General features: G+C 61.6%; 51 protein-coding genes (1 of these 51 cut by a window edge). 38 read left to right on the top strand and 13 right to left on the bottom strand.

The genetic code is table 11. From position 1 onward, the window contains the following. A protein-coding gene (locus PQQ96_RS21585) for an MFS transporter (RefSeq protein ID WP_408296265.1) crosses the window boundary here: on the top strand, positions 1-727 show its 3' portion. 566 nt of this gene lie to the left of the window's left edge; only the last 727 of its 1,293 coding nucleotides appear in the window; its start codon lies beyond the left edge, outside the window; it ends in the stop codon at positions 725-727. 108 nt (positions 728-835) lie between these two features. On the opposite strand, the gene PQQ96_RS21580 is transcribed toward PQQ96_RS21585, so the two are convergent. Beyond that, positions 836-1,837 carry an AraC family transcriptional regulator gene (locus PQQ96_RS21580; RefSeq protein ID WP_408296263.1) on the bottom strand — a complete coding sequence of 334 codons (1,002 nt, stop codon included), beginning with the start codon at positions 1,835-1,837 and terminating at the stop codon, positions 836-838. 207 nt (positions 1,838-2,044) lie between these two features. On the opposite strand from PQQ96_RS21580, the gene PQQ96_RS21575 reads away from it, so the two are divergent. The 12 genes from PQQ96_RS21575 to PQQ96_RS21520 all read left to right on the top strand — a co-directional run bounded on the left by PQQ96_RS21575 (position 2,045) and on the right by PQQ96_RS21520 (position 14,906). Further along, on the top strand, positions 2,045-3,100 hold the full coding sequence (locus PQQ96_RS21575; RefSeq protein WP_408296260.1) for a beta-keto acid cleavage family enzyme: 1,056 nt from the start codon (positions 2,045-2,047) through the stop codon (positions 3,098-3,100). A 154-nt stretch (positions 3,101-3,254) separates the two neighbouring features. Next, positions 3,255-4,574 (top strand): MFS transporter, encoded by a 1,320-nt coding sequence (locus PQQ96_RS21570; protein WP_408296258.1) that lies wholly within the window; start codon positions 3,255-3,257, stop codon positions 4,572-4,574. 179 nt (positions 4,575-4,753) lie between these two features. Next, positions 4,754-5,734 (top strand): quinone oxidoreductase family protein, encoded by a 981-nt coding sequence (locus tag PQQ96_RS21565; protein ID WP_408296255.1) that lies wholly within the window; start codon positions 4,754-4,756, stop codon positions 5,732-5,734. A gap of 10 nt (positions 5,735-5,744) precedes the next feature. Then, positions 5,745-6,593: a TauD/TfdA dioxygenase family protein gene (locus PQQ96_RS21560; protein ID WP_408296252.1), complete on the top strand. Its 849-nt coding sequence runs from the start codon at positions 5,745-5,747 to the stop codon at positions 6,591-6,593. Between the two features lie 18 nt (positions 6,594-6,611). Next, complete coding sequence (locus tag PQQ96_RS21555) at positions 6,612-7,172, top strand: RBBP9/YdeN family alpha/beta hydrolase (protein ID WP_408296249.1); 561 nt, start codon at positions 6,612-6,614, stop codon at positions 7,170-7,172. Between the two features lies 1 nt (position 7,173). Continuing rightward, the gene (locus PQQ96_RS21550) at positions 7,174-7,890 is read left to right on the top strand and encodes a DsbA family oxidoreductase (protein WP_408296246.1); all 717 of its coding nucleotides are present in this window, start codon (positions 7,174-7,176) and stop codon (positions 7,888-7,890) included. Then, a complete protein-coding gene (locus tag PQQ96_RS21545) occupies positions 7,890-8,234 on the top strand; it encodes a Rieske (2Fe-2S) protein (RefSeq protein WP_408296243.1) in 345 nt (114 codons plus the stop codon). Before PQQ96_RS21550 ends, PQQ96_RS21545 begins: the two co-directional genes overlap by 1 nt. Before the next feature lie 25 nt (positions 8,235-8,259). Beyond that, complete coding sequence (locus PQQ96_RS21540; protein WP_408296240.1) at positions 8,260-9,888, top strand: 3-(methylthio)propionyl-CoA ligase; 1,629 nt, start codon at positions 8,260-8,262, stop codon at positions 9,886-9,888. A gap of 488 nt (positions 9,889-10,376) precedes the next feature. Continuing rightward, positions 10,377-12,074 carry a methyl-accepting chemotaxis protein gene (locus PQQ96_RS21535; RefSeq protein WP_408296237.1) on the top strand — a complete coding sequence of 566 codons (1,698 nt, stop codon included), beginning with the start codon at positions 10,377-10,379 and terminating at the stop codon, positions 12,072-12,074. Between the two features lie 13 nt (positions 12,075-12,087). Beyond that, a complete protein-coding gene (locus PQQ96_RS21530) occupies positions 12,088-12,918 on the top strand; it encodes a CheR family methyltransferase (protein WP_408296234.1) in 831 nt (276 codons plus the stop codon). Next, positions 12,915-13,391 carry a chemotaxis protein CheD gene (locus PQQ96_RS21525; RefSeq protein WP_408296231.1) on the top strand — a complete coding sequence of 159 codons (477 nt, stop codon included), beginning with the start codon at positions 12,915-12,917 and terminating at the stop codon, positions 13,389-13,391. Before PQQ96_RS21530 ends, PQQ96_RS21525 begins: the two co-directional genes overlap by 4 nt. Positions 13,392-13,406: 15 nt before the next feature. Further along, positions 13,407-14,906: a chemotaxis protein CheW gene (locus tag PQQ96_RS21520; protein ID WP_408296228.1), complete on the top strand. Its 1,500-nt coding sequence runs from the start codon at positions 13,407-13,409 to the stop codon at positions 14,904-14,906. Between the two features lie 45 nt (positions 14,907-14,951). Here the strand turns inward: PQQ96_RS21520 and PQQ96_RS21515 are convergent, their stop codons facing one another. From PQQ96_RS21515 to PQQ96_RS21505, 3 genes are all read right to left on the bottom strand, one after another. Then, a complete protein-coding gene (locus PQQ96_RS21515) occupies positions 14,952-15,512 on the bottom strand; it encodes an RBBP9/YdeN family alpha/beta hydrolase (RefSeq protein WP_408296225.1) in 561 nt (186 codons plus the stop codon). 121 nt (positions 15,513-15,633) lie between these two features. Next, on the bottom strand, positions 15,634-16,614 hold the full coding sequence (locus PQQ96_RS21510) for a quinone oxidoreductase family protein (protein ID WP_408296222.1): 981 nt from the start codon (positions 16,612-16,614) through the stop codon (positions 15,634-15,636). Positions 16,615-16,865: 251 nt separating this feature from the next. Beyond that, the gene (locus PQQ96_RS21505) at positions 16,866-17,924 is read right to left on the bottom strand and encodes a beta-keto acid cleavage family enzyme (RefSeq protein ID WP_408296219.1); all 1,059 of its coding nucleotides are present in this window, start codon (positions 17,922-17,924) and stop codon (positions 16,866-16,868) included. 803 nt (positions 17,925-18,727) lie between these two features. On the opposite strand from PQQ96_RS21505, the gene PQQ96_RS21500 reads away from it, so the two are divergent. The 8 genes from PQQ96_RS21500 (at position 18,728) to PQQ96_RS21465 (ending at position 25,485) form a co-directional block, all read left to right on the top strand. Continuing rightward, positions 18,728-19,849: a porin gene (locus PQQ96_RS21500; RefSeq protein ID WP_408296216.1), complete on the top strand. Its 1,122-nt coding sequence runs from the start codon at positions 18,728-18,730 to the stop codon at positions 19,847-19,849. Positions 19,850-19,877: 28 nt separating this feature from the next. After that, positions 19,878-20,252, top strand: a complete 375-nt coding sequence (locus PQQ96_RS21495; RefSeq protein ID WP_408296213.1) for a BON domain-containing protein — start codon at positions 19,878-19,880, stop codon at positions 20,250-20,252. 28 nt (positions 20,253-20,280) lie between these two features. Further along, positions 20,281-20,430 (top strand): hypothetical protein, encoded by a 150-nt coding sequence (locus PQQ96_RS21490; RefSeq protein ID WP_408296211.1) that lies wholly within the window; start codon positions 20,281-20,283, stop codon positions 20,428-20,430. Positions 20,431-20,555: 125 nt separating this feature from the next. Then, positions 20,556-21,059 carry a hypothetical protein gene (locus PQQ96_RS21485; RefSeq protein ID WP_408296208.1) on the top strand — a complete coding sequence of 168 codons (504 nt, stop codon included), beginning with the start codon at positions 20,556-20,558 and terminating at the stop codon, positions 21,057-21,059. After that, positions 21,049-21,336 carry a hypothetical protein gene (locus PQQ96_RS21480; RefSeq protein ID WP_408296205.1) on the top strand — a complete coding sequence of 96 codons (288 nt, stop codon included), beginning with the start codon at positions 21,049-21,051 and terminating at the stop codon, positions 21,334-21,336. Before PQQ96_RS21485 ends, PQQ96_RS21480 begins: the two co-directional genes overlap by 11 nt. A 196-nt stretch (positions 21,337-21,532) precedes the next feature. Further along, entirely contained in the window at positions 21,533-22,378 is an 846-nt protein-coding gene (locus tag PQQ96_RS21475; RefSeq protein ID WP_408296202.1) for a TauD/TfdA dioxygenase family protein, read from the top strand. Between the two features lie 129 nt (positions 22,379-22,507). Then, on the top strand, positions 22,508-23,365 hold the full coding sequence (locus PQQ96_RS21470; RefSeq protein ID WP_408296199.1) for a GntR family transcriptional regulator: 858 nt from the start codon (positions 22,508-22,510) through the stop codon (positions 23,363-23,365). Between the two features lie 824 nt (positions 23,366-24,189). Next, a complete protein-coding gene (locus tag PQQ96_RS21465; RefSeq protein WP_408296197.1) occupies positions 24,190-25,485 on the top strand; it encodes an MFS transporter in 1,296 nt (431 codons plus the stop codon). 24 nt (positions 25,486-25,509) lie between these two features. Here PQQ96_RS21465 and PQQ96_RS21460 read toward each other — a convergent pair whose 3' ends face one another. The 3 genes from PQQ96_RS21460 to glaH all read right to left on the bottom strand — a co-directional run bounded on the left by PQQ96_RS21460 (position 25,510) and on the right by glaH (position 29,694). Then, on the bottom strand, positions 25,510-27,237 hold the full coding sequence (locus tag PQQ96_RS21460; protein WP_408296194.1) for a PHA/PHB synthase family protein: 1,728 nt from the start codon (positions 27,235-27,237) through the stop codon (positions 25,510-25,512). A gap of 244 nt (positions 27,238-27,481) precedes the next feature. Then, a complete protein-coding gene (gene lhgD, locus PQQ96_RS21455; RefSeq protein WP_408296191.1) occupies positions 27,482-28,762 on the bottom strand; it encodes an L-2-hydroxyglutarate dehydrogenase in 1,281 nt (426 codons plus the stop codon). Further along, a complete protein-coding gene (glaH, locus tag PQQ96_RS21450) occupies positions 28,759-29,694 on the bottom strand; it encodes a glutarate dioxygenase GlaH (RefSeq protein ID WP_408296188.1) in 936 nt (311 codons plus the stop codon). The genes lhgD and glaH overlap by 4 nt, the downstream gene beginning before the upstream one ends. Positions 29,695-29,793: 99 nt before the next feature. On the opposite strand from glaH, the gene PQQ96_RS21445 reads away from it, so the two are divergent. Further along, on the top strand, positions 29,794-30,723 hold the full coding sequence (locus PQQ96_RS21445; RefSeq protein WP_408296186.1) for a LysR substrate-binding domain-containing protein: 930 nt from the start codon (positions 29,794-29,796) through the stop codon (positions 30,721-30,723). 116 nt (positions 30,724-30,839) lie between these two features. Here PQQ96_RS21445 and PQQ96_RS21440 read toward each other — a convergent pair whose 3' ends face one another. Beyond that, complete coding sequence (locus tag PQQ96_RS21440) at positions 30,840-31,850, bottom strand: AraC family transcriptional regulator (RefSeq protein ID WP_408296182.1); 1,011 nt, start codon at positions 31,848-31,850, stop codon at positions 30,840-30,842. A 231-nt stretch (positions 31,851-32,081) separates the two neighbouring features. Between PQQ96_RS21440 and PQQ96_RS21435 the strand changes: the two genes are divergently transcribed. The 3 genes from PQQ96_RS21435 to PQQ96_RS21425 all read left to right on the top strand — a co-directional run bounded on the left by PQQ96_RS21435 (position 32,082) and on the right by PQQ96_RS21425 (position 36,141). Next, positions 32,082-33,428, top strand: coding sequence for an MFS transporter (locus PQQ96_RS21435; RefSeq protein WP_408296179.1), 1,347 nt, complete (start codon positions 32,082-32,084; stop codon positions 33,426-33,428). Positions 33,429-33,576: 148 nt separating this feature from the next. Beyond that, the gene (locus PQQ96_RS21430) at positions 33,577-34,635 is read left to right on the top strand and encodes a beta-keto acid cleavage family enzyme (RefSeq protein WP_408296177.1); all 1,059 of its coding nucleotides are present in this window, start codon (positions 33,577-33,579) and stop codon (positions 34,633-34,635) included. 279 nt (positions 34,636-34,914) lie between these two features. After that, positions 34,915-36,141, top strand: coding sequence for a M24 family metallopeptidase (locus PQQ96_RS21425; protein WP_408296175.1), 1,227 nt, complete (start codon positions 34,915-34,917; stop codon positions 36,139-36,141). Between the two features lie 129 nt (positions 36,142-36,270). On the opposite strand, the gene PQQ96_RS21420 is transcribed toward PQQ96_RS21425, so the two are convergent. Beyond that, positions 36,271-36,531, bottom strand: a complete 261-nt coding sequence (locus PQQ96_RS21420; protein ID WP_408296173.1) for a DUF4148 domain-containing protein — start codon at positions 36,529-36,531, stop codon at positions 36,271-36,273. Between the two features lie 364 nt (positions 36,532-36,895). Here PQQ96_RS21420 and PQQ96_RS21415 point away from each other — a divergent pair, with 364 nt between their 5' ends. The 3 genes from PQQ96_RS21415 to PQQ96_RS21405 are packed head-to-tail and all read left to right on the top strand — an operon-like array spanning position 36,896 to position 38,924. Next, positions 36,896-37,618, top strand: a complete 723-nt coding sequence (locus PQQ96_RS21415) for a helix-turn-helix transcriptional regulator (protein ID WP_408296170.1) — start codon at positions 36,896-36,898, stop codon at positions 37,616-37,618. A gap of 32 nt (positions 37,619-37,650) precedes the next feature. After that, on the top strand, positions 37,651-38,025 hold the full coding sequence (locus PQQ96_RS21410) for a VOC family protein (protein ID WP_408296168.1): 375 nt from the start codon (positions 37,651-37,653) through the stop codon (positions 38,023-38,025). A 23-nt stretch (positions 38,026-38,048) separates the two neighbouring features. Then, positions 38,049-38,924, top strand: a complete 876-nt coding sequence (locus PQQ96_RS21405) for a class I SAM-dependent methyltransferase (RefSeq protein ID WP_408296166.1) — start codon at positions 38,049-38,051, stop codon at positions 38,922-38,924. Positions 38,925-38,988: 64 nt separating this feature from the next. On the opposite strand, the gene PQQ96_RS21400 is transcribed toward PQQ96_RS21405, so the two are convergent. Together PQQ96_RS21400 and PQQ96_RS21395 are read right to left on the bottom strand one after the other, a co-directional pair. Beyond that, positions 38,989-39,864 carry a response regulator transcription factor gene (locus PQQ96_RS21400; protein ID WP_408296164.1) on the bottom strand — a complete coding sequence of 292 codons (876 nt, stop codon included), beginning with the start codon at positions 39,862-39,864 and terminating at the stop codon, positions 38,989-38,991. 109 nt (positions 39,865-39,973) lie between these two features. After that, positions 39,974-41,479 carry an aldehyde dehydrogenase family protein gene (locus PQQ96_RS21395; RefSeq protein ID WP_408296308.1) on the bottom strand — a complete coding sequence of 502 codons (1,506 nt, stop codon included), beginning with the start codon at positions 41,477-41,479 and terminating at the stop codon, positions 39,974-39,976. Positions 41,480-41,791: 312 nt separating this feature from the next. Here PQQ96_RS21395 and PQQ96_RS21390 point away from each other — a divergent pair, with 312 nt between their 5' ends. The 9 genes from PQQ96_RS21390 to PQQ96_RS21350 all read left to right on the top strand — a co-directional run bounded on the left by PQQ96_RS21390 (position 41,792) and on the right by PQQ96_RS21350 (position 52,529). Then, positions 41,792-42,136 carry a cupin domain-containing protein gene (locus PQQ96_RS21390; protein ID WP_408296162.1) on the top strand — a complete coding sequence of 115 codons (345 nt, stop codon included), beginning with the start codon at positions 41,792-41,794 and terminating at the stop codon, positions 42,134-42,136. Between the two features lie 76 nt (positions 42,137-42,212). Further along, the gene (locus PQQ96_RS21385; RefSeq protein ID WP_408296159.1) at positions 42,213-43,928 is read left to right on the top strand and encodes an amidohydrolase; all 1,716 of its coding nucleotides are present in this window, start codon (positions 42,213-42,215) and stop codon (positions 43,926-43,928) included. Then, entirely contained in the window at positions 43,921-45,366 is a 1,446-nt protein-coding gene (locus tag PQQ96_RS21380; protein ID WP_408296156.1) for an NAD(P)/FAD-dependent oxidoreductase, read from the top strand. The genes PQQ96_RS21385 and PQQ96_RS21380 overlap by 8 nt, the downstream gene beginning before the upstream one ends. 77 nt (positions 45,367-45,443) lie before the next feature. Beyond that, entirely contained in the window at positions 45,444-46,616 is a 1,173-nt protein-coding gene (locus PQQ96_RS21375) for an MFS transporter (RefSeq protein ID WP_408296153.1), read from the top strand. A gap of 106 nt (positions 46,617-46,722) precedes the next feature. Continuing rightward, positions 46,723-47,733 (top strand): LysR family transcriptional regulator, encoded by a 1,011-nt coding sequence (locus PQQ96_RS21370; protein ID WP_408296151.1) that lies wholly within the window; start codon positions 46,723-46,725, stop codon positions 47,731-47,733. A gap of 138 nt (positions 47,734-47,871) precedes the next feature. Continuing rightward, positions 47,872-49,008, top strand: a complete 1,137-nt coding sequence (locus PQQ96_RS21365; RefSeq protein WP_408296148.1) for an ABC transporter ATP-binding protein — start codon at positions 47,872-47,874, stop codon at positions 49,006-49,008. Between the two features lie 13 nt (positions 49,009-49,021). Then, the gene (locus tag PQQ96_RS21360; protein WP_408296145.1) at positions 49,022-49,975 is read left to right on the top strand and encodes an ABC transporter permease subunit; all 954 of its coding nucleotides are present in this window, start codon (positions 49,022-49,024) and stop codon (positions 49,973-49,975) included. Next, positions 49,972-50,880: an ABC transporter permease subunit gene (locus tag PQQ96_RS21355; RefSeq protein ID WP_408296142.1), complete on the top strand. Its 909-nt coding sequence runs from the start codon at positions 49,972-49,974 to the stop codon at positions 50,878-50,880. The genes PQQ96_RS21360 and PQQ96_RS21355 overlap by 4 nt, the downstream gene beginning before the upstream one ends. 68 nt (positions 50,881-50,948) lie before the next feature. Continuing rightward, positions 50,949-52,529, top strand: a complete 1,581-nt coding sequence (locus PQQ96_RS21350; RefSeq protein WP_408296139.1) for a DUF3138 family protein — start codon at positions 50,949-50,951, stop codon at positions 52,527-52,529. A 148-nt stretch (positions 52,530-52,677) separates the two neighbouring features. On the opposite strand, the gene PQQ96_RS21345 is transcribed toward PQQ96_RS21350, so the two are convergent. Next, entirely contained in the window at positions 52,678-53,772 is a 1,095-nt protein-coding gene (locus PQQ96_RS21345) for a polyamine ABC transporter substrate-binding protein (RefSeq protein WP_408296305.1), read from the bottom strand. A gap of 163 nt (positions 53,773-53,935) precedes the next feature. Next, positions 53,936-55,123, bottom strand: coding sequence for a serine hydrolase domain-containing protein (locus tag PQQ96_RS21340; protein WP_408296136.1), 1,188 nt, complete (start codon positions 55,121-55,123; stop codon positions 53,936-53,938). 168 nt (positions 55,124-55,291) lie between these two features. Between PQQ96_RS21340 and PQQ96_RS21335 the strand changes: the two genes are divergently transcribed. Continuing rightward, positions 55,292-56,917 carry an amidohydrolase gene (locus PQQ96_RS21335; protein ID WP_408296133.1) on the top strand — a complete coding sequence of 542 codons (1,626 nt, stop codon included), beginning with the start codon at positions 55,292-55,294 and terminating at the stop codon, positions 56,915-56,917. Positions 56,918-56,959: the final 42 nt, after the last annotated feature.

Below are 56,959 nucleotides of genomic sequence, written 5' to 3'. Positions count from 1 at the left end.
CGGGCTGGTTGTGACCGCTGTATTTAGCCTGACCGTCACGGAGCGCAGGTTGGCACGTCACGTTCACCCGGGTGTTGCCGTGCGCACAGGCGTGGGCCTTTCGGTTTGGGACACGCTTCGCTGTGTTTTCGGCTCGCGTGCCCTGATTTGCGCTTACGTTGGCGGTGGCCTTCAGTCCTTCGCGCTCTATTCCCTGCTGGCCTGGATGCCGAGCTATCTCAACCGTTACTACGGGATGGCGCCGGGCAAGGCGGCTATGTCCGCGGCAGGGATGTTCGTCCTGAGCGGTATCGGAATGACGCTCTGCGGGGGGCTGACTGACTGGATGGGCCGTGGCGCTCCAGCCCGCAAGGTCTCATTTGGCATCGGCTTTTGCCTGTTGTCGTGTGGGGTGCTCTCCGTCGCGTTCCGCCTGCCTGCAGGCCATGCGCAAATCATCCTTATCGCGGTCGGCGCGCTGGTGGCAGCCGGTCCGTGGGGGCCTGCAGGCGCGTCAGTCGCCAACCTCGCGAATCCCGTTGTTCACGCTACTGCTCTCGCAATCCTTGCCTTGGCATACAACCTGATCGGCGCGGCGCCGGGTCCATTCATCACGGGCGTGCTGGCGGACAAGATGGGCTTGCTCGGCGCGCTTCAACTGGCGCAACTGGTGTCCATTCCGGCAGCCATTGCGTTTGCGCTTTGCCGGCGGACCTATCTGCGCGACCTGCCGGATGCCGCGCATTAGGGTGACAGTTCCTGACGCTCGCGGCCCAGGAGGGGCGAACTCTTCGTGGCCAGTCCGGCCCCCGCGACCTTCTATAGTTGCAGACGCCATCACGCCCCCCGTGCATATTCACTTTCGGTGGCGACTGCGCCACTCACGGGGCGTCATACCGAAGCGTTTCTGGAACCAGACGGTAAACGCCCCCTGGTTGGTATAGCCCAACAGGGCGGCGACCCGGCCGATCGGATAGCGTGGATTGAGCAGGTAGCGCACAGCAAGATCACGCCGCACTTCTTCAACGATGCCCGAGAAACTGGAACCGGCCGAATCAAGCTGGCGCTGCAGGGTGCGTACCGTCAGATTCAGTTGATGCCCCACCAGTTCGATTGAAGCCTGACTGAGGGGCAATAGCAGGTAGATCGTCTTGCGCACATCCAGCGCAATTGAATTTGCCGCCGAACTGTTGAGCGGATTGGCGAGATTTTCCGCATACCGGACCAGCACGGGGTCTGCATTCGGATTCGCATAATCGAGGTCCGCCGCCGCACAAACGATACCGTTGAAGTCGCTTTCAAATGTGACCGGACAGCCGAAGAACCGCCGATGAAAGGTGAGATCGGGCGGCGCCGCATGGGTGAAGTGCACGCTGTGCGGTTTCCAGTGGGCACCGAGGAGCGCGCTGGAATGGCGGGACAACACGCCGACGGCCAGTTCAATCGCCTGGACTGTCGGGGTGCCCGGTTCGGCAACAATCTCTTCGCGGATCGTCACCGTGTCGCCGGTCGTTTCGACGTAAACACCCAGCGCTTCGTTGAGCAGATAGCGGTACTGGGCAGCGGCCAGCAACACCTCCCGGAGCGTGCGCTTGTGGGCGAGCAGAACGTTGATGACGCCGCTGCCGAACTGCTGGCGGGTTTGCGCGATCAGCAGCCCGAGTGTCGAACACGAGGCTTTCTCCGCCGTCGCTTCGAGCAACCGACAGGCGCCGTCAGCCGGGATCCGTTCATCGGGATTCGCCAGCGCCACGGCGTCGAGACCGACCTCCTGCACCAGTTCATAGGGGTTGAGACCCAAGCCTCTCGCCACGTCGAAATACCCGTGCAGTGTCGACGACCTCACCATGCTTTGCATCCCGTCTCCTTCCTTTTTCCATGCGCGAAGCCCGTTAGCGAGGGATTAGTGTTAACGCGCAGTGTCGTCAAATCATAAATCATTGTCGCCAAAAACGAAATCCGTATCAGCGGATTGCCGTATCTTCGCCTCACTGATCCATTTCCTGACGCGTCGATGTGCCCCTGACGCGGAAGTAAAAACAGCCAACTATTTCTGGAGGAAACGATGCAATTTCTCGACGACTCGCTGCACCCGGAGAATCAGGACAAGGTAGTCATCACGACGGCTCCGTACGGCCCGGAATGGATGCCTGAGGATTTTCCTGAAGACATTCCGGTGACGATGGACGAGCAGATCCAGAAGGCCGTCGACTGCTACAACGCCGGCGCGACCGTGCTGCACCTCCATGTACGTGAACTGGATGGCAAGGGCTCCAAACGCCTGTCGAAATTCAACGAACTGATCGCAGGCGTGCGTGCAGCCGTACCGGACATGATCATCCAGGTGGGCGGCTCGATCTCGTTTGCACCGGAAGACGACGGCCAGGCTGCGAAGTGGCTGTCCGACGACACGCGTCACATGCTGGCCGATCTCGACCCGAAGCCCGATCAGGTGACGGTCGCGATCAACACCACGCAGATGAACATCATGGAGTTGCTCTATCCGGAGTACCTGGAAGGCACGTCGCTGGCCAATCCCGCGCTCATGTCGGCCTACAGCGAAATGACGGTGCCCGCGGGTCCGGGCTGGGTTGAGGAGCACCTGCGCCGCCTGCAGGCCTCGGGCATCCAGCCGCACTTCCAGCTCACGGGTATCCATGCGCTCGAAACGCTCGATCGCCTGGTGCGCAAGGGCGTCTACAAGGGGCCGCTGAACCTGACGTGGATCGGCATCGGCGGTGGCTTTGACGGTCCGAACCCGCACAACTTCTTCAACTTCGTTCACCGTGCGCCGGATGGCGGCACGGTCACGGCCGAGTCGTTGCTGAAGAACGTCCTGCCGTTCAACATGATGGCGATGGCCATGGGCCTGCACCCGCGCTGCGGCATCGAAGATACGATCATCGACCAGCACGGCAACCGCATGACCTCGGTGCAGCAGATCGAGCAGTGCGTGCGCGTGGCCCGCGAACTGGGCCGCGAGATCGCAAGCGGCAAGGAAGCGCGCGAGATCTACAAGATCGGCGTGCAGTACAAGACGGTCGACGAGACACTCGCGGCCAACGGCATGGCACCGAACCGGAAGGCAGGCGTTAAGAACCTGCCGCTGCGCGCGGCGTAACAAGGCAGTACTCGCCATCGGCATGACATCGCGTGCTGATGGCGGTTGAAGAAGGAGGCCCCCCGGCGACCCTGGGGGTGCGACACAAAAAATCGGCCCCTTTTGTCCGTCACGGAAAAAGGGCGCCGAACGCGCCAGACGCGGAGGAGACGAAATGCTTTTACAGCATGCTGAGCCCACGACGGGCGATGTTTCGGCAACACAATCGGACATACCCGTCTACGCATGGGTGGTCTGCGCGCTCACGATCGGTCTGCTGCTTTCCGACTATATGTCGCGCCAGGTTCTCAACGCGGTCTTTCCGTTTATCAAGTCGGCGTGGAACCTCTCTGACACAAAGCTCGGCTCGCTTAGCAGCGTGGTGGCACTGATGGTTGGCGTGCTGACCTTTCCGCTGTCGGTGCTCGCCGATCGCTGGGGCCGCGTAAAGAGCATCGTACTGATGGCGGCGCTGTGGAGTCTCGCGACGCTCGGTTGTGCGATCTCGACCACGTATGGCGAGATGTTGCTCGCGCGTGCCTGCGTCGGCATTGGCGAGGCGGCCTACGGAAGTGTGGGCATCGCGCTTGTCCTGAGCATTTTTCCGCCGCGTTTGCGCGCTACGCTCACCGCCACTTTCATGGCCGGCGGCGCGTTTGGCTCCGTGATGGGCATGGCGCTGGGCGGCGCCGTCGCGTCCAGCCTTGGATGGCGCTGGTCGTTCGGCGCAATGGCCTGTGTCGGTATCGCGCTCGTTGTGATCTACCGTTGTGTTGTCACGGAGAGAAGGCTGGCTGCACTGCAACCGGAAATCACCGGGCAGAAGAGTCACTTTGGCGTGCGCATGAGTTTTCGCGCGCTGATAAAGGGGCTGTTTTCCACGAAATCCGTCGTTTGCGCCTATGTGGGAAGCGGTATGCATCTGCTCGTTCCGGCGGCCGTATGGTCCTGGATGCCGAGCTTCCTGAATCGCTATTACGGCATGGCGCCGGGTCAGGCGGCGGTACATGCCGCGGTATTCGTGCTCGTGACCGGCCTTGGCATGATCGCGTGCGGCAGCCTCGCCGACCGTCTCAACAGGAAGGGTGTACAAAGAAAGTGGATGACCGCGATTGTGTACTGCCTGTTGTGCTGCGTGCTGCTCGGCATCGCGTTCCATCTGCCGGCCGGCCGGCTGCAGCTCGTCCTGATCGGTTGCGGCATGTTCTTCTGTGCTGGCGCGACGGGGCCTTCGGGTGCGATGGTGGCGAACCTTACCCCGCCGTCGATCCACGCATCAGCATTCGCCACCCTGACACTGGCCAACAACCTGTTGGGGCTGGCGCCCGCGGCTATCCTGACGGGCATCGTCGCGGACCGGATCGGTTTGCTAGGCGCCCTGCAACTGGTCCCGTTTGCATCATTGCTTGCGGCGGTTGCGTTCGCCATCGGCCGTCGCAGCTACAAGCGCGACCTTGACATCGTGAATGCACTGCGGGAGAAGGTTGCGCTCTGAGCGGCTTCCTCGCGAATGCCGCGTCGTCCGCCAGGTGTTGCGGCGGCGCGGTCTGGCCAAATCTGGATATAGCAGTACCTGGACACCATGCGGTAATCGACGCCTGCGCCGGAACGTGATGGTCCTGCAGCAGGCGCATTCCCTTTCTGTAATTCGAGAAACAAACTGGAGAACAAATCATGGCGAAAGCAGTCCGCTTTCATGAAACCGGCGGCCCTGAGGTCCTGCGTTACGAAGACGTTGAAGTCGGTGATCCGGGCCCGGGACAGGTTCGCCTGCGCCATGAGGCAGTGGGCCTGAATTTCGCGGACACCTATTTCCGCTCCGGACTGTATCCGGTTCCACTGCCTGCCGGCATGGGTGTCGAGGCAGCCGGTGTGGTCGAAGCAGTGGGCGAGGGCGTGACGAACGTCGCGGTAGGGGATCGTGTCACGTACACGGGCTTTATCAACACGCTTGGCGCCTACAGCACGGAGCGCCTGTGCCCGGCAGCACCGCTGATCAAGCTGCCCGCAGGCATTACCTGCGAGACGGCAGCAGCCATGACCATGCGCGGCCTGACCTCGTCGTATCTGATGCGGCGCATCTACGACTTTAAACCCGGCAATACGATTCTGCTTCATGCTGCCGCGGGCGGCGTCGGGCTGATCGTCTCGCAGTGGGCCAAACTATTGGGGCTCACGGTAATCGGCACCGTCTCGAGCGAAGCGAAGGCGGAAGTCGCCCGCGCGCACGGCTGCGAACACACCATCAACTACAGCCACGAAGACGTCGCCGCGCGCGTACGTGCGCTGACCGATGGCGTCGGGGTCAATGTGGTGTTCGACAGCGTCGGCAAGGATACCTTTGAAGCGACGCTGAATTCGGTCAAGCGCCGCGGCCTGATTGTTTGCGTCGGCACGGCATCGGGCCCGATTCCGGCATTCAATCCGCAGATCCTGGCGATGAAGGGATCACCGTATCTGACCCGTCCCGCGCTCGCCGACTACATCGCCGACCCTGCTGAAAAAGCGGACCTGGCTGGGGAAATCTTCGGCCACGTTGCGGCTGGCCGCATCAAGATCGAGATCAATCAGCGCTATGCGCTCGAGGATGCCGCACAAGCGCACCGTGATGTCGAATCGCGCAAGACAACCGGCTCATCGGTCTTCGTCATCTAAGGAGGTTTCCATGCGTGTCGAACAACTCACCAACGCCATTGGCGCGGAACTGGTGGACGTCAAGCTCGCCGACGCGATCCACGACGAGGGCCTCTTTGCCGAGATCCGGGCGAACCTGCTCAAACACCGTGTGCTGTTCCTGCGTGATCAGGACATTAGCCGTGCTGAGCATGTTGCTTTCGCGCGCCGCTTTGGCGAGCTGGAAGATCATCCGGTCGCGGGCAGCGATCCTGAGTATCCGGGCCTCGTGCGAATCTACAAGTCGCCGGATCATCCCACCGACCGCTACGAAAATTCATGGCATTCGGACGCCACGTGGCGCGACGCCCCGCCGTTTGGCGCCGTGCTGCGATGCGTGGAATGCCCGCCCATCGGCGGCGATACGATGTGGGCGAACATGGTGCTCGCGTATGAGAACCTGCCCGCGCACGTGAAGGAGCAGATCGCCGACCTGCGCGCACGCCATAGCATCGAGGCGAGCTTCGGTGCGGCGATGCCGATCGAGAAGCGGCATGCTCTGAGAGCCCAGTATCCCGACGCGGAACATCCGGTCGTGCGCACGCACCCCGAGACGGGTGAGAAAGTGCTCTTTGTCAATGCGTTCGCGACGCACTTCTCGAACTACCACACGCCCGGGCGTGTGCGTTTCGGCCAGGACGCCAATCCGGGCGCGTCCGATCTCCTCCGTTATCTCATCAGCCAGGCGTACATCCCGGAGTACCAGGTGCGCTGGCGCTGGAAGCCGAACAGCATGGCGATATGGGACAACCGCTCCACGCAGCATTACGCGGTGATGGATTACGCGCCCTGCCATCGCAAGATGGAGCGCGCGGGAATTATTGGCGACAAGCCGTACTAACCTGAAGGACTCAGCGTCGTGACGCTCAATACCGCCCCTACCGTACTTATCGTGCCCGGCCTGCGTGACCATGTGGCCGAACACTGGCAGACCCTGCTGCAGGCTCGCCTTTCCAAAACGGCTTCGGTGCCGCCGCTCGAGCACGACAAGCTCAGTTGTGCGGCGCGCGTCGCGGCGCTGGATGAGGCCATCGCAAAGATCGATGGCCCGATCGTACTGGTCGCTCACAGCGCCGGTGTCATGATTACCGTGCACTGGGCGCAGCACCACGACCGCCCGATTCAGGGCGCGCTGCTCGCCACGCCGGCGGACCTGGAAAACCCCATGCCCGCGGGTTACCCGACGCTGGACGTGCTCCAGGAACACGGGTGGCTGCCGTTCCCGCGCAAACCGCTGCCATTCCCGAGTATTCTCGGCGCCAGCCGCAACGATCCGCTGGCAGCGTTTGATCGCGCTGCCAGCATGGCAGCGGACTGGGGCAGCCGTCTCGTCGACCTCGGCGAAGTTGGGCACCTGAACCCCGCGGCCGGTTATGGCGAGTGGCCGCAGGCGGACACGCTGATCCGCGAGCTTCTCTGACATGGACCGTGCAATGGAAGCGGTGCAGGGCACAGCAGTGAGCCAGAACGCGTCGGTGACGGTCGATGTTCACTTCGATTTTGTCTGCCCGTGGTGCCTGATTGGCAAGCGCAATCTCGATACGGCCGTCAGCCGCGTCGCAAGCTTGCGTCCGGACGTCAGCGTCAAGGTGCGGTGGCACTCGCATCAGTTACTGCCCGATACGCCTGTCGGCGGGGTCCCTTATCAGGCGTTCTACGTGGCCCGTCTGGGGAGTCCGGGCGCGGTCGCTGCACGGCGCGCACAGGTTCAGGAGGCAGCTCACGCGGCCGGTATCGAGCTGGCGTTCGACAGGATCGAGGTGATGCCCAACACACGGGCAGCGCACAAACTCGTTGCCTGGGCCACCGCCGCAAACACCGGCGCGGCATGTAAGCCCGCGTTGCTGATCGACCGGCTGTTCACCGGCTATTTCATGGACGGCGAAGACATCGGCAACCCGGACGTGCTTGAGCGCATTGGCCTCGCGTGCGGTCTCGACGCCGCTGGCGTCGCCGAACATCTCACGACGTCGCAGCGAGAAGACAACACGGCGTTGCCGCGTTCACCGCAGGCTGATGAAGTCAGGGGCGTGCCGCATTTTGTGGTTAATTCGGCACTGTCGCTGTCTGGTGCGTACTCGGCCGGCGCGATCGTGGATGCCATGTTGCGTTCGATTGGCGATCAGGAGAACAGATAATGTCACGCCAGATACCAGTAGGGTCGGCCGATGAACTCGCACCAGGACAGCGCAAGCTGGTCTTCGTTGACGGCCGCAGCGTCGTGCTCTTTAACATCGACGGTGCGCTCTGCGCCGTCGACAACTCTTGTCCGCACAATGGGGCATCACTTGCGGGCGGCCAGCTCGAAGGGCACCTGCTGCGCTGCCCCGCACACGGCCTTCGTTTTGACGTCGCGACCGGTTGCATGCCGGGAAAAGGCGGTTTGAGCCTTGCGACCTTTCCCATCCGGAGCGTCGCCGGCACGCTCGAACTCACCGTGGACGACGCTCCGGCAGGTCCGTGTCACGCGCAGCTAAGCTGAATCTGGAAAAATCAGGAAGGTACCCATGCTTGGATTGATGATGCAGCAACCGCTGCTGGTTGCGTCGCTCCTTACCCACGCCGAGCGGCATCACGGCGGGCAGGAAATTGTGTCGCGACGCGTCGAAGGTGACATTCACCGATATTGCTATCGCGATCTTGCGCAACGCTCCAGGAGGCTGGCCAATGCTCTCGCCGGCCTCGGGATCGGCCACAGTGAGCGCGTCGGTACGCTGGCATGGAACGGCTACCGTCATATGGAGTTGTACTTTGCGGTGTCGGGTTCCGGTGCCGTACTCCACACGCTGAACCCCCGGCTGCACGTAGATCAGCTCGCCTACATCATCGATCATGCTGACGATCGCATCATCTTCTTCGACTTGACCTTCCTCCCGCTGATCGAGTCTGTCGCATCACGGATCAAGAGCCCGAAGGTATTCGTCGCGATGACCGATCGCGCAAACATGCCGGCGAGGCACGATCTGCCGATCATGCTGTTGTGCTACGAAGACCTGATTGACGGTCACAGTGATGACTTTACGTGGCCGCTTTTTGACGAGAACAACGCGTCGTCGTTGTGCTACACGTCAGGCACCACCGGCAATCCGAAAGGGGTGCTGTACAGCCATCGTTCAACGGTTCTGCACACCTATGCCGCGGCATTGCCCGACTCACTGAACTGCTCGGCACGCGACGTGATTCTCCCGGTCGTCCCCATGTTCCATGTGAACGCGTGGGGTCTGCCCTATATCGCATGCATGGTCGGTGCCAAGCTCGTGTTCCCGGGTCCCGCGCTCGACGGAAAATCGCTCTATGAGTTAATCGAGGCAGAACAGGTCACGCTCTCCGCCGGTGTGCCGACCGTCTGGCAGGGACTGCTTCGACATGCGGCCGAGCGTGGCACGACGTTTACGTCCATGCGCCGCACCATCGTCGGTGGGGCGCCATGCCCCACGGCCATGACGGCAGAATTCCAGGAGCGGTACGACGTCGACGTCCTGCATGCATGGGGGATGACGGAACTGAGCCCGGTAGGCACCGTTTGCAGTTTCAAAGGACACCACCTGTCGTTGCCGACGCAGCAGCGCTACGCCGTCCAGGCAAAGCAGGGCCGCGCCGTGTTCGGCATCGACATGAGAATCGTGGGCCCGGACGGCGATGAGTTGTCATGGGACGGCCAGGTGACCGGCGACTTGCAGGTGCGCGGGCCGTGGGTGACGTCCGGATATTTCGGCGGCGAAGATGCGTCGCCGCTATGCGACGGCTGGTTTCCGACCGGTGACGTGGCGAAGATCGATCCCGACGGCTTCATGCAGATCACCGACCGCAGCAAGGACGTCATCAAGTCCGGCGGCGAATGGATCAGCTCAATCGACATCGAGAACGTGGCGAGCCTGCACCCAGAGGTTGCGAGCGCAGTCTGCATCGCTGCGAGGCATCCGAAATGGGACGAGCGACCGTTACTATTGATTGTGAAGAAACCGGCGAGCGTGCTTGGAAGCGACGAACTGCTCGAGTTCTTTGATGGCCGGGTGGCGAAGTGGTGGAAGCCCGATGCCGTTGTATTTGTAGACTCCGTTCCGCTCGGCGCAACCGGCAAGGTGCTCAAGAACCAGTTGAGGGATCAGTACCGGGACTACTACCTGACAGCCTGACGCGGCCCGCAAGCGTCATGACAGCCTGATTCTGTCAACGAGGTTACCGCCGGGCTCGCACCCGGCACTCCCAGAGAGCCTGATGGCTCACAGCAGCAGAAGACGCCAAGGCAATCAATCAAAGAACTCCGGTATCGCTGTTAAACGATGCCGGACCGTCCAGCTCTGTTTCAGCAAGTGTGTCCGCCATTACGAATTCATTTCGGCAAGTTGCATAACGCCGGTACGCACAATTAGCCAACCTAATATATTCATCTGAAGAATCAGGGTTGGCCCGAAGTAAAGTTCGTATCCACGTTGGCCGATATATGTCCTGCAGTGTCAGTGAAGCGTCAGGGCGGCGACGGTTAGATCGTCCGCAGGGAGGCGCTTTGCTGCCACGGCCTAGTACAAAATAACCTGAGAGAAAGCACGGCCTGAACTTCGCCATCGAGAATGGGGGATCGGTGTGCTTTGACTTTTCGCGTCTGTTCAACGAGGAGAACAAAGTGGAGCATTCAGCGCCCGAGCGGCAACTGGAAATGCACGAACTCAGCGCGGTCAGCACGGCGCTGAACCGCGTTCAAGCGGTCATCGAGTTCGATCTGAACGGCATTGTCCTGCACGCCAACGACAATTTCCTGAATACTCTGGGCTATACACTCGACGAGGTGCGTGGCCAGCACCATCGGATGTTCTGTGACCCCGTCTACGCCGACAGTCCCACCTATCGCCAGTTCTGGGAAAAGCTTCGCCGCGGCGAGTTCGATCAGGGTGAGTATCAGCGCCTCGGTAGTGGAGGCCGCGAGGTATGGATTAACGCATCGTACAACCCGGTGTTTGATGCCGACGGCAAGCCCCATAAGGTCATCAAGTTCGCCACCGACGTCACGGCCGCGCGCCAGCAGAACGCCGAATACGAGGGCAAGGTGCGTGCGGTCGACCGCGCCCAGGCCGTGATCGAGTTCGATCTGTCCGGCAACATTCTGTCTGCGAACCAGAACTTTCTCGACACGCTCGGCTACCGGCTCGAAGAAATCAAGGGCAAGCATCACCGGATGTTCTGCGACGAGGCCTACACGGCCACCGCTGAATATCGCGACTTCTGGGCCAAGCTCAATCGCGGCGACTTCGATGCGGGCCGCTACAAGCGAGTCGCGAAAGGCGGCCGTGCGGTCTGGATTCAAGCCACCTATAACCCCATTTTCGACGGCGGCGGCCGGCTCTATAAAGTCATCAAGTTTGCGACCGACGTGACGGCTCAGGTGGAACTGGAAGATCAGGTTCGCCGCCGCGCCGAAGACGACCAGCGCAAGGTTGCGGCGCTGCTGGAGGTGGTCAACAAGGCCGCCGCAGGTGATCTGACCGGTACGGTCGACGTCGCCGGCAACGAGCCGATCGATCAGCTCGCCAACGGCATCAAGCGGATGATGGACGACCTGCGCGCCGTGATCGGCAAGGTGGTCGATTCGGCAGGGGGCTTCACCGCTTCGTCGCAAGACATCGCCGGGCGTGCCAACAGCGTGGCGAGCGGTGCGCAGTTGCTGGGGGCGACGGTCGAAGAGATGAATGCCTCCATCGAAGAGCTGACGGCCTCGATCAATTCCATCGCGGACAATTCGCGTAGCGCCGACAACCTCGCCAAGGACACCCAGCAGGAAGCTGAGCGCGGTGCGAAGGCAGTGGCGCGTTCGATCGAAGCGATGGACCTGATCAACAAGTCGTCTGAAGACATCAGCGAGATCATCAAGGTGATCGGCGAGATTGCCAGCCAGACCAACCTGCTCGCATTCAATGCGGCCATCGAGGCGGCGCGCGCCGGTGAGCATGGTCTCGGTTTCTCGGTGGTGGCAGACGAAGTGCGCAAGCTGGCCGAGCGCTCGTCGCAGGCGACCAAGGAAATCTCGAAGCTGATCAACGAATCGGTTAAGCGCGTCACCCAGGGCAGCGAAATCTCGAAGCAGGCCGGCGAAGCGTTCGACAAGATTGTCACCGGCGTGAGCCGCACCACCCAGGCGATTTCGGAGATTTCGTGCGGGGCGGATGAGCAGCTCATCGCTGCCCGCGAGGTCAGTGCCGCGATCCAGCAGGTTGCCGAGGAAACCGAAAAGTCCGCCGGCGCCTGTGACACGATTGCGCGTGCCAGCGCCACGCTGATGCAGGGCGCGCAAACGCTCGACGAGACTGTCACGCGCTTTGTCGTTTAAGGCGGGAGGCGCTGTGGATATCGAGCATGAGGTCGATCAGGCGACCCGTCGTGCCTTCTTCGATCAGGTGCGGCGGCACACCGGCATTGCCATGAACGAGCGCAAGTGGACCTTGCTGGAGGGCCGCTTGCGCCGGCGTCTGCGTGAGCTGGCGCTGCCGGACTACCGGGATTATCTGCAGGTGCTGGAGGCGAAGCCCGACGAGGTGCGTGATTTCATCGATCTGGTGACCACCAACGAGACCTCGTTCTTTCGCACGCCGCGCATCTGGGATTACTTCGCCCGGCAATTCCTGCCGCACTGGTTCGACGCGCGTCCCGACATCCCGCTGCGGGTGTGGTCGGCGGCGTCGTCGAGCGGCGAGGAGGCGTATACGGTGGCGATGCTGTGCGAGGAGTTTCGTTTGAAGCATCCCGCCTTCCGTTACCGCATTCTGGCAACCGACATCGCGGACGGCATCCTGCGCAAGGCGGCCGCGGCGCACTATCGGGGACGCAGCATCGAAGGCCTCAGGCAGACGCACCCCGAGCTGCTGGACAAATACTTCAGTGCACAGGATGACGGTTTCTGTGCGGGCCCGGCGTTGCGCGCGAACATCACGTTCCGCAAGCACAATCTTCACGAACGGCCGCGCGACATAGGGCCCATCGACGTGACGTTGTTGCGCAACGTGCTGATCTACTTCGACGCCGACGGTCAGCAGGCTGTGCTCGAGAACGTGCGCCGTGCGATGGCCCCGGGCGGCGTGCTGATTGTCGGCGAATCCGAGTCGCTGAGTCGCTTCGATATGGGTTTCCAATACGAGCAGCCGTTGATCTACAGCGATCCGAGGGGCCGCCCGTGACCGACGGCCGTGAGATTCAGGTGCATATGTGCGCGATCGGCATTGGCACCGGGCAGGACGTGTTGCGCGCCACGCTCGGTTCGTGTGTCGGGATTGGTTTGCTGTGGCGCGAGCGCGCGATCTATGGCCTCGCACATTGTCTGCTGCCCGATGCGCTCAACCGCTCCAATGGCATCGGCGCCAAATACGTAACCCAGGCCATCCCGTCGTTACTCACGCTGATGCAGGTTGAGCGCGCCTCGTATGACGGGCTGGAAGCCGTGCTCGCCGGCGGCGCGAACATGGTGCATTACGAGCGCCGTCCGAATCACGCGCCAATCGGCGAACAGAATGTGCGTACCGCTCAAGAGTTGCTGGAAGCTTTGGGCGTGCGCGTGGTGCATACGGATGTCGGCGGCGAGTGCGGCCGGCAACTGTTTATCGATTGCCAGCAGCATGCGTTTGTTGTGAAAAAGATCGCACGCCCTCTCTGAACGGGAATTCCTGTCATGGAAACCAACACTGGCTCCACCGTCAGTTCCGCAGTCGAACTGTATGGCTCGTTCCATCTCGGCCAGACCGAACTCGCATTGCCGGTAGCGGCCTTGCAGGAGGTCGTCAATTACCCGGCGGCCGTCACGGCGGTGCCGCTCGCGCCGAGCCACCTGCTTGGCCTCTTCAACCTGCGCGGCACACTCATCCCGATCGTCGACCTGCGTCAGTTGTTGCATCTGCCGGACGAAGGGGCGCGCGCCACGAGCAAGATCGCGATCGTCGAACTCGGCGACGCGCGGGTGGGTTTGCTGTTCGACACGACCGGCGAAATCCTGCGCGTGCCGGCTGCGCAGAAGATCGCCTTCGAGCGCACGGACAACGCCCCGGCGGTGATTGGCGGGGCGTTGAAGCTCAACGATGGCGAGCGGATCTTGCAGATCCTGTCAGCGGCTGCGCTGCTCGGTTTGCCGGACGTTCCGCAACTGCATCACCGCGCTGCGGCATCCGAGCGGCGCACCCAGCAAGCGCAACGGCGTCAGACTGTCTCGTTTCGCGTCGCGGGTGTGCATCTGGCACTGCCGATGGCGGCGATCCAGGAGATCATCCGCGTGCCGGCCATGCATCCGTCGCCGCTCGCCGACGCAATCTGCATCGGCATGCTGAACCTGCGCGGCACGACGGTGCCGGTGATCGATTTTGCCCACTTCCTGGGGCTCTCTCGCGACGATGCGGCGGCCTCGGGCCAGGCCGCGGCCGTGGATGAACGACGCATCGTCGTGCTCAACCAGCACGACGTGCACGTCGGCTTGATGGTCGACGAGGTGCGCAGTATCGTCGGTTACCGCGACGATGAGTTGATGGTGATGCCGGCGTATAGCCGGCGGCACGTTGCGCTATTCGCGGGGTGTCTGGGCAACGATGGTCGCGACAGCATCATCCTGTTGAGTCCCGATGCACTTTGTGCGAACGAGCACATCATGGCCGTGGCGCAAGGCCATCGCGATCTGTACCGCGACCGGATCCAGACGGCTCGCGCATCGCGCGAGCGGGGCGGCGCGCGCGAGACTTACGTGACGTTCCGTCTTGGGCATCTGCTGGGCGTGCGTATTGGGCAGTTGCGCGAGGTGATCGACTATTCGAGCGAGATCGTCAAGACGCCCGGCGCGCCAAATTTCGTGCGCGGCGTGCTGCATCTGCGCCGCGAATTGCTGACCGTGATCGACGTCCGGACGATGTACGGTATGCCGCCGTATGAAGATCTGACGCAGGCGAAGATCCTGATCGTCGAGCATCGTGGTGAAAAGTACGGACTCGTTGTCGATGCAGTCGACAACATCGTGACCATTGACGCCGCCAACCGTATTCCGGTGCCCGCCATGCTGACAAGACAACTCGGCAATGGGTGGGGCAACGGCATGACCGAGGCAGTCGAGTTGCCCGGCCGCGGTACCTTGATGCTGATCGATCTGGCTACGCTGTGCGAGCGGGCAGCGACCGCGGCTGCTGAGGCTTGAGCGGGGAGGTGGGTGGCGTACGCGTCTTCCCGGGCATTCCGATCCTCAACTGAGTTCTTCGACAAATTCCCACGCGCGTGGCCACTCACCGTAGCCCGAGGCGGGGTTGAGATGGCCGACAGCGCCGACGTCAACCAAACGGCTGCCCCACGCGCTCGCCAGTCGTGTGACCTCTTCGATTCGTGCGAGGGGATCGTTCGTGCTGGCCGCCACGATACTCGGAAACGGTAACCGGGTTCGTGGCGTGGGCAGCCAGCCGCTCTGACGTAACGCATCCACCGTCGGATAGCCGTCTGGCAGTGGCGTTTCGAAATCCGGCGGCGTCGCGAGCAACGCGCCCTTGATTTCGCGCTGATGGTGTCGCGCCCAGTGCACAGTGATCATGACCCCGGCACTGTGCGCGACGAGCACCACGGGACCGGCGATGCTGGCGAGCGCCTGATCGAGCGCCTCGATCCTTGCCGCGCAGCTCAGCTTGTCGTGTTCCAGCGGCGGCACCACGCGCGCGTTGGGCAGTTTGCGTGCAAGAAGCGTCTGCCAGTGATCTTCGACGTGGTCCCGCAGGCCGGGAACGATCAATAGGGTCAGTGGCGAAGAAGGGGTCATTGCCAGGGTTCGTGGAAAACATCAATTGCGTGTGGTCGGGTCGCGTACTCCATCCGGAGAAACGTGACCCGACGCACCGAATCACTGGGCTACGTGTTGCAGGCCAAACGGCCTGACCCACTCACATCACGAAAATGGAGGAGCCCGTAGTTTTTCGCGCCTCCAGGTCCTGATGTGCCTGCACCGCGTCCTCCAAGGCATACCGCTGATTGATCCCGATGCGGATGCGCCCTGCCGCCACATGGCCGAATAGCTCATCGACCAGTTCTGCCTTCTCGGCCGGATCGGCGATGTAGTCGGCGAGGCCCGGGCGGGTCACATACAGCGAGCCCTTGCGGGCCAGAATTGCCGGATCGAACGGCGGGATTTTGCCGGAAGCGGTGCCGACGCAGACCAGCAGGCCACGGCGTTTGAGGGAGTCTAGCGAGGACATGAAGGTGGTCTTGCCCACGCTGTCAAAGACGACGGACACGCCCACTCCGTTGGTGAGTTCCCGCACGCGCTTGGCCACATCCTCATGACTGTAGTTGATCGTGTGATCACAGCCGTGGGCGCGCGCCACCTCGGCCTTGGCGTCAGTCGAAACCGTGCCGATCACCGTCAGTCCGAGCAATTTGGCCCACTGCGAAACGATCAGGCCAACACCGCCTGCCGCGGCATGCAGCAGCACGGCGTCGCCTGCCTTGAAAGGGTAGATCCGGCGTACCAGGTAGGCGGCGGACAAGCCCCGCATGGTCATGGCCGCCGCAGCCTCGCAACTGATGGCCTCCGGCAGCTTGATCAGCGGCGCGGCAGAAATCAGCCGCTCAGTGCTGTAGGCGCCCAGCGTGTTGATGAAGCCCGTGTAGGTCACACGGTCGCCGACCGTCAGATGGGTCACGCCGGCACCAACGGCCTCGACCACACCGGCTGCTTCGTTGCCGAGGCCGCTGGGGAGTGGAACCTCGTAGGTGCCTCCGCGGAAGTAGGTATCGGCAAAGTTAAGGCCCACTGCCACGTGGCGGACACGCACCTCTTCCGGTCCCGGCTCTCCAACGTCAGCGTCCTCAAAACGAAGGACTTCGGGACCGCCGGTTTCGTAGAATTTAACGACTTTTGCCATGTTGTCTCCTGTCGACCAGAGTTGGCGCGCTAGCGCCTTACTCTGGTCCCATGCAATGTTTGCGGTCGACCAGAGTTGGCGCTTTAGCTGTCGACCAGAGTTCGCGCCTTAGCGCGTTACTCTGGTCCCATGCAAAGCTCCTTACTCCGATCCCATGCAAGTTGATTGTTGATATACGTTGACCGCCGCAGTTCGCTCGCGGCTCGCTAGCGCTTACTTGAACCTTGATCTGTCAATCCGCCCCAGAGGCTTCAGGTCGGTTTGCGCAGGAATCCCTGGTTGCCACCGTTACGATTGGGCGCGAAGCCATTGGCCTGAAGCGTCTCTTCCGCTGTCTCGTAGAAGACCCCAATCTTCATGATCTCTCGCGCCTGTTGCGCGGTCGCGATGGGGCGGCCAAACTCGCCGGAGATACGCACCAACTGCTTGATCTGCTCGACGGAGCTCATCTTGCCCGTGCGGGTCTGGTTCCAGAGCACATCCTCGATGCCGCACCGTACATGCAGGCCCAAGGCAATGCCGATCATATTCACGGGCAGCACATTGAGCACCGAACTCTCGACCGTGATCACCGCGCCGTCGGGCGCGGCACGCAGGAAGTTGGCCAGGTTGTAGATGTTCGCTTGATCCATGCCCCCGCTGATCGCCACCCAGTTCATCACCAGGGGCCCCTTGTAGACGCCGCGGCGAATCATCCGCTCAATCGTTTCAAAGCTGTTGATGTTGTAGCACTGAAACTCACTTTGGATTCCAGCGGCCGTCAGGCGTCGGATGTGCTCTTCGGCCCAGCTGGGATTCGAGGGCACGATCATGTCCTTGTAGGTTGCATAAAGGTGCGGGAATCCCCGCGAAACTCCCTTGAAGTCGTCTATACCGGCATGCTCTGTCACATTCATCTGCGTCGTGTTGACGGTGACAGTCACCTGGTCGGGCTTCGGCGTGAGTTCGGCCAGCATATGCCGCGTGTCATCGCTTAGCCATTTGGCCGCAGAACCATCGTCTTCCGGCGCAAAGCTGATCGAGCCGCCCACCTGGATGACCATTTCCGGCACGCGGGCGCGCACCCCGGCGATCAGTTCATTGAACATGGACAGGCGCTTGCTGCCCTTGCCATCGGCTTCGCGCACATGCAGATGCAGCACGGTGGCGCCGGCTTCGTAGCAATCCACCGCCTTCTGGATCTGCTCCTCCATGGTGACGGGGATATCTTCCGGGAAGTCCGAGGGAATCCAGCCCGGCGCATAGGGAGCGGCGGTAATGATCAAGGGCTGCTGGTTCTCGGGATACAGGTGGCCGTCAAGGAAGTTCATGGTGATGGGTCTCCAAGTTGAAATGTGAATATTGAGAATGTCGTGAGTGGATCATCTGGCCGGCCGCCACTCCCTGCTTTACATTGCATGCCTTGCACTTGACTTTTCATGACAGTGATCCGCTGACGCAGGCGCGCCGGATCATCGATTACCGTGTCCACGATCGCCGACGGCGACGGCGTTGTCGTGACCCCGATCCCAAGGCGTGATGTCATGGAGGGTCGGCATCACAATGCCGACCATGCACGCATAGCAAAGCGCTTCATGAGTCGTTGGCGTGAGATCTCCCCTCGGGACAAACTCCGAAGCAAGCCGCACCGCAATCCGCCGAGCGGCATGAGCTTTGTTCACCAATCTCTTCGCAAATGGCAGCGTCGACAGCATTGGAATCCCTCCGTTCATTGACTTCGCATCGGCCGCGGCAGTGCAAGGCCGCTGTGATTCGCAGTGTATCCCCGTAAATTAATAATGTCGACAAAAATAGAGATGCAGGATTTGTCGCCGGATGTGGCAGATGCCAATTGACTCCGACGGCGGCGCGAATCTGGGGACCGAACGTGATTGATTGTCGCGAAACGGAAAAACTGCTCTGCCTGCCAGGTCGACTCAGTATAAATATTAATGTCGACAGCAACAATTTTAGAGGATGATCGGTGTTGTCGGTGTTCAGTCGGCAAGCCGGGCCGCAGCAGGAAGGCCCCGGAATCGTCGGGCGAGGAGATCGATGACCCCGCGCCATTCGGTAACAGGCAAGCATCCGGCCGGGCCCGCCCGGTCATCATAAAAGAGCAGAGGAGACGTCAATGAAACTGAAGTGGAGCGGAGTAGCGGTACTCGCGGTATTCGCCAGCGCGGCGCATGCGCAGTCGTCGGTCACGTTGTACGGCGCAATCGATTCGGGCGTTTTCTATCAGAGCACGTCGGCGTCGTCGTTCGCGCCGAACGCCCACAACAACGGGTCCGTAGCCGGCCTCAAGGACGGCAGCCTCTATGGGAGCTTCTGGGGTATCAGGGGGACCGAAGACATCGGCGGCGGCTACAAGGTCAACTTCAGGCTGCAGGGCGTATTCAACAGCAGCAACGGCAAGCTGGGGTTGCCCGACACAACGGGCACTACTGCGGTGTTCAATCAGCAGACGACGGTCGGCCTCTCCGGACCGTTCGGTACGTTCGACGCCGGACGGCAGTACACGCCGATGATCTACGCGATGGCCGATACCGATGTCCGCGCGGCGCAGTACTTCGGCAGCATCCTGGGCGCATGGCTCGGGCTGAACCAGGCCGCCGGCTGGCCCGGGACGAACACGAACGTGCCGCTCGGCGCGCTGTATGACAGCAACGCGCTTGTCTACCAGACGCCGAAGTTCTACGGCGCGTCGGCCGCGCTTGAGTACGCACCGGGCGGCGTGCCGGGCCAGATCCAGGGCGGTACGCGCGAATCGGCGGTGCTCAGGTATTCGAACTACGGCCTCAATCTGTCCGCCGTCTACTACAACGCCCACGACACGAATCTCGCGGCGGCCACACCGACCGGGTACGACAATAACCGCCTCTACTATTTCGGCGCGAAGTACACGGTCCGCGGCGTATCGGTGTCGGCGTCGTACGGGATCGGCAAGAATCCGTCGAACTCGATCCTCGCGGACTACGAAATGATTTCGGGCGGTCTGGGCTATCAGTTCACCCCGTTCTTCAAGGTCACGTCCGGCTTCTATTACCTGAAGGACCGCAACAAATCGGAGAACCATTCGAGTGAATACGCGGTGGGCGCTGAATACAGCCTGTCGAAGCGCACAATCGTATCTGCGCAGGTCGGGTACGTCGCGAACCACGGGACGATGAACCAGACGATCATGTACGGCCAGATCGTCGCGCCGGGTGTATCGACCACGGCCGCGATGATTGGCCTGCGTCATAGCTTCTGATGAATTGAAATCGAAACGGAGAACAACGATGAAAACGATGAGTGGACTCAGGGTGGTGCTCGGTGTTGCGGTCGCGGTAGTGGCGATCAGCGCGTGGGCGCAGGACGGCGCGTCGGCGGGGGCATCGACTGGCGCGGCGGTCTCCGCGTCTGGCGGCATGACGGCCAAGGCCGCACGGCAGGCGAATCGCGCGCTGCGGCGCAAGGTGTACGCGGCGCTCGCGAAGCACAAGGAGATCGACGCGGGCGACATCGGCATCACCGCGAAAGGCGGCGCGGTGATGATCAGCGGCACGGTCCCGGAGGTGTCGCAGATTAATACTGTCACCGAGATCGTGAAGGGCGTCGCGGGTGTGACCTCGGTGACCAGCAAGCTCACGCTGCAGCGGCCGTTCGGGCAGTAGTTCAACGCGCACGTGGGTTCAGTCTGGATTGGACGACGGCGAGCGCCTCGCTGAGCCAGGGAGCGCGCTCGCCGAGGCGATCTCCATCGCGATGCCGTTCGCGAACGGCGCGCGGCGGGTGATCGCTCGCATCAAGACGCCGCGTCGTCACGCTGGTGAAAATACGCCCGAAGCGTAACTGGACCTCGAGGCACGGCATGAGATCGAGTCTGTCACGTTTCACTGATGCTTAGGCGGCCCAGCCCTCCACGTACGAAGGAACCTGTCATGAAAGTCATCTCTCACGTCGACAAGGTGCGACGCATGGTGGTGCTTCGACAGCGCCTCGACCCGTTAGCCGATTTCGAATTGTGGTTCTGGACCACGCTGACCGCGAGTGTCAACGTGTTCAATGCAACGCTTCATCTTACCGGCCTGACGCGCGACGATCCCGTGTTCTCGACCATTCCCGGCGTGCACGTTGTGAAGCAGGCGGATGGCAGCTATGCACGCGAGTTGCGTGGACTCGGCGATGTGAGCCATGTCGGTTGGCCGGAAATCGAGGGCGAAGTGCCGCAGGTTATTCGGCAACTCGAATACGCGTTGCATACCCTCGAGCATCACCGGGATCCCTGCATTCGCGGAGATCGCGTTCCCACACAAACCATCGTCGACGAATGTGAGCAAGCCTTTGCACAGGTCATGTACACATTCGAACAGGCGTTGAAGGGTACCGAGTATGAAAACAGGGAATCATCGGCTCAAAGCCGGGAACATCGAGACGTCGCTGCAGTTTCTCGGGGAAGACGACTGGGAAATGAAAATTGAGGCAGCGATGCTGGCTGGGACGCACTGGGCGAACTATGCGCTGCATCGCCGTGGCGTCACTTCAGACAGCGAGGACATCGTCCATAACTCGATGCTGGTCGTTAGCATGCTGCGCAAGTATTCCCTCGCGGAAGGCGAACTGCTTGGTGCACTGACCGAAATCGAAGAGCTTCGCCCGCTTTATGTTCGGGGGGACTTGCCAGACGGTTCGCGCGCCGCAGCGCGGGCGCTGGAACTGCTTCGGTTGATCAGCGCGCTCGCCAGGCGCGCGGCATGACTGTTTGTGCGGAAAACGTCGCGGCCAGTTCAGACTGAAGTGCGTAAAATTAATGTCGACATAAATATGGCGGTCTGCTATCTTGTTTGTACAGATGCAGGGCAACAATATTTCACGGTTTCGTCAAGCTGCGTCGCCACGCGGCGACGGTGGGTGAATGGGTGAAACGCCTGCCAGATACAAGGAGATATCGATCATGATTAAGGTAGAAAGACTGACCGCTTGCATTGGTGCCGAGGTGTCCGGTGTGAGCCTGGGGGATGCGTCCCGGGAAGCGTCGCTGTTCGCGGAAATCAAGGCCCTGTTGCTTAAGCATCGGGTCCTCTTCTTTCGGGATCAGGACATTTCCCGGAAAGAGCATGTCGCCTTTGCGCAGCGTTTCGGAAAACTGGAAGAACATCCCGTTGCGGGAAGCGATCCGGAAAACCCGGGCCTCGTGCAGATCTATCGATCGGAACAAAAGAATCCTTACGAAAACAACTATCACAGTGACGGACTTTGGCGGCCGAACCCATCTATGGGCGCCGTGTTGCGCTGCGTCGAGTGTCCAGAAGTTGGCGGTGACACTATCTGGGTCAACATGGTAGAGGCTTATAAGCAACTACCAGAAGACATCAAGAAGCGCATCGAGGGATTGAGAGCAAAGAGCAGCATCGAGCACTCGTTCGGTGCGGCAATGGATCCGGAGGAGCGAAGAAAACTGGCGGCGCAGAATCCGGAGGTGGAGCACCCTGTCGTGCGGACGCACCCCGAGACTGGTGAAAAGATTCTATACGTCAGCAGCTTCACGACGCATTTCATTAACTACCATACGGTTGAAAATGTGCGCTACGGGTTGGACAAGACGCCTGGTGCGAGCCTTCTGCTGACTTATCTGCAGAGCCAGGCATCGATCCCTGAGTATCAGGTTCGTTTCCGGTGGAAGCCAAACAGTATTGCAGTCTGGGACAACCGGCCAACGCAGCACTACGCGGTAATGGATTATTGGCCTGCTCCGCGTAAGATGGAGCGGGCAGGAATCGAAGGCGATATACCGTTCTGATGGGCTGTCCTCGCGAGGTTCGAGGTGTTCGGGCGCAAGCCGGCAAGGGAGTTTTTGTCGACATTACAATGCCGGAGACTATAATGATCAAAGGATTAAACTCGACGAAAATTAATTGCGCTATCCGCCATGGCCCGAAATAAAACGCAAAACCTTCCCGATCTTTCCGCGCTCCTTACACCCAAGAATTCGCTGATGCTGGCAGTCGAGCGCGCGGTGCTGCGCGGGCAGGACTGGGCGTATGCCTCGGTGCCGATCGCCGAGCAGATCGCTGCCCGGCTGGCCGGGGTCATTACGCTCGACCTGGTGAAGTCGGGGCAACGCTTGCTGGAGAAAGATATCAGCGAGGTGCTGCACGTCAGCCGCGCTCCGGTGCGCGAGGCGATGCGTATCCTGGAGCGGGACCGCCTGGTTGAGTTTCAGGCCAGGCGCGGGGCGATCGTTACGGCGCCCGACGAGAATGAGCTTCGGGACATTTTCCGCGTGCGCAGCGTGCTTTACGTCACGATGCTGGAGCAGGTGGCGCGTGAAAGCCCGGCCGAGTTCGAGGCGTTACTGACCGCGCATATGCCCAAGCTAGCCAAGGCGGCCGAGGAGTCGGTAGACGCCTATGCCGTGGAAAGCTTCCTCCTGAATTTCAACACGGTCGATCTGTGCCGCAACCGGCTTCTGGTCGATGTCCTGCACTCGATCTCATTGCGAACGCTGCGTTATGTCCGGCTAGGATTTGTGGCTACGCCTCAATCGATTCGCACATCTTTAAAAGTCTGGCGCGCGCTGCATAAGGCTGCGATCAAGCGGGACAACGAACTACTGCTTTCACTTGCGGCCTCGCGCCTGGACGACGCGAGAGATGCTGCCATTCGCGCAATCGCTGCAAAACCGGCAGACGGTCGGCGTGCACGCGCCCCGAAGGCGGAGCCCGAAGTGGCGGCCGCCTCTACAAAGCGAGCCGCTCCCCGCGTGCTTAGGACGGTTGAATCCTGATTGCCCGGCGTTCCATAAGATGGGGCGCCGCGTCAGGTTTTCCGCTGGCGGCGGCCATGTCTAGCGTGGCCGCCATGTTCCACGAATTGATTGAGGCGTTCCCTACAGAGCAGGAACGAGTTGGGATGTCATGTCGTCGGAATCGGCTTCGCTTCCCGCTCATCCATCCGCTCCTCAACGCTGGGTACGCTTACCCAAGCGCAGACATCGCTTACTAGCACCTCCGACTGTTTGCCACGCGCCGGCGCGGGGATCTTGCGCCCGAGCCGTCCACCTGCGGGTTGACGCATAGCGGGCAATAGCCGTTCTTCTTTAGCGATTCGCTGAACAGCATCAGATCGCACGTGAGATACCAGACGTCCATCAGAACCGACGAAACAGCCGGCGTTGACAACGAACCAGGTTGGTCAGCAAGTCGCGCACGTGCTCGCGTTTCGTCGTGCCCTTAATATGGCAACCTCAGCGTCGCTTCCGGTTTACGCCGCTTCGCAACAATGCGTCTCTGCGCTCAGGCGTGACGTTTCGCGTGCATCTAATAATTAATGTCGCCAAAAATAATTCCCGGTGCTATCCTGAAATCAGTGTCCATCGTTTGGAGCGTTGCGCCCGCAAGGGGGCTTCAGCGCAACACTTATCATCAGGATGCTTGAAATAAGCGTCGAAATCCAAAGCGCGCACGGCGACACAAAGAAAGCGTCCGGCGATGCTGAAGGCCAGCAGAAACCACTGCCGGTCTTGACGTAGAGGTCCTGCTTCGCACGGACCAGACGACATCAAGCGGCACGATTCAATATGAATCTAGTGAATCATTGGAGGAGACAGAATTGAACCTTTATACAAGTAGCGTAGCGCCGTCCGAACCGGCTGCGGCTACCAGTGGCGCCCGAGCCTACGCGTGGGTGGTATTTGCACTGATGTTTGGACTTTTGCTGTCCGACTACATGTCGCGGCAGGCGCTCAATGCCTTGTTTCCGATCCTGAAAGTACAGTGGCAGATGTCCGATACACAACTCGGCTCGATTAGCGGCGTGGTGCCGTTAGCCGTTGGCGTGCTGACACTCCCATTTTCCATATTCGCCGACCGCTGGGGACGTGTCAAAAGCATTGCACTGATGGCTGCGCTTTGGAGTGTTGCCACGCTCGGGTGCGCGATTGCCAGCAGCTATCACGAGATGTTCGTCGCGCGTATCTTCGTTGGTGTCGGCGAGGCTGCCTACGGCAGTGTCGGACTCGCAATGCTCATGGGCGTCTTTCCCAAGCATCTGCGCTCTACCATTGCCGGCGGCTTTACGTCTGCCGCTGCCTTTGGGTCCGTGCTCGGTGTTTCGCTTTCCGGCATCATTGCGACTCACCTGGGCTGGCGCTGGTCGATGAGTCTGATGGCGATCTTCGGTTTTGCGCTGGTGATCATTTACTTCTTCGTCGTCACGGAAAAAAGGCTCACGCGGGCTCGTCCGGACGAAGCGAGCGGAACCCCGCTGCACGGGCTTGTGAAACTGACGCCCCGGGCGCTTCTCTCTGGCCTGTTTCCGTCCCGTTCCGTCTTTTGTGCATACCTCGGCAGCGCCCTGCAGGTCTTCATTCAGGGCACGCTTTTCGTGTGGCTGCCCAGCTACCTGAATCGCTACTGGGGCATGCCTGTCAGCAAGGCTGCCGTCGTGGCGGCCGGCCTTGTCCTTGTCAGCGGCATGGGCCAACTCCTGTGCGGCGTGGTGACCGACCGGATCAGCGGAGACTCGTCGCTTAAGCGGTGGAACATGGCCATTGGCTATTGCCTCGTGCTCGGCATCCTGCTGGCGATCGCGTTCCGCTTGCCACCGGGCAATCTGCAACTCGCGCTCCTTGCGCCCGCGGTGTTTTTCCTTGCCAGTTCGTTCGGCACATGTAGCGCGATTGTTGCTGGGGCCACACCGCCCTCGATCCATGGCTCGGCGTTTGCCACCCTGACGCTGTTCAACAATATATTAGGCCTTGCCGCGGGTCCCTTTTTCACCGGTGTGATAGCGGACTCGGTTGGTCTTCAAGGCGCGTTGCGCTGGCTTCCGCTCGCGGCAGTTCTGCCCTTAACGGTGTACCTCATTGGCCGGTGGTGTCACATCGCGGAAGCGCGGCGCGGCTGAGCATGCTGCCGGTGTTATTTGACGTCACGCACCCATCACTTCCGGTGGGTGCCTCGCGACGTAGCGCCCCGGCGCGGGCTCGATCGGCTTGTATTTCGCATTGCCGGCCCGCTTGGGCGCTTTGATCTGTTTGCCCGCATGTGGTTTCAGCCAGTTCATCCAGTGCGTCCACCAGCTTCCCGGCTGCGACTTCGCCGACGCAAGCCATGCCTGTGGGTCATCGCCGAGCGTGCCGTCGCTCCAGAAGCTGCGCTTGTTCTTCGACGCCGGATTGATGACGCCCGCGATATGTCCGCTCGCGCCAAGCACGAATTGCGTCTCGCCGCCCACCAGTTGCGTCGAGCGATACGCGCCCTGCCACGGAACGATGTGATCTTCCTGTGTGCCGAAGATATAGCTCGGCATGTCGATCCGTCCGAGGTCTACCGGCGTGCCGCACATCGAGAGCCGCCCTGCCTTGCACAGGTTGTTTTCCAGGTACATGTTGCGCAGATACCAGGCGTACATCGGCCCGGGGAGGTTGGTGCCGTCGGCGTTCCAGTACAGCAGGTCGAACGCCTGCGGCGCACCGCCCTTCAGGTAGTTGTTGACGACATACGGCCAGATGAGATCGTTGGCGCGCAGCGTCTGGAAGACAAAGCCGAGTTCGCCACCTGAATAGATGCCACCGCGTCCAATGGTCTGCTCGCGCTGCGACACGCCCTGTTCGTCAATGAACACACCGAGATCGCCCGGGTCGCTGAAATCGAGCATGGTCGTGAGCAGTGTGAGGCTTGCCACCGGCTCGTCGCCCCGGGCGCGCAGCACCGCGAGCGCCGACGACAGGATCGTGCCGCCCACGCACCAGCCAACCGCGTTGACCTTGTCGGCGCCGCTGATCGCGCGTCCGACCTCGATCGCCTTGATCGCACCCTTTTCGATGTAATCGTCCCAGGTGATGTGGCCCAGTTCCGCGTCAGGATTGCGCCACGACACAAGGAACACGGTCTGCCCCTGTTCGCACGCGAAACGCACGAACGAGTTCTCCGGCTGGAGGTCGAGGATGTAGAACTTGTTGATGCAAGGGGGCACGATCACGAGCGGCCGCTCGGCGACCTCGTCGGTGAGCGGTGCGTACTGGATCAGCTGGAACAGCTCATTCTCAAAGACCACCGAGCCTTTGGACACGGCCACATTGCGGCCGACCTCGAAGGCAGTTTCATCGGTGATCGAGATCCGGCCGCGCTTCAGGTCTTCGAGCAGATTGGCGAAACCGGCACGCACGCTCTCGCCGTGCGTCTCTAGCGCGGTTTTCATCGCATCGGGGTTGGTGGCGGCGAAGTTGGCCGGGCTCATCGAGTCGATGAACTGGCGCGCGTAGAAACGCAGCTTGTGCTTTTCCTTCTCACCGAGGCCCGCCGCTTCGACCATGTCGTTGAGCAGGCGCGAGTTGAGCAGGTAGGTCTGTTTCAGCAGGCTGTACCAGGCGTTGTTGTTCCAGGCTTCCGCGTGGAACCGCCGGTCGCCGCGCTCGGGCTGGACGGTCGGCTCGGCGGGGATCCCGGTGGCGCTCGCGAGCATGCCCATGTACAAGGCCATCTGCTGCTGCCAGTAACGGGCTTGCGCCTGGGCCAATGCCAACGCCGGCTCGGGCGCGCTTCCTGCGCTGGCGGGGGCATCACTGCTCAGGCCGGTGAAGGCGTGCAGCAGGCTCTGCCCGGATTTGAAGAAACCCTGAACGAACTCGTCCGGCATATTGAACGGGGCAGCCATGCTATCTCCTGAGTTCCGTCGTCAGCATCTCCTGACTCCCGCCTGGCGGCGAGAGTCCCGGCTAACGAGCTTCTGAATTGAATGGGTCAAGCCTCAGATTCTTGTCCCGGCTCAATACGCCGCGGCTTGTGTTGCAAGTATGCACCGTGCGCACGGGCTGCGACCCAAAGTCATACGCATGGCGCACGCCATGCACAGGCACGCCCCTTCAATCTCCAATGCAGCAAATCGTCCGGCCGTGTGCTTAACCGATCGCCAGGCCATGCACCTGGTCTGACGAGTGCGAGCGAGTCAGTGGAGCAAGATTGAAACGCTTGTCGAACTCGTCGACGAGATAGGCGCCGATCGGCAACGCGGAGGTCGCCGCCGGAGAAGGTGCGTTGCATACGTGCAGGCTGCGCTGCGACGAACGGATCAGGAAGTCATGCACCATGCTGCCGTCCGCCATCACGGCCTGAGCGCGTACGCCGGACGGGTAAGGTTCGAGGTCGGACAGTTCGAGTTCCGGACAGTATCGGCGGCACAGTTCGAGGTAGCCCCGTTTCCACAGCGAGTTGCGCATCTCGATGAGTCCCGATGCGCCGTGCTTGCCGAGCATCTTCCAGAAACCCGGGAAGGCTGCCATGCCGGCGAGATCTTTCAGATTTGCGTCGCGCCAGCGATAGCCCTCGCGCGCCAGCGCCAGCACCGCGTTTGGACCCACCGTGATATATCCTCCGATCATTCGCGTCAGGTGCACGCCGAGAAAAGGCAGCGCGGGATCGGGCACCGGATAGATCAGGTGCTTCACGATGTCGTTCTTCGACGCGGGCAACTGGTAGTACTCGCCGCGAAACGGCACGATCCGGAAGTCGAGATCGACATTGCACATTTTCGCGAGGCGATCCGCCATCAGGCCTGCGCAGACGATGGCGTGTTTGGCCCGGAAGCGGTCGCCCGACGTTTCAGCGGTAATGCCGTTTTCGTCTTCGTGCAGCGCGTCGACACGCTGATTCAGCAGAATCTGCGCGCCTCGCTCCTGCGCGAGTCGGGCCATCGTGGTGGTCATGGCCGGATAGTCCGCAATGCCGCTCGATGCCACCCGAATCGCCGCGCGACCCGCGATGCGCGGCTCGAGCTCCCTCAACGCCGCCTCATCGAGCATCTCCGGTTCGAGCCGGTTCTGCTCGCACCGTGCGTAGAGCGCATTCAGCCTTTCGATCTCGACGTCTTCAGTCGCGACGATCAGCTTGCCGCATTGCTCGACCCTCACGTCATGGCGGCGGGCGAACTCATAGGTCGCGGCCGCGCCTCGCCTGCAGAACTCGGCCTTGAGGCTGCCCGGCGCGTAATACACGCCGGCGTGGATGACCCCGCTGTTGTGCCCGGACTGGTGAGCCGCGAGTGAGGCCTCCTTCTCGAGCAGCAGCACGCTGATGCCCGGATGACGGTCGATCAGTTGCATGGCCGTCGAGACGCCGACGATGCCACCGCCCACGATCAGGACGTCCGCGTCATAGCCGCGGTGATGCTGGACGGTCGTCATTGTGCGAACACTCCGCGTTGGCGCATCAGTTCACGATGAAGGGCAGGATGTTTCTGGAACGGCGCCCGGCCGTGCAGCCAGAAATAGTTGTTGAGGACCACGAGGTCGCCCACGGGAAGGGGTACTTCGCGCGTCGCGGGCGACGCTTCCATCGACGCCGACAAGTCGTGCAGATACACCGCTTCGGCTGATGAACGAGGCTGCACGAATTGATCGATGAACGACATCGCGAGACCATACTCGTTCTGGAAGAACACCGGGCGTTCGACCTGTGCGTCGACGTTCTTTGAGCCAGGTGCCTTGTAGAGAAATGGCCGGGTGCCGAGTGGATCGTCGAGGAACGTGTCGCGCTCGCTCCAGTCGTCGATATGCATGAAGCGCGACTCGCCACCGAGCGCGTTTTCTTCCGCGAACTTCATCATGAGCAGCCATTCGGTCGGCTCGTCGACAAAGGTTCCGTCTGTGTGCAGCGTGAACAGGCGGTATGCCTGACGCAGGTAGGAGTCGCTGTTGTCCGTGTCCTTCACGAGGAAGCGTGCGTAATACGTGCCGGACATCGCGTCGTGATTTGCCGGTCCGAGCAGGTACCCGACAGCCGTTCCGAAACGGACGAAGTCGCTCGGGTCGGTGCTCGCGTCCTGGACGCCCAGCGTGAATCCTCCGCTGGATCGGTCCCGCACGAGTTGTTGGAGGGCGGAGGCGAAACTGCTGCCGACCGCGCGCTCGAGCGCGTGCGCGACCATAAAGCGCATGAACGGCACGTATTCGAGGTTCTGCAGGTCGATGTCTTTGACTGAAGAGAAGAACTTCTGCAACGCGTCACGTTGCACCGTGATATGACGCAGACGTTCGTGATGGGGATGACGTTCGATCGAAAATTTCAGTTGCGAATCGACCGGTGCGGCCATCGGCAATGCGGTGACGGAGCTCATGAAGGTGTCCTTGGGAAGAGAGTAGGGCTATTTGACTCCTTGTCTGTGATTCGTTAAACACGTATAAACTGCATTTTTATTCGTAATTTGAGATTAAAAATGATCGACAGCCGGCAAGTCAGACTATTCGTCGCATTGGCCGAAGATTTGCACTTCGCTCGTACTGCCGACCGGCTCGACATCGCGCAATCGGTGCTCAGCGAGCAGATCAAAAGGCTTGAAACCGATCTTGGCGTACGGTTGCTCAACCGCAACAAACGCGCGGCGATCACGCTGACCGATGCGGGGGGCGTTTTTCTGGTCGAAGCCAGGGCCGCACTGCGGCAACTGGAGCGCGCCGACCGTGTCGGGCGTCTGGTAGCAAGAGGAGAGGCAGGTCACGTTGCGCTGGGCTATATCGGCTCCGCCGTGACGACCGGGCTGCTGCCCGATACGCTCAGGGCATTCAGGATGGCGAGCCCGGACGTCCGCATGCACATCGTGGCGATGGAAACACCGACGCAACTGGAACGGTTGTCGGATGGAACCCTCGATGTCGGTTTCATCCGGCCCCGCGCGCACTATCCCGATGGGGTCACAGCCAAAGTCGTTCAGCGCGAACGCTTGCTGATTGCTCTGCCGGCGGACAGCCCACTCGCGCGCGCGAAAGCCGTGAAGGCGTCCGAGTTGCGGGGGGTGTCATTCATTGCGCCGCAGTTCAATGAGGCGGCCGGCTTCGCGGAAGATCTCGCCCGACTCGGCCGCGTCGGTGGCTTCGATGCGCAACCGGAGTATCGGGTCAACGATTTCATTACAGCGGTGAGCATGGCGTCGGCGGGCTACGGCGTAGCGCTCGTGCCTCAGTCCATCCAGGGCTTCGCTCAACCCGGCGTGGTGTTCAAACCTTTAAGCGATTTTGAAGATCAGGTCGAACTCGCGGTGGCGTATCGGGTTCGCGAGCATTCGCCTTGCGTGCGGGGGTTCATCGATACAGCGCTGTCATACGGCGGCCCCGCGAAGCGCCAGGCGACGCGCCGCACGACGCGTTAGAGCGCCTCGTCCGTCGTCATCGTCGGCTGCCGTTGAGCCTGCACATGCGGGCCTTCGAGGCCAGGGAACGCATGATGTGCGCTTCGATCCTGACGTGCCTCACCGCGGAAGCGCGACTAGCGCACTGCGCCGCGCGTTGCCCGGCTCTCCTTGGCGCTGCAACCGAATTGCGTGTGATACCAGCGGGAGAATGCGCTTGGCGCGGAAAAACCGAGGAGGGTCGCCACCTCGGTCAACGGACGATCGCTCTCGATGACATGACGCGTGCTGAGTTCCATGCGGACGTCGTTGACGATCGACGAGAAGCTCTGCCCCTGTTCCGCCAGCCGGCGCTGGACCGTGCGGCATACCACGCCGAGGTGCTCAGCTACCTGTTCGATGCCGCAGCGTCCGCTGGGCAACAGCAGCAGGATCGTGCGCCGCACGTCCTCAAGCATGGTCGCCTGCTGCGACATGACAGATGCGTCTAGCAACTGCTGCGCGTAGCGCCCCATCGCCGGATCGGCTGACGGGTTGCGTGCGTCGAGATCGCTCTTCGCGCAGATGATGCAGTTGAAGTCATAGTCGAACTCGACGCAACCGCCAAAAATCCGGTGGTGTGTACTCGCGTCGTGCGGCGCAGGATGGTCGAAACATACCCGCCGCGGCTGCCAGTCGGTCTTGAGGAGCTGGCGTATCAACTGCACCATGACACCCAGTGCCAGTTCGACCCTTTGGCGAGTGGGCTGATGCGCACGGCCAGCTATGACCACCTCGCGAATGATGACCAGGTCTCCGCATTCCTCGACCGCCAGCGATAGCGCACCGTTGAGCAAGCCCTGGTAGCGCATCAGCATGTCGAGCGAGTCGCGCAGCGTCGCCTGATCGCGGATCAGCAATCCCACTGCCCCAAGGTTGGACAAGAGGCGTGGCTCGGCCATGCACAGTCCGAAGCTCTCGTTGCCCGACTGGGTGGCGGACGCATGGAGCAGTTGTCCGACACGCTCGACCGGAATCATGAGGTCCGGCTCGCGCAGTACGCCCGGACTCAAGCCGGCGTCAAGCAGCATCCGCACCGGGTCCAGTCCGGCCGCACGAGCGACCTCGCTGTAGTTGGTTAAGCTCGCCGCGCGGACAAGTGACGACATCGGAAAACCGAGTGGAAGATTGGCACAAAATGATAAGTCCCTGTCATGTAATGTCAAGCGGGGGGAAACCCATCACATCCACACTACACAGGTTGATTGGTCCGATCGACAACCACGCGCTTGCACCCGGCACGGCACATAAAACCAAACCAGTGCCTCCTGCGCAAGGCCGTCTGAACACGCGAAGCGTCAGGACCGTGGCCGGTATTTAAAAAATATCAGGAGACAAGCATGCACGTGATACCCGATGGTCCGGAGGCTCGCAACGACGACGACTACCTGACGAGTAGGCGGCAAGCCTGGTTTGCATTTGCGATGACCTTCGCGCTCATGTTTTTCGATTTTATCGACCGGCAGGTGATCGTCTCGCTATTTCCCCACATCAAGAGCGAATGGCATCTGAGTGACAAGGAGCTGGGTTCGCTGGTTTCCATCATTTCCATCGTGGTGGGGGCGGGGGGATTGCCGGTAGCGCTGGTGGCAGACCGCATGGGCCGTGTAAAGAGCATCGTCGTGATGGCGATTACCTGGAGCCTGGCCACTATCTCGTGCATGTTCACGGCCAATTACAGTCAATTGTTTGTGGCGCGTGCGATGGTGGGGGTGGGCGAAACCGGCTATGGATCGGTAGGCGTGGCCCTTATCTCAACACTGTTTCCCAAGCGCTTGCGCAGCGCCGCGCTCGGCGCCTTCTACGCTGCTCCATCGCTGGGTTCAGTACTGGGTGTGGTGTTGGGGGGCATGATCGCAGCCAGGTGGGGCTGGAAGGCCGCCTTTGGTGTGGTCGGGCTGCCTGGGCTCGTGCTGGCGTTGCTGTATCTGCTCGTGCGCGACTACAAGACTGTGGCATTGCAGCCAAACTCGAATCAGGTGAGCCAGTCTCTGGGCGGGACGCTCAAGCACATCTTTGGCACATTGGCACGCACGCGAACGCTGCTGTGGGTTTGCGCTGGAGCGGCGGCACAACTGATTACGGTGTCAGCCATCTGGTCGTGGCTACCCAGCTACCTGAACCGTTTCCACGGCATGGCCCCGGAGGCTGCAGGCAAGGCGGCCGCGGCGGTGGTGTTGGTCAGCGCCTTGGGCTCCACGTTCTGGGGCATTGTCGTGGGGCGCCTGGCAGTTCGCCAGCCGCGCAACAAACTGCCCGCGCTGTCTGTGTTGTGCGTGATCACATCGGTGATTTTCGTGGTGGCGTTTGGCGGCACATACACGGGCGATGCACAGTTCAAGCTGATCGTTCTTGGCGGCTTTTTCATGAACTGCACCGTGGGTGTGGTGGCCGGCGTTGCCATGGACGTCATTCACCCCGGTGTGCGCTCTACCGGCGCGGCCGTACTTTCCCTGTTTCAAAACGTGTTTGGCCTGGCTGTGGGCCCGTTCCTGGCGGGTGTCCTGTCCGACCAATGGGGTTTGCAGCAGGCACTGGCCGTTATTCCTCTCTTCAGCATCTTGGCCGCGGTGCTTTTTGTCATCGGAATGCGCAGTTATGACGCGGATGAGGCCCAGATCTCCGATGTGAAGCTGGATGCGGAGCCAGCCCTCGCCGGCACCCTGAGCACCGGCACTGCGGTCTGAGTGGTGGGGACGCGGTCAAGGAGACGCGTCGAACCAACGCAATAATTTGCTCACCGAAATAATCAATCCATCAACGGTGCGACGCAATTAACGTCGCCACTGTCCCCGCGCTCTTTCCCTACGCCCAACCTGCCTTTGGAGACATGGCATGAATTTTCTCGACGGTTCGCTTTACCCTGAAAACCAGCAACCCCTGATCATCACGGCCGCGCCCTATGCCCCAGGATGGCTGCCCTCCGACTTCCCTGAGGATATCCCGGTCACGATGGAGGAGCAGATCCAGAAGGCCGTGGATTGCTATAACGCCGGCGCCACGGTGCTGCATCTGCACGTGCGCGAACTCGACGGCAAGGGCAGCAAGCGCCTGTCGAAGTTCAACGAGCTGATCGCCGGCGTCCGCGCCCGTGTGCCCGAGATGATCATCCAGGTAGGCGGCTCGATCAGCTTCGCGCCGGAGAGCGAAGGTGCCGCGGCCAGGTGGCTAAGCGACGACACGCGCCATATGCTGGCCGAACTCGATCCCAAGCCCGACCAGGTGACGGTGACGATCAACACCTCGCAGATGAACGTCACCGAACATGCAGAGGAGGCGGATTTCAAGGGCACGTCAAGGGAAATTCCCGCGATCTTCAACGCCTACAAGGAGATGACGGTGCCGGCGCAGCCCGGCTGGGCCGAAGAGCACATCCGCCGCCTGAGCGAAGCAGGCATCCAGAGCGCTTTCCAGTGCTACAACATCAACAGTTTCGAGTCGGTTGAACGGCTGATTCGGCGCGGCATTTACAAGGGTCCGCTGGTCATGAACTGGGTGGCGATCAGCGGCGGCATGGACGCACCGAATATCTACAACCTCGCCAACTTCGTGCGCGCCACGCCGGACGGCGCAGTGCTGACGGTGGAGAGCTCGGTGCGCAACGTGCTACCGGTCAACATGATGGGCATTGCGCTGGGCCTGCATGTGCGCTGCGGCACCGAGGATTGTCTCTGGAACCAGACGCGCACCAAGAAGATCAGCACAGTCGAGCAGATCGAGCAACTGGTGCGCATCTCGCGCGAGTTCGGCCGTGAGGTGGCCACCGCCCAGCAGGCGCGCGAAATCAGCAAGATAGGCGTGTTCTACGACACGGCGGAAGAGACCCTGTTGGCCAACGGCTTCGCGCCCAACCGTAACGGGGGCAATCAGGGTTTTCTGCGCAAGGCTGTCTGAGTTATTGAGCGCTAATTGCGTTGAGGCTGGCGCGTCTTCGCGCTATGCAAGAATCTGCATTGATGACGATCCGATCTAACAAGCCAATCGAACCTCTTTCATGCTAGTTTGGCCATGCTTAGCACGCGTTGCGGATGCGCGACTGTGCAAACAGGTCAATGGGGACAACATGCACCCGGCATGGCGCGGAGAATCGCCCGTAAGGGCATCGAACCTTCGCCAGTGGGGCTGTTGTCCAGAACAACTGAAACGTGTTCCGTTTCATTAACGAGTGTGAAAATGACAAACGGCGTAGGTGGGTGTGATCAGGAAACGGCATTGGCGCGACTCTTGCCAAATACGCGTGACGTTGAGGAAATCAGTGCAGGCGAGCACCTGGCGCGGATAAGTCAATTGCAGAGAAATATGACGGATGCCGGCGTCGATGCGGTTTACGTCAATGCGGGAACTAATCTGCTGTATTTCACTGGCATCGAATGGCATCCCAGCGAAAGACTTCTTGGCGCCATCATCCCTGCGAAGGGGAGTTTGATCTACATCGCGCCGTGGTTCGAGGAAAGGACGTTGCGCGATCGCATGAAGGTTGAAAGCGACGTCACGTGCTGGCACGAAGACGAAAGTGCGTATGCGGCATTTTATAAAGCCTTGCTTGCGATCGGCATAGCGCCAGTTCACGGAAGTCACCCGAAAATTGCTATCTGCGGAACCGCCTCCGCATCGGTTTATTTTGGATTGAAGGAATTATCGGGGGATTATGAATTAGTTTGCGCCGACGCTTTGATTGGGTCTTTGAGAAAGAATAAATCGCGCGCAGAGATTGCAATCATGCAGGCCGCTAAAGACATGACTTTGCAGGTTCAGCGGGCGGCGGCAAGCATTTTGCGCGAGGGCATTAGCACGGTGGAGGTTTGCGACTTCATAGACCGTGCGCACCGAAAAGTGGGTGCAGCAGGATCGTATTTCTGCATCGTTCTGTTCGGGGAGGCAACCTCTTATCCACATGGGGTCAAAGACCCGCAAATTCTCAAACGCAATGACGTGGTCCTGATCGACACCGGCTGCAAATACAAGAACTATCTTTCGGATATCACGCGCACCTACGTCTTCGGTGATGCAAACGATCGGCAGCGATTTGTGTGGAACGCAGAAAAGGCAGCGCAGGCAGCCGCTTTTGATGCAGCCCAGTTGGGTGTTTCATGTGCGGCGGTCGATCGCGCGGCGAGACGTTGCCTGGAAACCTATGGATTCGGCCCTGGCTATCAGCTACCGGGTTTGCCGCATCGGACTGGCCACGGCATTGGCCTCGACTTGCATGAGGCGCCGTATCTGGTGGGGAACGACGAAACGCCGCTGGATGTCGGGATGTGCTTTAGCAATGAACCGATGATCTGCGTTCCCGGCGAATTCGGCGTGAGGCACGAAGATCACTTCTACATGACCGAGGCAGGACCGAAGTGGTTTACCGAACCTGCATATTCCATCGACGATCCATTTCGCGGCGCGTAGTTTCGACTGGCGAAAGCTTCCGGGCAAAGTCACCGGAATTCGGGACGGAATACCGACTGCAATAACACAGGCCCGCTCTCATACGAGATGCGGGCCTGTTTCAACATGCCGGGCGAGCCGGCCGAATTCTTACTTGCCTGATTGCGATGTGCTGCTGGTATCGGAGCCGTAAGCCGTGTTGTTGCTGTTCTGTTGCGCAACGATGGCTTCAGCGCGCTGAATGTTTGCCGGGTAGTTCAGCCAGTCGTTCGGGTTGTAGCCCGCTTTTTCAAGCTGGGCGAGTTCTTCGCGGACTTGCGCGCGCGTCACGGGCTGGTTCGACTGCGCAAAGGAAGCGAGCGGAGCGGCGACGAGGGCGGCGATGGCAAAGGCCTTGATGATCGACTTCATGATGACTACCTCCAGCGATTATTTTGATCTGAGCAACAAACGCATGTGTTTGTTGCGAATGTGGATATTTTAGAAGTTGCGTAGATTGGGGTAAATACCTAATCCAGCTATACACTGTTGCGAATTTTGAACTGATCGTGTTCGGGCGAACGAGAGTGGGACGCTCAACGAACGTCCGTTGCGGGTGTGCACCCAGACCGACAGCGGCGGCGTGGCGATGCGACCTGCTAGCCCAGGCGCGCCTCGTGCGGCCACACAGATCGTCAACAATGCAATATCTGTTTGGAAACAACCAGTTGCATTCGGTTCGAAGTAGCCGATAGCGTCGTCGATTTACTTTGAGTGCCGATATCAGGATCAACGTATGGCCCGCTCTGAACGTCTTCTTAATCTTCTGCAAGTGCTACGGCGTTACCGACGTCCCGTGCCTGGCCAGGCTTTGGCCGAGGAGCTCGGTGTGAGCATCCGCACGCTATACCGGGACATCGCCAGTTTGCAGGCGCAAGGAGCAATGATCGAGGGGGCGCCGGGCGTTGGCTACGTGATGAAACCGGGTTTCATGCTGCCGCCAATGATGTTCCGCTCAGAGGAGCTCGACGCTTTGGTTCTTGGCATGCGCTGGGTGGCTGATCGCTGCGACAAGACGCTCTCGGACGGCGCGCTGAGCGCGCTTGCGAAGATAGCCGCCGTACTGCCCACCGAACTGCGTCGCGAACTGGAGGAGTCGTCGCTGTTAGTCGGTGCGCCGTTGAAGAGGCCTGCCTATAAAGTCTCGTCGGACCTCCTGCGCGCTGCAGTCCGGGCAGAGCGAAAGCTTAATATTACTTATGTGGACGGCAGTGGTGCTCACTCGCAGCGCATAGTCTGGCCATTTGCGTTGGTGTATTTCGACCAGGCCCGAGTGCTGATGTGTTGGTGTGAGCTTCGCGCAGACTTTCGGAATTTCCGCTCGGACCGCATCTTGAACGTCGAGGAAATGGAGGAGCGCTACCCCAAAAGACGATCAGCGCTGCTGCGCGAGTGGCGTAAAGTAAATCACCTGGCGAGCCGCACGATACTGCCAGAATCTGACAGTATCGTCTCCTAGACTGAGCTTCCTTTCTCAGCCAGGAGCTCAAAATGAAGTTTGCGTCTGTTCGTGTTGTGACCCAGGATCTCGAAGGTCTGGTCGAGTTTTACCGAACGCTTTCCGGTCTCGAGGCTGCACGGCCGGCTGATGGGTTTGCGGAAATACAATTCGAAGGGGCCGTGCTTGCGATTTCGTCTGAGCACCTGATCAAGCTGTTTAATGTCGGCGCCGCCACTGCGGCTGCGAATCGGTCGGCGATCCTGGAGTTTGAAGTAGAGGACGTTGATGCAGTGTTCGAACGGATGAAGGCGTCAGGGACAGACATCGTTATGCCGACGACGCTGATGCCGTGGGGTAATCGCTCGCTCTTGTTGCGCGACCCGGATGGGAATCTCGTCAACATATTTTCTCAACCCATGCGTTGAGCATGCTATCCATCGGGAGTGAAATGAAAGAACAGGAACCAAGCCGTACGGCACTTGCCGCAGCGACCCATCGTGCCGTTCATCAGGTGGTGGAAAAAGGGAAAATTTTCAGCGACCCGCTCGCCCTCGCGATAGTAGGAATGAAGGCCGAGGATGTGCAGCATGACGACGAGTTGCAAATGTCCAGACGCGGCATCCGATTGTTCATCGCGGCTCGGTCAAGCTACGCCGAAGCGGCCCTCGCACGCGCCGTTGAACAGCGCGGTGTGCGACAGGTTGTAATACTTGGTGCTGGCCTGGATACGTTTGCGTACCGTAGCAGACTCCCCGGCAATACGCGCATTTTCGAAGTCGATCATCCGGCCACACAGGCATGGAAACGAAGACGGCTTGAGCAAGCCGGTATAGAGCGTCCGGATTCGCTGATCTTTGCGCCGGTCGATTTTGAAAACGATACGTTGCTGGATGGGCTCGATGCAGTCGGCTTCGACTCAACGCAGCGAACATTTTTTATCTGGTTCGGTGTCGTTCCGTATTTGACGGAGGAAGCGATAGACCTGACGCTGGGCGCAATAGCCAGTCTCGCTGGCGGCGCCGAAGTGGTGTTCGACTACAGCGATCCTCCGAGTTCGTTTTCCATGGAGCTATTGGCGTTGCACGAGGCAAGAGCGGCCCGTGTGGCTGCCGTCGGCGAACCATTTCTAAGCTATTTCGAGCCACCGGCATTGCACGACAAGTTACGCAAACTGGGCTTCCTGGAGATCGATGATGTTATCGGTCGCCGCTTGATTTCCCATTACCTTGAGCAGCCAACGGTGGCTGCTCGATCAACCGGAGAGCGTGGCGGACCAAGCTCCGGCGGTGGACACGTGTTGTTCGCAGCGACGAAGATCCCCTAGATCCATCCGTCGGGAAAGTGGCTGCGGGTCGCCAATCAGCGTGACCTTTGTACAGTGACGCGAGCTATGTGAAAACCCGCGCTGGTCTAAGCCCCGCCTCATCCGGGCGCGCCCGGTCACCGAACGCCCATCGCGCCAGATCGCGTTTCGTTCTGACGCCGAGTTTGGCAAACGCGCGCTGCACGTACGACTCCGCGGAAGTCTGACGCACGCCGAGAATGGCCGCCGTTTCCGGCACCGTGCGGCCCGCGAGGAGATGCCGGCAGATCTCGTATTCACGCTTCGACAGGCGGATGCCGTCACTTGCAATGCGCGCATCGAAGAGTACGAGCGGATCGGTCTCGGTGATGGTGTTGGCCGTGCGTTTGATCGCCGCTGTCGACGCGTGCAGTTGCAGCAGCGGAAACAGGAAGTCGCCGAGGTGCCTGAGGTGATTGAGTTCAGCGAGCGAGAACTGCGGCTGGTCTTCGCGGCGGACAATTGCCAGTGAATACTGCGCATGCCGGCCGCCCTTCGTTAGCACGCACTCGTGGGCGATCTGACGGCTCTCGAAGATCAACTCGCGAAACTCGCCGGCCGGCAGCTTGCTCATGTCCCGCACGACGAGATGGGTGCCGGTCGTGCCCCGAATACCGGCGAAAAGCGGGTCGCTTGCCTGAAAACGCTCATAGTAGAGCGCCATCGTGTCGTCGACGACGTCCTGCCCCTCGTCGACGGCGCCACTGCCGATCCACTCACAGCGGTAACCGAGCGGCGAGCCCGAGTCGGGACGCGAACGCTCGACGTGCACGCAGTCGAGTGGAATCAACTCGTGCAGGAAGAGCGCGAGTCCTTGTGCGAACTGCGGCAGTCCAACGGACTCGATGACTTCGCCTAGCGCCCGGGTCGACACGTTGACGTGCCGACCTTGCGGATTGAAAGGATCGACGTTGAGCAGCATAGTGATTCCGGTTCGCCTAGTCCATTTGCCTGTCGTGCGTTGAACCTTACCAGAAAGCCTGGGCCGTCAAAATCCATGAAAGCCACCGGTTGCCGCATGAGCGAGCGACTCAGCGTCCCTGATGCCGGGCGGCCGGCGCAATCGCGTGCCGCATTTCCTGGTAGCTGCGCAGCCCGGCAAGCCCGAGTTCGCGCCCGATCCCGCTCAAGCCGAAGCCGCCCCAACTGGCCTGAGCGAAGATGAGTTGCGGCCTGTTGTGCCAGACGAGTCCTGTGCGCAATTGCTGACGATAACGCCGTGCCATCTCCTCGCACTGCGTCACGACTGTGGCGACGAGACCATAGCGTGTGTCGTTCGCGAGCGCGATGGCGTCGTCGTCGCTGCGGAACGACTTCACGCAGGCGACGGGTCCGAACACTTCGTCGGTCCACAGCGCATTGTCGACGGGTGGCTCGGCCACGACGACCGGCGCCATGAAGAAACCGTCATCCGCTTGTGCCGCAATCTGACCATGGAATGCGACGCGCGCGCCGGTTTCCAGGCCGCGTTCGACCAGTGCCTGCACACGCATGCGGTGCGCGCGGGAGATCAACGGACCCATCGTGGCATCGCTTGTCTGCGGCGGTGCGACGACGAGCGCGCGCACCGCCGTCTCGAAAGCGGCCATGAACTTCCGGTACAGACGGTCATGGACGAGAATGCGCGCGGTTGCCGAGCACATCTGACCGGCGTTCGCGAACGCGCCGCCCACGGCTAGCGAGACCGCGAGGTCGACGTCCGCATCTTCCCGCACGATCAGTGCCGACTTGCCACCCAGTTCGAGCGTCAGGCGTTTCATGTCGTCGGCGGCGGCGCGCATGACGTGGCGGCCCGCGGCCGTACTCCCTGTAAAGGAAATCTTGTCGACGAGCGGATGCGTGGTCAATCGGGCGCCGACCTCGGCACCACCGTTCACGACATTGACCACGCCTGCGGGCACGCCGGCTTGTGCGAGCAACTCGACGAGCGCGTGCTCGGCGGGCGAGGTCAGTTCGGAAGGCTTTAGCACGACCGTACAGCCGGCCGCGAGTGCGGGCGCGATCTTCCAGGCGCTGGTGACCATCGGGAAATTCCAGGGCACGATCAACGCGGCGACGCCCACCGGGTCGTAGAAGCGTTCGGCAGCGACGGTGGCATCCGCCACGACGACGGCCTCGGCACTGAACGTTGCCGCCTCGTTGCAGAGGCCGGCGTAGTAGGTGAAGGTCGCGGCGACGTCGCTGACGTCGGTTTCAGCCTCGACGCGCGGCTTGCCGCTCACGCGCATCTGCAGCTCGACGAGGTGCGCCCGCTGCGCTTCGACGCATTCGGCGACTTTACGCAGAATGGCGCCGCGCAGGGCGGGCGCCGTGGCGCGCCACGCCTCGAACGAGGCGCGCGCCGCGCGCACGGCCTCATCGATCTGAGCCGCGGAGGCGGTTTCCTGCCACGCGATCGTCGCGCCGGTTGCGGCGTTGCAAATCGCGCTGCGGCTGGCGGCGTCGCAGGCATGCAGGTCGCGCCCGGCGATCCGGGCAGCCGGCAGGACCGGCAAGTCCGCTGTCGTGGGCGAGAGAAGCGGCGAGTCGAACGTCATCGTGGCGATGCCGCCAAAGCGGGGCATGGCGTTGCCGCCAGGCGGCTGGTTGAATTCGCGCGTCATGAGGCGTGGGTCCCTTGTTCGATCGGATGAGAACGGAAAGTGAAAGGAAAGCTGGACCCGCGCATCGTAGTGAAGAACCTCGGCCGATAGATTCCGAACTCGCGACGCAGACATTGGTGTGCGTCTATGCAAAGGCAGGCCGCAAGGTCGCGGATGATGCCTTGCCCCCTCCGAGGGGGGGCATACCGGAGGGGGGTGAACCGATAACTTTGTCGGCAGTTCTTATCCAAGGCACATGAGATTCAAATGACAAAACTGGTTCGAGACATTGTTGCGCTGGGCGCGGGCATCGGCGAATACACGAAGCTGGACTACGGCATGGACGAAGGTGATTGGCGCTCGGCGCAGGGTCAGAGCCGCAATTACATCGTCGGCTGGTGGGAGGGCAAGGTGGGCACGGTGGAGTTTCCGGAAACGAGCGCCGACGAAGCCGTGTGGCTCGTCGAGGGGCGCGTGGCGTTGATCGACGTGGAGGGCAATCGCAAGGAGTTTCGTGCGGGCGAGGGCTACCTGCTGCCGGCCGGTTTTGCGGGCCGCTGGGAAACGATCGAGGACGCGAAGAAGTTCTACGTCCTGCTCGAGCAATCCTGAGCGCGTTGCGAACCGTTGCGCGCGCATGCATACGATGCGCGCCGACGCCTTCTATCCTCTGAACCGATTCCCCTTCATGAGTCAAGAAAACGAAAACAGGGAGACGCCCGCCGACGTCGTCTTCACGAATGCACGCGTGTATACCGTCGATCCACACCGGCCCTGGGCGAGCGCGATTGCCACGCGTGAAGGCCGGATCGTGTTTGTCGGCGACATGGGCGCGGCGCAACGTTTCGTCGGCGCGAAAACGCGCACGATCGACGCGGGCGGCCGGCTGATTTTGCCGGGCTTCGTGGAATCGCACTGGCACTTCTCGACCACGGCGTTCGCCTCACAAGCCTTTCTCAACTTCGAAGACCCTGAGCAGGTGCTCGACGGGCTGCGCGACTATGTCGAGACGCACCCTCACGAGAAAAGCATTATCGGCATGGGCTGGGTGCAGGCTGCAATGCCGCCCGCGGTGCTGCGCCGCGAGACGCTCGACGCCATTTGCGCGGACCGCCCCGTGTGTCTGCTTTCCACCGACTTCCATACGATGTGGGTGAACTCGAAGGCACTGGAAGTCGGCGGCATCGACGCCGCCACACCGCCCGTGGAAGAAGGCGCGAGCTGGTTCGAGAAGGACCCTGTCACGGGCGAGCCGACCGGCGTGGTGGTAGACGGTGCGGCCTATTCGCTGCTGATGCGCCGGCTGTCCGACGCCGGCTACCTGCCGCCGTGGGGCGAGCTCTACTACGACTCGTTCGTGAAGTGGCAGAAAAAGCTCGTGTCCGCGGGCATCACGACGGTGTTCGACGCGGGTTTTATCGACCCGAGCGGCGACCAGAGCTGGTTGTATGAAACGCTGCAGCGCATGGAACGCAACGGCGCGCTCAATCTGCGCGTGGTAGGCAGCTATGCCGCGATCGAGGCGACGCGCGATCCGGTCGAAACGATCCTCGCCTACCGTGAGCGCTATCAGTCGCCGCTCGTCAAGGCGCGCACGCTCAAGCTGTTCCTCGACGGCACGGAAGTGAATCACACGGCCTATCTGCTGGAACCCTATGCCGACCGCCCGCACTATTGCGGCGAACCGAACACGCCGATCGAGGACTTCAACCGCTACGTTCTGGAAGCCGATCGGCATGGCGTCGACGTCATGGTGCATTGTGTGGGCGACGCCGCGGTGCGCGGCGCGCTCGACGCCATCGAACGCGCCAACACGCTTAATCCGCCACGCGATCGCCGGCACGTGATCACCCATGCGTTCCTCACCCATCCGGCCGACATTCCGCGCTTCCGGCGTCTTGGCGTGCTTGCGAATACCCAACTGCAATGGGGCGTGGTCGACACCTATACGAAGGCGATTCGCGCGCTATATGGCGAGGAGCGCTGGAGCAGCATGTACAAGTTCCGCACCTTTATCGAAGAGGGCGTGACGGTGTCGATCGGAATGGATGGACTCGCCTGTCAGTGCCGCTGTCAGCACCGGCCGGTCGAGCATATCGAGTCCGGCAATACGCGTCAGCTTGCGGGCGAACCCGACGCACCCGTGTTCCCGGACATCAACGAACGGCTCAGCATTCCGCAACTGATCGCGGCCTACACGATCCACGGCGCGTACCAGCTTGGCATGGAGCACGAGATCGGCTCGCTGACAGTGGGCAAGCGCGCGGACCTCATCGTGCTCGAACGGGATCTCTTCGAAGTGGGCAAGTACGAAATCGGCAAGGTCGAGATCGGCCTCACGATGATGAACGGCGAGCTGACGCATGCTCAGGGCGATTTCCTGCCGGAGTTCAAGCATGACTGATGCCGCGACGCTGACCCGCGTGCAAAAACCGGCTCAGCATCACCGGACGCCGCTGAGTTCGCAAGCGGCGCTTGCCGCTGCGAAACTCTTTCCCTACTGGCTGGACAACCCGGCTGCGCCCGGCGCGCAAGCGGAACTCGTGGGTGCGACGGAGGCCGACCTGCTGATCGTGGGGGGCGGCTTCACCGGGCTGTGGGCCGCGGTCCAGGCGAAGGAACTCATGCCCGAGCTCGACGTCGTGCTGATCGAGGCCAACCTCGTCGCGCACGGCGCCTCGGGGCGCGCGGGCGGCATCATTTCGACATCGGTGATGCACGGACTGCCCAACGCGGTACGTGTCTTTCCGAACGACATCGACCAGCTCGAGCAATTCGGCCAGATCAATCTCGACGGTTTCGAGGCCACGCTCGAGCGTTACGGTATCGACGCGGACATCGAGTGGAACGGTGAGATGACCGTTGCGGTGGATGCCGGTCACCTCGATCATCTGCGCGGCGACTATGAGTTGCATCGCAAGCATGGTCACGATGTCGTGCTGCTCGACCGCGACGCGACGCGTGCGCAACTGAACTCGCCGCTTTTCGAAGGTGCGTTGTGGTCGCGTAACCGCAGCGGCATCGTGCATCCCGCGAAGCTCGCGTGGGGGCTCAAGCGCGCGGCGCTCGAACTGGGCGTCAGGCTTTACGAGCACACCCCCCTCGTTACCGTCACGGACGAAGGCAAGGCGGTCCGCGTCGATACGCCAAAGGGCAGCGTGCGTGCGCCTCGCGTGGTGTTCGGCAGCGGCACGGCGAAGGTGGGCGTACCCGACATCAATCGCCGCGTGATGCAGGTGCGCGACCACGTGCTCGCCACCGAGCCGCTCACCACCGAGCAACTCGAACGCATCGGCTGGCGCAATCGTCAAGGCATCTACGACACGCGCACGCAGCTCAATTACTTCCGCCTGACTTGCGAGAACAACATCATCTTCGGCGGTCTCGTGAGTTATCACTTCGACGGCAACCCCGATCCGGGCGCCGACCGGCAGCACGACACCTACACGCGTCTCGCACAGGCGTTCTTCCGGACGTTTCCGCAACTCGCCGACGTGCGCTTTTCGCACGCGTGGGGCGGTCCGATCGACTACTGTTCGCGCGGCTCGGTGTTCGCCAGGCGTTACCTCGGCGGCAAAGCCGTGTTCGTGGCGGGCTATACCGGCTTCGGCGTCGCGGCGAGCCGCTTCGGCGCATTCATGGGTCTGAACATCCTGTTCGACCGCGACAGTCCCGAACGACAGCTCGACATCGCGAAGCTGAGTCCGACCTACATTCCGCCCGAGCCGTTCCGCTGGTTGGGCGCCAAGGTGACCTTCCATGCATTCGACGGCGCGGATGCCGAAGGCGGCTGGAAAAGAGCCTGGATTAACGGACTGAAGGCGATGGGCTTTCCGATGTGAGGCGCGCGGCGATGCGCCGCGCGATGTAGAGGAGACAACCCGGGTCTCGATACCCGGGTATAAGCCAGGATGGCGCAATGAAAAAAGAAAATGGCTCGCGACGCGCGCAAAGCGTGTTCGTCGCGGCAATGTTGGCGCTCGGCGTGTTCTCGCCGACGGTGTTCATGGGCCTGCCCGCGATAGTGGGGCAGGTGGGGCAGCAATGGGGCTTCGGCGAGGCGACGCTCGGCGTGGCCGTGTTCATCGAGGTCCTCGGCATGTCGTGCGGCACGCTGCTGGTCGCATTCGCGCTCGGCCGCCGACCGGTGCGGCTCGTGTTGCTCGGCGCGGCAGTCCTTGCCGCCGCGACGAATCTGTCCACGCTCTCGGCGCACGGCATCGTTGCGTTCGCGGCGTGGCGCTGCGTGGCCGGTGTGGGCGCGGGCGCGCTCAACGGCGTCGCGATGCGCTACCTCTCGTACACGCGCACGCCCGAGCGGCATCTTGGCATGCTGCTGATGGGACAGGTGCTGTGGGGCATGGCGTTGCTGAGCGTGGTGATTCCTGCGCTTGGCGCGACATGGGGGGCGTCGGGCGTGTTCATGTTCGTGGCGCTGCTTGGCGCACTGTGCGCCTGTGCGGCCTGGCTGTTCGAGCGCGGCGAAACGCTCTCGGCGCCGCCGCAGGCAGGACGCGAGCGCGTCGACCGGAGCGGGGCATTGCTGTCGCTGATCGCACTGCTTGCGCTGTATGGCGGTGTAGGTGTCGTGTGGACCTTCCTTGAAAAAATCGGCGCTGATGCGGGCCTGGGCGATGGCTCCGTCGCCGCGGTGCTGGCCGTTGCCAATCTCGTGAGCCTCGGCGCCTGTGTCCTGATGCCGAAGCTGGGTGCGGGCCACCGGCTGCGGCGCTGGACGCTCGTCAATCTCGCGGGTTGCGTGATCGCGGCCGCGTCGCTCGCATTGCCGCCGTCGCCCATCTCGTTCGCACTCGGCTCGATCATGTTCATCGTCTGCTGGACCGGCGGCGCGCTGCTGATCTTCGCGACGATCCCGCAATACGATCTGGTCGGCCGTTTCGCGGCTTTGTCGCCGGGTTTTCTGGCGTTCGGCTTCGGCGTAGGTTCCATTACGGGCGGCGAGCTATTGGAGGCCTCGGGCACCCGCGCCGCGTTGCAGGCGGCGATCGCGCTTTGCGCGCTGGCGCTGGTGTTCTACGCGCGGCTGCGGCCCGTCCGCGGCCACTCCGCCTTTGTGCCGCGCTGCGACTGACGAATCGCGTGCGTGCGCTTGCCGATGACGCCGCGCACGCGTTTCCCAACATCGGCGCGACGGGTTCAAAGAAGTCCGTCGTCAGATTACCGGGGAGCAAGCGAGCATGTTTTCCAATACCACTGACCTCGATCTGCGGCTGATCCGCATCTTCCTCGCGGTCGTCGACGCACGCGGCATCACGGCGGCTGAGTCTTCGCTGGGCGTGCGTCAATCGACCATCAGCAGTCATCTGGCTGCGCTCGAGGCGCGTGTCGGTTTTACGCTGTGCGAGCGCGGGCGAGGCGGTTTCCGCCTCACCTCGAAGGGTGAGCGCTTCGCCGCGACCGCGCGCACGCTGATCGCGGCGACCTCGGACTTCGTGGCCCATGTGCGCGACATCGATCGCAAGCTGGTCGGCACGCTATCGATCGGTTTGATCGGCCAGGCGCCTCTGGTGGAGAGTGCGCGCATCGCCGAGGCCATCGGCAGCTTTCGCAAACGCGACCAGGCCGTGCGCTTCACCATGAAGGTGGCCTCGCCCCAGGAGCTCGAAGAGGGCGTGGTGAACAACCAGTTCGACCTCGCCATAGGTTACTTCTGGCATCGCGTGCCCGGACTCGTCTACCTGCCGCTCTTCAGCGAACGGCAGACGATTTACTGTGGCCGCGGTCATCCATTTTTTCACTCGCCGCGCGTGCCGGCCGCCGACGCGCTGAAGGACTGCGAGTGGGTCTGGCGCACGTATCCCGTGCCTGAAGAACATATCCCGCTCAGTGGCCGTCACATCACGGCTAATACGGACAGTATCGAGGCTGCGACGATCCTGATTCTTTCCGGCGGTCATCTCGGGTATTTGCCGGCGCACTATGCTGAAGCGTTCGAGCAACGCGGTCTGGTGAGAGCGGTTGGCCGCGACGTGTTCAGCTTCGACGTGCCCTTCCATCTGCTGATGAAACTCCGTGCCGGCGACAGGCCGATTGTCAGAGCGTTCTCGCAGGATCTTGCCAGCGCGTTCAATATCCAGCCGGACACGTCCGCCGGCAGCCTCGATCGTCTGTACACGCAACCTGGCGCGGCGGCTCGGGGACATTCATACACATCGACACGCCCGAATGTGAACGACGTCAATCAGTAATTCAAATCAAATTTGGCGGGTTTAAAAATCCACCTGTAGTACTTCGGTTTTCCCCACTTACGGCATGAATCCGGCGAGCCACCCTGCGCGGCACGTCAGGGCCCGCTCATGCCCGCGATCTGAACGGATGAAGACGTTATGAAAGAAATCCCCCCGGCCAACGCCGTCCCCGCGCCGCGCACGCACAACACGCGTTTCGTGCGCATCGAGCGAGTCGTGAAGAAATTCGGCGACAGCGTCGCTGTGAATGACGTCAGCCTCGACGTTGCCAAGAACGAACTCTTCGCGCTGCTTGGCAGTTCGGGCTGCGGCAAGTCAACGCTACTGCGCATGCTTGCAGGGTTCGAGAGCACGACGTCGGGACGCATTTACGTCGACGGCGAAGACCTCGCGACGCTGCCGCCTTATCGCCGGCCCGTGAACATGATGTTCCAGTCGTATGCGCTGTTCCCGCACATGAGCGTCGAAGCCAACGTCGCCTTCGGCCTCAAGCAGGAGGGCACGCCAAAGAACGAAATCAAGGAGCGCGTTGCCGACGCCCTGAATCTTGTGCAGATGAGCCGTTACGCGCAACGCAAGCCGCATCAGCTTTCCGGCGGACAGCAGCAGCGCGTGGCGCTGGCCCGCTCGCTGGTGAAGCGTCCCAAGCTCCTGTTGCTCGACGAACCGATGTCCGCGCTCGACAAGAAGATCCGCCAGAAAACCCAGCTCGAACTCGTCAGCATCATTGAGAAGGTGGACGTCACCTGCGTGATGGTCACGCACGACCAGGAAGAAGCGATGACCATGGCCAACCGCCTCGCAGTGATGAGCGAGGGCCGCATCGTGCAGACCGGATCGCCCAGCGAGGTCTACGAGTTTCCCAATAGCCGCTTTTCCGCGGAATTCATTGGCTCGACCAATCTCTTCGAAGGCCGGGTCGTCGAGGATGAACCCGACTACATCTTCGTGGAGAGCGACGACCTCGACGCTCGCCTGCATGTGAGCCACGGCATCACCGGGCCGCTCGGCATGCCGGTGGGCATTTCCGTGCGTCCCGAGCGCGTGCGTGTCAGCCGTGAGAAACCCGGCACGCCTCACAACTGGGCGCGCGGGGTGGTATCCGACGTCGCCTACATGGGCAGCTACTCGCTGTATCACGTGCGCCTGCCGGGCGGCAAGGTCGTCGTGTCGAACCTGTCGAGTTCGCAACTCATGAGCGAGGGCGCACCGGCCTGGAACGACGACGTCTACGTCTCCTGGTCGTCCGCCAGCGGCGTTGTCGTGACGCAATAAGGAGGATGACCAGATGAATCACTCCCTGCCTTCAACTCAAGCCTCTTCATCGGGAGCCAGACTCGTGCGGTGTCTCTCGCGCTTTGTGCCTTCGGGACGCGCCACGGTCATCGGCGTTCCGTTCCTCTGGCTCGCGGTGTTTTTCGCGTTGCCGTTCGTGCTCGTGCTCAAAATCAGCTTCGCCGAGCAGGCGATGGGCATTCCGCCTTACACGAACCTGGTCGAAGTGAAAGACGGCATGGTGCACTTCGCCCTGCAACTCTCGCACTACGCGTTCCTGCTGCAGGACGATCTGTATATCGCTACCTACATCAGCTCGCTCAAGATGGCGGCGGTCTCCACCCTCCTGTGCCTCCTGTTCGGCTTTCCGATCGCCTACTACATCGCGCGCGCGAATCCGGCCACGCGCAATCTGCTGATGATGGGCGTCATGCTGCCGTTCTGGACTTCGTTCCTGATCCGCGTCTACGCATGGATCGGCATTCTGAAGGACGACGGTCTGCTCAACCACGCGCTGATCGCAGTTGGGTTGATCCACACGCCGCTGCGTCTCTATCACAGCGATGCGGGGGTCTACATCGGCATGGTCTATTCGTACCTGCCGTTCATGGTGATGCCGCTTTACGCGCACCTCGTGAAGATGGACCTCACGTTGCTCGAAGCCGCGTACGACCTCGGCGCGAAGCCATGGGTGGCGTTCTCGCAGATCACCTTGCCGCTCGCGAAGAACGGGATCATCGCGGGAAGCCTGCTGGTGTTCATTCCGGCCGTAGGCGAATACGTGATTCCCGAACTGCTTGGCGGCGCCGACACGCTGATGATCGGCCGCGTGATGTGGGACGAGTTTTTCAACAACATGGACTGGCCGATGGCGTCCGCCGTGACCGTCGCGATGGTGTTGCTGCTGCTCGTGCCGATGGCTGTCTTCCAGTACTACCAGGTCAAGGAACTGGAGGCCGGCAAATGATCAAGCCCAATCGCAAACTTTCCGCGGGCGTGCTCACGCTCGGCCTTCTCTTTCTCTACATCCCGATTATCAGTCTCGTCGTGTACTCGTTCAACGAGTCGAAACTCGTCACGGTCTGGTCCGGGTTTTCGCTGAAGTGGTACGGCGCCGTCGCAAACGACCGCGAACTGCTCACTGCGGCGTGGCTCTCGCTGAAGATCGCGCTCATGACTGCGTTCGCAGCGGTGGCGATCGGTACGTGGGCCGGTTATGTGCTGGCGAGAATGGGCCGATTTCGCGGCTTCACGTTCTTCACCGGCATGATCAACGCGCCACTCGTGATTCCCGAAGTGATTCAGGGCATTGCGCTGCTGCTGCTGTTCGTCGCGATGGAGCAGTTCCTGGGCTGGCCGCGCGGCCGGGGTCTCGTGACGATCTGGGCCGGTCACGTGATGCTGTGTGTCTCGTACGTGGCGATCATCGTGCAGTCGCGGGTGAAGGAACTCAATAAATCGCTCGAGGAGGCTGCGCTCGATCTCGGCGCCACGCCGCTGAAAGTGTTCTTCGTCATCACGCTGCCGCTGATCGCGCAGGCGCTGGTTTCAGGCTGGCTGCTGTCGTTCACGGTTTCCATCGACGATCTGATTCTCTCCGCGTTTCTCTCCGGACCCGGTTCGAGCACGTTGCCGCTCGTCGTCTATTCGCGCGTGCGGCTGGGCCTGAATCCGGAAATGAACGCGCTGGCCACGATCTTCATCTGCATCGTGACCGTCGGCGTGCTCGGCGTGAACGGGTGGATGCGTGCTCGCGAACGCAGGCACGCACTCGACATGCAGCGGGCGCTTGCCCAAACCGATCCGGTTCAGGGTCCGTCGCCTGCCATCCCCGCAAGAGCAAACGTGTCCGTTGACACGGTGCGCGCCTGACCGGACACGTTCGGACAGCACAACGTCAATAAAAAACTTCGTAGCACGACAACACTGGAGATCATCGAATGAAGAAGAGACTTGTCTGCCTCATGGTGGCATCTACGCTCCCGGGACTTGCGGCAGCGGATACCACACAGGATCAGATCAAGGCCTTGCAGGCCGAGTTGCATGCCTTGCAGACGGAAGTCAAACAATTGCGCGCGCAGACGCCGGGCAAAAATGCGCCCATCGCGCCCGCCGCGTCGCTCCCCGCGCAAACCGCCGCGCCGGCAGTGGACGCGAGCTCGGCCGATTACGGCAAGGCGCAGGCCGCGCTGACAAACGACGACGTCACCGACATGAAGCAGCAGATCGCCGGCCAGCAACTGAAGCTGGATACGCTCTACGACGCGTCGACTACCGGGCCCATAGCGGGGCTGTCCATTACGGGCTATCTGGATCCGACCTATATCTACAACCGCGGTCTGGGCAGTTCCTCGTTCCTGTTTGCGAACCACGAGAACGTCTACCAGTACTTCAACAGTTCTTTCGGCGATCTCTATCTCGACATCAAGAAGACCTTCGGCGTGGGCCCGATGGCGCCGTCGGCAGAATTTTCGCTCATGCCCAATCGCGGCAACGGCATCACGCAGTTGATGAACGAGCACGGCAGCCAGTCGTCGGACATTATCAACACGGCGTTCATGACGGTGCCGGTTTCGGCCACGACCACCGTGACGGCCGGTCTCATGTCGAGTTTTGGCGGCTATGAGGTGCAGCGCTCGGATCAGATGCTGACGCTTACGCACAATCTGCTCTACGACTTCTCGGATCCGGGCAGTTACGTCGGCGTCGGCCTGAACTATATGGGCGAGGGCAGTAACTGGATGTGGAAGTTCATGCTGGGCAACGAGCAGTTCCGCACCTCGGGCGCACAGTTGCAGACAGGTACCAATGCGCTCGGCGATCCGGTGACGACGAGCAATCGCGTGCCGAGTTTCACGGCGCGGGTCGACTATCTCTGGTCAGGAGCGCTCGACATCGGCGGCTCGGTGAACATTGGCCGGCAATCGCTGATGCAGGGGCTCGATGCGAATGGCAATCCGCAGCCGGGTGTGTACGGCGTGGGCGGCCAGGCCACCAGTCCATTTGGCGCGTATCTGTTCGGCGAGACCGATCTGACCTACACGACGTCGGACAGCCAGTACAACGCCGAATTCGACTATGGTCAGCAGCAGCGTGCCGCTTACAACGGCGGTCAGGCGCAATGGTACGGTCTGTCGTTACTGGCGAACCGCAAGTTCCGCCTGCCGGTTCTTGGCCGCGTCGGCGTGACGGGTCGTTACGATGTACTGGTGAATTCCAAGAACGGCGGTGGCGCGAGCAGCATCGTGCTGAACGGCAATGGCATGGATCCGTATAACGGTATGGGGATTGGATCGAGTTGCCTCGCGACGTCGAAGGCGAATGGCGGTTATGGCTTCGACTGCAAGGGAGCGATCCGTCAGGATGTGGCGCTCGATCTGCTGTTCTATCCGACGCAGCAGATCACGGTGAAGGTCGAGTACCGCCACGACTGGTCGACCCAGGATAACTTCCTGCGCAGCGATGGCTCGTACGGCAAATCCAACGATCTGCTCGGCGCCCAGATGATTTACGCATTCTGATGTTGCAACGCGCCGGGGCGAATGCCCCGGCCGTTTGCGCATCAACGGCACAGCGCGCCGGTAAAACCGCGGTAAACGCGAACGGCGGCCCAGCAACGGGCCGCCGTTCTACACAACGCCGGCGGCATGGCCGCCGGATTCATTCACGTCACTCGGTCTTGAGCTTCGCCCAGAGCCGGTTCTGCAAGCGCATCAGGTCCGCCGGCATGGGCTTGCTGATAAAGAGCTTGCGATACACCTCTGGCGGCGGAAACACGGCGGGATCGGACAGCACGTCAGGTTGCACCAACGCTTTCGCGCCGGGCACGGCAGACGGGTACGACGTTGTGTTGGTCAGGCTTGCAGCTTCCTTCTCGGAGATCACGAAGTTGATGAACTTCATTGCGTTCTCGGGATGCGGCGCGTCTTTCGGCACGGCCATCATATCGAACCAGATGGCCGTACCCACGTCCGGAATCACATACTTGATGTGATAGCTGCGCTTCGCGGAAAGGGCCGCAAGACGCGCGGCGTTGACGTCGCCCGACCAGCCCAGCGCCAGACAGATGTCGCCGCCCGCGAGGTCGTTGATATAGCTCGTGCTGTTGAATTGCGTAATGTACGGACGGATGCTCTTGAGCAGCTGATAGGCCGCTTCATAATCCGCGGGATTGTTGGTGTTGGGGTCCTTCTTCAGATAGAACAGCGCCATGCCGAAGGCGTCGAGCGGCGAGTCCAGCATGGAAATGCCGCAACTCTTGAGCTTCTCTGCGTACTTCGGATTGAAGAGCAGCGACCAGTCGTTGAGCGGCGCGTCATTGCCGAGTACCGCCTTCACTTTTTCGACGTTCACGCCGAGGCCGTCGGTGCCCCACGACCACGGCACGCCGTACTGATTGCCCGGGTCGTCCTGCGCGACGATCTTCATGATCTCGGGGTCGAGATGGGCGTAGTTCGGAATCTTCGAATGATCGATCTTCTGGAAGATGCCCGCGCGCAACTGACGCGCCCAGTACATGTCGGACGGCACCACTACGTCGTAGCCCGAACTACCCGAGAGCAGCTTGGCCTGCAGGGTGTCGTTGGAATCGAACTCCTGATAGACGACTTTGATGCCGGTGGCCTTTTCGAAATTGGCCAGCGTGTCCTTGCCGATCGAGTTACCCCAGTTGTAGACGTTGACGACCTGCTCATCGGCCTGGGCCGCCGGCAGCGTGTACCAGGCAACGCCGCTCAATGCGAGCGCCGCGCACACCGCTTTCATTCGACTGACGAATCTCCTTGCCACTTGACCTTCCTCCTTGGTTTGATTGTGCCGTCCATCGTGGGCGGCACTATTTGGATGAGAAAAATGTATCCGGAGGAAAAGTGCCGGTCTGCCCCCCCGGGGGCAGGGCAAACACGATTGTCCGCGCGCCGCGCGAGCGTCACGCGAGATGCTGCACGATGCGCCTGAAAGCGGCAAGGACGATGGCATCCGTGGAGTCGTCCACGGGCAGCGGCTGCGAAGAGAGCTTGACGATAGCGACGTCCGCGGTGGGGTCGATATAGATCGACTGACCGTGAATGCCGAGCGCCATGTAGGCGCCGCTCGGCTCGCCCGTGATGTACCACTTGCTGCGGTAGCGCCCTTGCGGCAGGAAGTCGGCCCACGTCGAACGCTCCCAGGCCGGGCGGCTGCCGTTGGCAAGGATGTCGTCGAGCCACCACCCCGGCACGATCTGGCGGCCGTTCGCGACGCCCCGGCAACGCACCATCTCCGCGACGCGCGCCAGATCGCGGAGCGTCGCGCAGAAACCGGCGGCGGCGCGCGGCGCGCCGAGCCGGTCGAGCGCGATACAGGCTTCATGATGCGCGCCGAGCGGCGCCCAGAGGTGCTGCGAGAGCAGGGCATCGAGCGGTTGCGCGGTGGCGCGTTCGAGCACCCAGCCGAGCACGTCGGTGGTCGGCGAGTTGTAGTGGAAGACTTCACCGTGCGCGTGTTCGCCGCGCTGCAGTTCGGTGAGGAAGCGCCGCAAGTCGACCGGATCGTCCGCGACCGGAGGATTCCAGCCCATCGCGCGCCGGTAGCGAAGGAAATTGCCGTGCGTGTCGAGGTAATCCTCGGCGAACGCAATGCTGACCGTCATGTCGAGCAGATGGCGCACGCTGGCGCCGTCGAATGCGCTGCCGTGCAATTCGGGCAGGTAGTGCGTGACGTGTGCCTCCACATCGAGCATACCGCGCTCGACCAGTACGCCGCAGAGCAGACCGAGAATCGATTTCGTCACCGAGAAGATCAGATGAGGCGCGTCAGGTGTGAGCCCATGGTCGTAGCGCTCGGTCACGATCGTGCCGCGTTGCATTACGAGGAAGCCGTCGGTACTGGTCGCCTGCAACATGCGTTCGATGGACCAGGACTCCCGCGCGGGGGTCTCGAACGTCAGGCCGCCGAGTTCCGTTGCGTGAACCGGCCATGTGCCGGTTGCGTGGGGATCCCCGGGAATAGCAGCGGTGGGCAGGATGCGCCGCACGTTACGGAATGCCCACTGACTGTATGGCGTAGTGCGCCAGTTCTCGAGGGTGACCTGCTGTTCGGCGGGCACGGGCGCACCGCACATGATGATGCGTGACATCGGCAAACTCCCTGTGATCGAAGGTGCGGCCGACTATAGACAGGCCCCCCACTCGGGTCTGCCCCCCCGCACAGGGGGCAAGCCCTCTTTCGCGCACACCTTGGACGCATGCGTCGATACGATGCTCGCTAGCCGTCCTGGCTGACCCATAATCGAAGGAGGAGACAGATGCAGCACGCCGATGCCGTGTACCTCAACGGAACGCTCTACACGGGCGATGCCAGCCGCCGTTTTGCACGCGCGCTTGCCGTACGCGACGGCAAGATTCTCGCGGTAGGTCTCGATGACGAGATCCGCGCGCTCGCCGGACCCGCCACGCGGCAAGTCGATCTGCACGGCGCGATGATGCTACCGGGTTTCATCGATGGTCACGTGCATCCGCTGGAGGGCCACCAGATACTCGGTGATTTTGACCTCTCCGGCGTGAACGATCCGCGGGCCATCCTCGCGCGAATCCGCGCCTGCGCCGAGGCCACGCCGCATGAGCCGTGGGTCTATCTTGGCGGCGCGAATCTCGCCGCGTTCGGCGCTTACCCCACGCGCCAACTGCTCGATGAAATCGTGTCCGACCGGCCGCTGCTTGTGGTGGGCTTCGACGTGCACAGCGGCTGCCTCAACTCGAAAGCGCTGGACCTGCTTGGCATCACGTCCGCGACGATCGATCCCGCTGGCGGCGTTCACGAACGGGACGCCGACGGCGTGCCGACAGGCGTGGTCCACGAGGCCGCGTTCTATCGCATTTGCGGGCGCATTCCGCAATTGAGTCCCGCAGGCTACCCGAAGGCGCTTGGCAAGGCGCATCGCATGGCGCATGGCTTCGGCATCACGGGCTGGTTCGACGCGCGCGTCGAAGAGGCGGGACTCAAGGCTTATGCCGAAGCGCAGCGCGCGGGCACGCTCAAGGCCTATATGAGTGCGGGTCTGATGGCCAATCCGCGTGGCGACGCACGTGAGCAGATCGAACGCTTCGCCGCATGGCGCGAGACCTATGAATGCGACACGTTGCGCTTGCATACGGTGAAGATCTTTATCGACGGTGTGCCCGAATCGAAAACCGCCGCGCTGCTCGAACCGTACGCCGGGACCGATGAATACGGTCTCACGCTCTGGAGTCAGGAGGCGCTCAACGAGATCGCGCAACTCGCGGACGCGGCCGGCTTTGACCTGCATTTCCATACGCTGGCCGACCGCGCCGTGCGTATGGCCCTGGACGCGCTGGAATATGTGCAGCGCCGCAATGGCGTGCGGGACCGGCGCGCGCAACTGGCGCATCTGCAAGTGGTCGATCCGGCCGATATGGGGCGCTTCCATCAGCTTGGCGCGATCGCGAGCGTGCAGGCGCTATGGGGCGCCGCGCGACCCGACCAGCAGCAGCTTTACGCCGACCTGTTCGGGCCGGAGCGCGCCGCGCGCAATTACCCATTCCGCAGTCTGCGCAACGCCGGCGCCATGCTCGCGGCCGGCTCGGACTGGTCGGTGACCACCATGAATCCGCTACCGATCATTCAGACCGGCGTCACGCGTGTGCTCGTGGAGGAACCAGGAAGTGAACCGTGGAACCCGGACGAGTGTCTCGATCTCCTGACGATGCTCGAGGCCTACACGGTCAATGCGGCTTACGCGCTGCGTTTCGACGATTGCACGGGTTCGCTCGAAGCGGGCAAGGACGCGAGTTTTGCGATACTTGACCGCAATCCGCTGTTGCACCCGGTTAAGATGCTGGCGCAGGCGCGTGTCGTTCAAACGTGCTTCCGCGGCGAAGTGGTGTACTCGGAGGCAGGCACGGCGCACTGAGGGAACGTCGACGCTGTTGCGCGTCGACGGAAGAGCCACCGC

The sequence above is a fragment of the Paraburkholderia sediminicola genome (assembly GCF_046027825.1).
GTDB classification, from domain to species: domain Bacteria; phylum Pseudomonadota; class Gammaproteobacteria; order Burkholderiales; family Burkholderiaceae; genus Paraburkholderia; species Paraburkholderia sediminicola_D.
This window is presented reverse-complemented; position numbering and strand designations above follow the sequence as displayed.

What these genes read in the sequence shown, in the direction of transcription:
- PQQ96_RS21580 (WP_408296263.1), bottom strand. Translation starts at nt 1,837, where the DNA reads ATGCAAAGCATGGTGAGGTCGTCGACACTGCACGGGTATTTCGACGTG.
- PQQ96_RS21575 (WP_408296260.1), top strand. Translation starts at nt 2,045, where the DNA reads ATGCAATTTCTCGACGACTCGCTGCACCCGGAGAATCAGGACAAGGTA.
- PQQ96_RS21570 (WP_408296258.1), top strand. Translation starts at nt 3,255, where the DNA reads ATGCTTTTACAGCATGCTGAGCCCACGACGGGCGATGTTTCGGCAACA.
- PQQ96_RS21565 (WP_408296255.1), top strand. Translation starts at nt 4,754, where the DNA reads ATGGCGAAAGCAGTCCGCTTTCATGAAACCGGCGGCCCTGAGGTCCTG.
- PQQ96_RS21560 (WP_408296252.1), top strand. Translation starts at nt 5,745, where the DNA reads ATGCGTGTCGAACAACTCACCAACGCCATTGGCGCGGAACTGGTGGAC.
- PQQ96_RS21550 (WP_408296246.1), top strand. Translation starts at nt 7,174, where the DNA reads ATGGACCGTGCAATGGAAGCGGTGCAGGGCACAGCAGTGAGCCAGAAC.
- PQQ96_RS21545 (WP_408296243.1), top strand. Translation starts at nt 7,890, where the DNA reads ATGTCACGCCAGATACCAGTAGGGTCGGCCGATGAACTCGCACCAGGA.
- PQQ96_RS21540 (WP_408296240.1), top strand. Translation starts at nt 8,260, where the DNA reads ATGCTTGGATTGATGATGCAGCAACCGCTGCTGGTTGCGTCGCTCCTT.
- PQQ96_RS21520 (WP_408296228.1), top strand. Translation starts at nt 13,407, where the DNA reads ATGGAAACCAACACTGGCTCCACCGTCAGTTCCGCAGTCGAACTGTAT.
- PQQ96_RS21515 (WP_408296225.1), bottom strand. Translation starts at nt 15,512, where the DNA reads ATGACCCCTTCTTCGCCACTGACCCTATTGATCGTTCCCGGCCTGCGG.
- PQQ96_RS21510 (WP_408296222.1), bottom strand. Translation starts at nt 16,614, where the DNA reads ATGGCAAAAGTCGTTAAATTCTACGAAACCGGCGGTCCCGAAGTCCTT.
- PQQ96_RS21505 (WP_408296219.1), bottom strand. Translation starts at nt 17,924, where the DNA reads ATGAACTTCCTTGACGGCCACCTGTATCCCGAGAACCAGCAGCCCTTG.
- PQQ96_RS21500 (WP_408296216.1), top strand. Translation starts at nt 18,728, where the DNA reads ATGAAACTGAAGTGGAGCGGAGTAGCGGTACTCGCGGTATTCGCCAGC.
- PQQ96_RS21495 (WP_408296213.1), top strand. Translation starts at nt 19,878, where the DNA reads ATGAAAACGATGAGTGGACTCAGGGTGGTGCTCGGTGTTGCGGTCGCG.
- PQQ96_RS21485 (WP_408296208.1), top strand. Translation starts at nt 20,556, where the DNA reads ATGGTGGTGCTTCGACAGCGCCTCGACCCGTTAGCCGATTTCGAATTG.
- PQQ96_RS21480 (WP_408296205.1), top strand. Translation starts at nt 21,049, where the DNA reads ATGAAAATTGAGGCAGCGATGCTGGCTGGGACGCACTGGGCGAACTAT.
- PQQ96_RS21475 (WP_408296202.1), top strand. Translation starts at nt 21,533, where the DNA reads ATGATTAAGGTAGAAAGACTGACCGCTTGCATTGGTGCCGAGGTGTCC.
- PQQ96_RS21470 (WP_408296199.1), top strand. Translation starts at nt 22,508, where the DNA reads ATGGCCCGAAATAAAACGCAAAACCTTCCCGATCTTTCCGCGCTCCTT.
- PQQ96_RS21460 (WP_408296194.1), bottom strand. Translation starts at nt 27,237, where the DNA reads ATGGCTGCCCCGTTCAATATGCCGGACGAGTTCGTTCAGGGTTTCTTC.
- lhgD (WP_408296191.1), bottom strand. Translation starts at nt 28,762, where the DNA reads ATGACGACCGTCCAGCATCACCGCGGCTATGACGCGGACGTCCTGATC.
- glaH (WP_408296188.1), bottom strand. Translation starts at nt 29,694, where the DNA reads ATGAGCTCCGTCACCGCATTGCCGATGGCCGCACCGGTCGATTCGCAA.
- PQQ96_RS21445 (WP_408296186.1), top strand. Translation starts at nt 29,794, where the DNA reads ATGATCGACAGCCGGCAAGTCAGACTATTCGTCGCATTGGCCGAAGAT.
- PQQ96_RS21440 (WP_408296182.1), bottom strand. Translation starts at nt 31,850, where the DNA reads ATGTCGTCACTTGTCCGCGCGGCGAGCTTAACCAACTACAGCGAGGTC.
- PQQ96_RS21435 (WP_408296179.1), top strand. Translation starts at nt 32,082, where the DNA reads ATGCACGTGATACCCGATGGTCCGGAGGCTCGCAACGACGACGACTAC.
- PQQ96_RS21430 (WP_408296177.1), top strand. Translation starts at nt 33,577, where the DNA reads ATGAATTTTCTCGACGGTTCGCTTTACCCTGAAAACCAGCAACCCCTG.
- PQQ96_RS21425 (WP_408296175.1), top strand. Translation starts at nt 34,915, where the DNA reads ATGACAAACGGCGTAGGTGGGTGTGATCAGGAAACGGCATTGGCGCGA.
- PQQ96_RS21420 (WP_408296173.1), bottom strand. Translation starts at nt 36,531, where the DNA reads ATGAAGTCGATCATCAAGGCCTTTGCCATCGCCGCCCTCGTCGCCGCT.
- PQQ96_RS21415 (WP_408296170.1), top strand. Translation starts at nt 36,896, where the DNA reads ATGGCCCGCTCTGAACGTCTTCTTAATCTTCTGCAAGTGCTACGGCGT.
- PQQ96_RS21410 (WP_408296168.1), top strand. Translation starts at nt 37,651, where the DNA reads ATGAAGTTTGCGTCTGTTCGTGTTGTGACCCAGGATCTCGAAGGTCTG.
- PQQ96_RS21405 (WP_408296166.1), top strand. Translation starts at nt 38,049, where the DNA reads ATGAAAGAACAGGAACCAAGCCGTACGGCACTTGCCGCAGCGACCCAT.
- PQQ96_RS21400 (WP_408296164.1), bottom strand. Translation starts at nt 39,864, where the DNA reads ATGCTGCTCAACGTCGATCCTTTCAATCCGCAAGGTCGGCACGTCAAC.
- PQQ96_RS21395 (WP_408296308.1), bottom strand. Translation starts at nt 41,479, where the DNA reads ATGACGTTCGACTCGCCGCTTCTCTCGCCCACGACAGCGGACTTGCCG.
- PQQ96_RS21390 (WP_408296162.1), top strand. Translation starts at nt 41,792, where the DNA reads ATGACAAAACTGGTTCGAGACATTGTTGCGCTGGGCGCGGGCATCGGC.
- PQQ96_RS21385 (WP_408296159.1), top strand. Translation starts at nt 42,213, where the DNA reads ATGAGTCAAGAAAACGAAAACAGGGAGACGCCCGCCGACGTCGTCTTC.
- PQQ96_RS21380 (WP_408296156.1), top strand. Translation starts at nt 43,921, where the DNA reads ATGACTGATGCCGCGACGCTGACCCGCGTGCAAAAACCGGCTCAGCAT.
- PQQ96_RS21375 (WP_408296153.1), top strand. Translation starts at nt 45,444, where the DNA reads ATGAAAAAAGAAAATGGCTCGCGACGCGCGCAAAGCGTGTTCGTCGCG.
- PQQ96_RS21370 (WP_408296151.1), top strand. Translation starts at nt 46,723, where the DNA reads ATGTTTTCCAATACCACTGACCTCGATCTGCGGCTGATCCGCATCTTC.
- PQQ96_RS21365 (WP_408296148.1), top strand. Translation starts at nt 47,872, where the DNA reads ATGAAAGAAATCCCCCCGGCCAACGCCGTCCCCGCGCCGCGCACGCAC.
- PQQ96_RS21360 (WP_408296145.1), top strand. Translation starts at nt 49,022, where the DNA reads ATGAATCACTCCCTGCCTTCAACTCAAGCCTCTTCATCGGGAGCCAGA.
- PQQ96_RS21355 (WP_408296142.1), top strand. Translation starts at nt 49,972, where the DNA reads ATGATCAAGCCCAATCGCAAACTTTCCGCGGGCGTGCTCACGCTCGGC.
- PQQ96_RS21350 (WP_408296139.1), top strand. Translation starts at nt 50,949, where the DNA reads ATGAAGAAGAGACTTGTCTGCCTCATGGTGGCATCTACGCTCCCGGGA.
- PQQ96_RS21345 (WP_408296305.1), bottom strand. Translation starts at nt 53,772, where the DNA reads ATGAAAGCGGTGTGCGCGGCGCTCGCATTGAGCGGCGTTGCCTGGTAC.
- PQQ96_RS21340 (WP_408296136.1), bottom strand. Translation starts at nt 55,123, where the DNA reads ATGTCACGCATCATCATGTGCGGTGCGCCCGTGCCCGCCGAACAGCAG.
- PQQ96_RS21335 (WP_408296133.1), top strand. Translation starts at nt 55,292, where the DNA reads ATGCAGCACGCCGATGCCGTGTACCTCAACGGAACGCTCTACACGGGC.